The organism is Anabaena sp. UHCC 0451, assembly GCF_034931405.1.
Classification (GTDB): Bacteria; Cyanobacteriota; Cyanobacteriia; order Cyanobacteriales; family Nostocaceae; genus RDYJ01.
Window position 1 is genome coordinate 150189 of record NZ_JAYGHA010000003.1, and the last position, 51412, is coordinate 201600.

Genomic DNA, 51412 nt, shown 5'->3' on the forward strand with positions numbered 1-51412 from the left:
AATCCAAAAAATCAGTCTTAGTCCAGATTGCAATTAATACACAATTAATTTATCAATATTTGTTAAGTCATAAAAACAACCATTTTTATCAGTATTTACCTGGAATTAGCTATTCTATCTGAAATCATTTATGATATATTCTGACGTGGATTACTATTATACATATATTTGCCTGAAAAATGAGATTTTATGCCCCATGTATCTATGATCAAAAAGTTAAAAATATAATTTAGTTGAATTTAGAAAATATTGTCAGTACATTTTTGGCAAATTACAAGATAATGCTGGTATTCTAATTTTAAGTTGTCAATTCACAATTGATTATAACCATGATGATACAATGGATTATACCCCTTATATTTATTCTAGTTGGGTTTTTGGCTGGGATAATTGGCGAAAAAGTTATTTTTAAGAGAATTAAAAACTTTGTTATTAATAAACAAATTCCTGGGGCTGAAATTATTTTTCAATCACTGCACAGAATGACCTTTATTTGGTTCGTTCTGACAGGTTTTTTCTGGGCTATTCTTAGTTCTCCCCTTAAACCAGGTATTGCTAATGTTCTGCAAAAAATTATTACCATAATTTTACTCTATTCAGTGACGTTAGTTTTAGCTAGACTAACATCTGGGTTTGTAAATTTATTTGTCCAGCGCACAGAGGGAGTTTCGACATCACTACTTTCTAATTTAGCGAAAACGGCAGTTTTGCTTTTAGGAACATTAATCCTCTTGCAAACTGTGGGTATTGAAATTACTCCCATAGTGACGACGTTGGGAATTGGAGGTTTAGCTGTAGGTTTAGCTCTCCAAGATACTTTAGCTAATTTATTTTCTGGGTTTTATTTGGTTATTTCCAAGCAGGTGCGAACTGGAGATTATGTCAAATTAGATGATGGTAATCAGGGTTATGTTACAGATATTAATTGGCGAAATACAACGATTAAGGAAATTTCTAATAATGTGATTATTGTTCCTAATTCTAAGTTAGCTTCGGCAATTTTTACTAATTATCATCTACCTGCTAAGGAAATTACTTTAACTATAAATGTGGGTGTTAGTTATGATAGCGATTTGGATTTAGTGGAAAGGGTAACTGTAGAAGTTGCTAAAGAAGTTATGCAGGAAATTGCCCCGGAATTAGTTGATAATGAACCATATATGAGATTTCATACTTTCAATGATTTTAGTATTGATTTTACTCTTTATATGCGTGTCAGTGAATTTTTTGACCAGCGTATTGGTAAACATTTGTTTGTAAAGAAGTTACACAGACGCTACCAAAAAGAGGGTATTCAAATTCCTTTTCCGATTCGAGATATTTATATGCACGGAAGTTAAATTAATTTACTAAGCGACTAGAAGTCGCGGCTACACAGACAAAACCCACCTTCGTGGGTTTCAAACATCCTCTAATGCAGTACACACCAATTTATTCCCTGTTCCCTGCTGCAACTTTTGGCTTGATAGTGTATTTTGAAGCAAAATCTGCTACTTCTCCAGCACTAACCATAGCTCTGTATAATAAAGCGCAAATTTCTGCTCTGGTGGCTAATTTTTGGGTATTCAGCAATTTTATGTTCGGATAGTTGACAATTACACCATTTTGTGTTAAGGCAGCAATGAAATCTCGGTGTTCGCTTCTAATACTAGAGGCATCGCTATATATGGATAAGATATCTTTTGTTGAACCTGTAAATTTATAATTCAATCCTTTTGCTAAAGTTATCAAAATATCTAGGCGGTTAAGCTTTTGTGTGGGGTTAAAGTTTTTACTACCAAGGGTTGTGAAAAAGCCCATTTCGTAAGTTTCACGAATAGCATCATAAGCCCAATAATCTTTAGGCACATCTTGAAATGTTACCGCATTTCGCACTTTACTTTTAATAAAAGTTTTTTGTAATAGGGCAGCTAGTTGGGCGCGAGTCACTGGGGCATTGGGACGAAATGTACCATTGGGATAACCATCAATTATTTCCATAGCGGCTAATTCAGCGATATAATCTTTAGCCCAATAGTCTTTGGAAATATCAGAAAATGTGACTTGGATATTTTTAGCTACACCGACTGGACGATATTTACTCAACAACTGATTAAGTTGATATGTGGAGTTGTTACTGAGTTGAGTTAACTGTACCAAACTGCCAGGAATAGATGTTAAGGCTGGTGCTAAGTTAGAATTATACGGACTAATGGATTTACCAGCTAAAGCGAAATCCCCTTCAATAAAGGAGATAGGATAAACGGCAGTTGTGGCAACATTGGCAAATCCTGCGGCTTGATATTGAGTAATATTGATATTTTCGGAACTTGTCAGGAAGGTAACTTTTTGATTGCTTAGTTCTGTGAAGTAGTCATAATTGCTGTTACTATCTCTGTCAACAATGCCATCTGCATTGTTATCAATTCCATAAAAAACTCGTACTACTTGAGCTTCGGTGGGGTTAGCAGATAAAATTAGGTTTACGGCTGTATGATCAGGTAAACAAGCAAATTCTGTATAGCCAATAAAACGGTTTTTATTATCATACAATCGGACAACGATGCGATCGCCCAATTTAAACCCGTTCACAAATTTGGCTTTCTGCTTAATTTTATATTTGTAATCACCGATAAATCTTTCTTTGTGATATTTCTTGCCATATTTTCCCTTGATAGAAATACGGGCAATTACTTCGGAAATTGTACCGCCTGGTTGCCAAATATACAAACTAAAACCTGATTTTTCCCGCTTAACAGAAGTAGTAGGAGTTACATTTTCTCCTTCCGTAGATGTATCTACCTCTGCACGAGAATTTGTTTGTGCTAAAAGCTGCTGATGATGATTAGGTTTTGATGCAACTGTAGCAGATACAGCAGATAAATCTGATGCTGCTAAAGTAGAATGTGTTGATGACAATGCTATGAGAGAAACTGAAGCAATAAAGACTTTCTGAAACTGGATTAATCTACTTAAGGTCATAGTATTTTATTTGACAATATAACAAGTTATCTAGGATGTTCAATGGCTGACAAAGTTCCTTAACCGATGAGTTTTTTGATGCAAGGTGAAACTTACAAATGATAGTGTACGTCACATAAGATGTTTTTTATCATGTTTTATTTAAAATGCCAGGAGGATTACCATAAGGAAATAATACTTTAGGAATCTTAAACTAATGACGATAACAACCGAAAACTTACAAACACTGGAAAAACAGGTTTGGTCTTGGCAAGATTACAAAATTCAATATACTGTGATGGGTACAGGTCAGCCGTTGGTACTCATTCATGGCTTTGGTGCTTCCATAGGCCACTGGCGCAAAAATATCCCTGTTTTAGCTAATGCTGGTTATCGGGTGTTTGCTTTGGATCTTTTGGGTTTTGGTGGTTCTGATAAAGCAGCCATAGATTATAGCATGGAAGTGTGGGTAGAATTATTAAAAGATTTTTATCATGCACATATCCAAACGCCAGCTATATTTATTGGCAATTCTATTGGCGCACTTTTGAGTTTAATTATTCTCGCAGAACATCCTGAAATGGCGGTTGGAGGTGTGTTGATTAATTCTGCGGGTGGTTTGAGTCACCGTCCCCATGAATTGAACCCGGTGCTACGAGTTGTGATGACGACTTTTAATAAATTGGTAGCTAACCCTATAACGGGTAAATTCGTTTTTAACCGCATTCGTCAAAAATCGCAAATTCGCCGCACCTTATATCAAGTTTATAGCGATCGCAATGCTGTCACTGATGAACTGGTAGATTTGCTTTATATACCATCTTGTGATCCAGGAGCGCAACAAGTTTTCGCTTCCATCCTCACCGCACCTCCAGGACCTAGTCCCGATGAACTATTGCTGAGGGTAAAATGGCCTTTATTAGTAATTTGGGGTGCTAACGATCCTTGGACACCAATTACTGGGGCTAAAATTTATGAAGAAGCGCGTAAAAATGGCCAAGATATTAAAATTGTGCCTATTCGTGATGCTGGTCATTGTCCCCATGACGAAGTTCCAGTTGTTGTCAACACTGAAATTATTGATTGGTTGACACAGAAATTCTTGAAGTCGGTAGGTTAACACACAAAAACAATCTGGAATTGGTAATTGGTAATTGGTAATTGGTAATTGGTAATTAATGATTTTTCCTATTACCTAATTATCAATTTGATAATACTGGGACAATATTCTTGGCAATTCTTATCTGAACAAACTCTATTTTGTGTATATTCTATGATAGAGATTGATGCAAATTATGGAAATGAGAGAAGTAATTCTTATAATCATTATCCAGATTTTTCCGCAGTGGGCTATCAAGTAATTCAAGAGTTAGGACGCAACACAGAAGAAGGACGTATTACTTACTTAGCTAATTACATCAACTCTCAGCAAAAAGTAGTAATTAAAGAGTTTTGTTTTGCAAGTACAACCGCTGACTGGTATGGCGTAAAAGCTTATGAGCGAGAAATTGAACTTTTACAAAGATTAGCTCATCCTCGCATTCCTTGTTATCTAGATTCTTTTGAAAAACCAGGTTTTTTCTATTTAGTACAAGAATATAAAAAAGCACCATCTCTGGGTTTTAGACGCTGTTTTCATCCTGAAGAAATTAAAGAAATTGCTTTGTCAATTCTAGAGATTCTGGTTTATCTACAACAACAAGTTTCTCCTATCATTCATCGAGATATCAAACCAGAAAATATTTTATTAGACCAGCACCTAAATGCTTATTTAGTTGATTTTGGTTTAGCAAAAATACAGAATGAAAAAGAAGATTTGAGTACATTAGTTGCAGGTACTCCTGGCTTTATTCCCCCCGAAGAACAATTTGGTCATGCGTTAACAGAAGCTTCAGATTTATATAGTTTAGGTGCAACATTAATTTGCTTACTCACTAATACCCCTGCTGGGGATATTGGTAAATTAATTAATGATAACTATCGTTTGAATTTTCAGAAATTACTTCCTCATATAAGTCCAAGTTTTCGAGCATGGTTAAAAAAAATGGTAGCATCTAACCGCAAACAACGCTATGCTAATGCGGAGGAAGCTTTACAAGCACTAAAAATAATTAAAGTCATGGGTTCTGGTACAATAATAGATAATTTCTCGACAGTAATAAACCAGAAAATAAACGTAACTATATTGGGGTTGAGTATCATAGGAATATTATTGGTTTTGGGAACAAATTTGATTGTTTCTAAACCAGGTGATGCTGTTAATTCCAATGTTAAACTACACCCAAATATCGGCGATAATATTCCTAAATTAAATTTAAAATAATACCCAAATACCCAGAAAATGTATTTTTCTATAAACTAACAGATGAAAACTTACTGATTTAGTAAATCACTATAAATTCCTGGTTGCAATCGTAATTCTTCATGATTTCCTCGTTGTAATACCTTACCATTCTCTAAAACAATAATTTCATCGCAATCGCGAATAGTGCTAAGACGATGGGCAATAATAATACAAGATACACCACGACGACGAAGATGACGATCAATCATTAATTCCGTTTCCGCATCCAAAGAACTTGTTGCTTCATCAAGCACTAAAATTGCTGGATTTCTCACTAAAGCCCTAGCGATTTCTAAACGTTGGCGTTGTCCACCACTAATATTTAAACCACCCTCGCTTAATTGAGCATCATACCCCCCAGGTAAAGACATAATCAAACTATGAATTTCTGCATCCTGACAGGCTTTTATAATATCACAATCTGATATAGTTTCATCCCAAAGGGTCAAATTATCCCTAACTGTTCCCGCAAACAAAAATATATCTTGTTCTACCATTGCCAAGGAATTTGCTAATACCAAACGGGGAATTTGTTGCCGGGGAATACCATCAAATAAAATTTCTCCCTGCCAAGGATTATAAAGTCCGGTAATTAGTTTACTAATCGTAGATTTACCAGAACCACTTCCCCCCACTAATGCCACTCTTTGTCCCGGTTTGACAATCAAGTTTAAATTTTCAATTAAGGGTGCTTCTAAATGATTATAGCCAAAGGTAAGATTCAATAACTCTACCTGTCCCTGTAAAAATAAAGGACTAGTATCATCATTTTTAATTACGAATTCCCTGGTCAATTCTGGATCAATCGCATTATTAAAAATATCATCCAGGCGTTCTAAATCAGCTTCTAAAAGCTGCAAATTAGCACCAAAATTGACTAAGCTATTGATTGGTTGCAGAAAACTAATTACCAAACTTTGATAAGCAATTAACATTCCTATGCTCATACTACCTGCCATCACCCTTAACCCTCCCACTACTAAAATAGTAGTATTTGCAAGATAGTTGAAAATATTGGGTAAAAGTTGTAAATATAAACTCTGTAAATCTAGGTTTTGTTGTGCATTATGAAATTTAGTATAATATCCAGCAAACTTAGCAAACAAACTAGATTCTAAACCAGATGCTTTCATCATTTCTATATTTTGAATACCGCTAGTTGCAAACCCATAAAGCTGATCTCGTTCTTGACTTACTTTTAAATTTGCATCAACACGAAATCTTTGTATAACCTGTAAACTAACAAGATTAATTCCAGCAAAGCTGATAGTCATTATTGTTAACCTGCGGTCATAAGCAAACATCATGGCTGCATAAAAAACTAGCATTAGTGTATCAATAATTGTAATGCTAAGTCTATTTAAGATATTGACAACATTTTTATTTAAATTGACGCGATTACTAATATCACCAGCGAAACGTTGAGCATAGAAATTAATAGGTAAACGCAGAATATGCCAGATAAAATCACCCGTCATAACTATTAACAATTTAATCGTTAATCGCCGCAAATATAACAAACGTAACCGTCCTATTAACATTTGCAGTATAGTAGTAGTGACCATTGCCAATAATAAAGGACTTAGCCACTCTTTTTGCCCTTGAATAAGAATTTCGTCTGTGAAAAATTGGGCAAAGGCTGGTAATGCTAAACGAGGTAAAGTGAGAATAATTCCTGCAAAAATGGATAATAAAAGAGCAGCATAGGAATTTTTTAAGCGGGAATGTAAAGCCAAGAAAGTATTGCGTTTTTCTCCAGATTTTTTAAAATTTGTTCCTGGCTCTATTACTAGTACAATGCCTGTATAAGCTTCATTAAATTCTTGCTTAGATACCTTACGTCTACCAATGGCGGGATCATTAAGATAAACCCAGTTTTCACTAAATCCTTCTACTACTAAAAAATGATTAAAATTCCAAAATACAATATAAGGAACTGGGACTTTTTCTAAAGATTCTAGACCTTTTTTATAGCCTTTTGCTTCCATTCCATAACGTCGAGCAGCTTTGACTATATTTGCAGCTTTACTACCATCTCTAGATATCCCACATTCTTGACGTAGTTCTGCCAGAGGTACAATATACTGATAATAAGCAAGAATAATACCCAGTGCAGCTGCACCACATTCAGTCGCTTCCATTTGCAACACTGTGGGAGTTTTTACCCTGTTTCTCGTAGGTTTAATGAGTTGCCAAAAATTCTGTAAATTATTAATTAATACCACTCCACTCCCTCAAAAATGGTAAAATATATGTGATAGGTTTTCTTTGTGCTAAAGTAATTTTTACTGTAGTAGTAGTTCCCGCAGATAGGGTTAAATCTGTTGGTCCATTAGAAGCAGACCATTCATAACCACTAAAATTATGAGAGTTTGGTTTTAGTTCAGCCCACACTTCTATTTGTGGTTCTCCCGCTTTGGTAATTATATTTTCTACCAATTCAGAATTACCAATAACATTTGCAGCACCTTGTTTAGTAACTGGAAAAGGTGAAACCGAGATAACTTTACCAACAATACCCCCAAATTGTTCTGGTTTTACAGTAGTGGGAGTAATTCTAATTTCCATTCCTGGTTTGATTTTTTTACCATCTTCTACAGCAAAATATGTAACTCCTAGTAATTTTTCAGAAGTTGCTGCTTTTATTTCCATAGAACCAATAGTAGTACCAGGATTCACCACTTGTCCGTTATTGATAGTAAGTTCAAGGATACATCCGGTATGAGGACTTTTAATAATGCTGTTGCTTTTGATTTTTTGTTCTAAAGTATCAATTTGTTGTTTAACTTGGAGAATTTGATTTTTTCTTTTAGTTATTTCATGGATATTTTCTTGTTTGAGCGTTTTTTCTTTGTTATTAATTTCTTGTAAATCAGCTTGGATTTCCAATAGACTATTAAGATTATCAATATATTGTTTTTCAGTTGCAGTTGTCTCTACATCTAACTGCTTTAATTGCGCTTTAATATCAGATATATTTTGAAGATTGCGTCGATATTCTTGATCAGATTCTAAGACTACATCTTTAGAAATCGCCCCTTTCTTAAATAGTTCCTGTCTTGTTTCTAATTTCTTCTGAAATACTGTAATTAAAGATTCTGCATCTTTTAAACTTTGCTGTAAACTGATTTTACGTTTTTGAATAGCAGTATTAGTTTTATTTTTAATCAGAGGACTTAATACTTGAGTATCTCGCAACCGTTGTTGTAAAATTTCCCGCTGTTGTTGTAATGCTAATTTTTTTAATTGATGTTTTTGTAGTTCCAAATTAGTAATTTCAATATCTTGTTGCTGCAATACAGCTAGTTTAAATTTTTCTTGTTGTAGTTGTTGTTTGATATCAATTGGATCAATTAAGGCTATGATTTCCTCCGGTTCATCAATTGCATTGCCATTATTTTTTTGCAGACAATCCCCAACTTTGACATTGATCTGTTTTAATTGTCCCGCAATAGGAGATTGTATTTTTACTACACGATGAGGACGAATTAATACTCCTTTACCCCTAATATAAATAGGAATTCTGCCGAAAAAGCTCCACATAATAATTAGTAAAAATAAACCTCCTAATACAGATAAATGTAGCCAATCTTGAGGTTGAACAATATGAAGTAGTTGATCTAATTGTTCAGGGGAAGATAAACGATCTAGGGCTTGTTTTCGGAATAAATTTTTATATTTATCATTAGTCATTTTTCTAGATATACAGGAGGGAATAGAGTTAAAACTTTTTTGATATATGTAAGTATTCAGCTATAGCAATCGTTCATACCCAGATCCCCGACTTCTTTTGTTGATTGTGTCCATAAATAATAAATTGATCTCAGAAGTCGGGGATCTTATCTCCTCACCTGAATTCTTACTGATATATAGCTTTCTTCTAAAATTTTATACCTCATTTATCTGTAATCTGCTGTAAAATCGCTATTTAGCTTGCTTTAATAGCCAATTAAATCTGGTTGCAGCTAATGCTGTATTTTCCAAAGTATCTAAATTCAATTCATCTTCATCTTCTATCGCTTCCGAGACAGATTGAGTTTGAAAATATGCTACCTTACGATAACCTCTGCTAATCATTCTTTCTCGTAATCTATCTGTAATTACTACCGTAATTGCCCGGTAAAAACGGGATGCAAATCCCATATCTTGTTCTAGTTTGGTTTTTAATTTATGATGAGGAATTACCAATACAACTGATCTTTCAGATGCTTTGACTGTAGCAGAAGCTGTTCCTGTTTCGACAAAAGACATTTCTCCGACGATTTCCCCTTGTGGTAATTGAGCTATTTCTTGAGTAACTTTCAGATCATTTTCCATAATTTCCAGAGAAACAGCTAATCTACCTTTAAAAAGTATATAAAGAGATTCTACTTTTTCTCCTTGTTGAATTAATATTTGATCTGGTGAGAATAGCAACAAATTTCCTGCACTAATCATCCAATCAATATCAATATCATCTAATACTCCAAATATAAATAAAGCCTTTCTTAACGGAGGATTAAATACAACTTTTTTGTTAACTAAAAGTGATGTAATTTCTCTCATTCTTGCAGCCAGCAAGATGCAAAGACTTTGATAAAAACGAGCCGCAAATGCTAAATCATGGTTGAGTTTAGATGATAACTTTTGCCAAGATAGAGATAAAATCACTGAATTTTTAGATGCCTTAACCGTTGCTGATGTTGGTAATTTGTCTAAAAAAGAAATTTCTCCAACTATTTCTACTGGTGTCATCCTGGCAATTTCCTGATCTGAGTTTGTTTGGCCTGTTTCAATTTCTTGGGAAACAAAGACTGATAAAGCTCCTTCTAAGATCAGAAACAGATTATTGATATAACTTCCTTCGTTAATCAATACATCACCAGCAGCTAGTTCCTGTTTGATACCTTGTTCTAAAATCCATTGCATATCCTGCTCTTGCAAAACACCAAAATGAAAAGAATGTGGTTCCATAGGTTGAAATTATGTTGTTCAAAAAAATGAATGAATATGAGCCAGAATAATTGCATTTATAAATTAGATTCTCGGCAAAATGTCAACTAATTATTTAGCAGAATAAGTATAACAATGAGGAGGATTTAAACTTGAATTTTGCAGTGTAAGTTTTGGAGTTTCGGCGGTTAAAATTATCTTACCATCATTAGTAATTACCCATCCTTGTGCTTCCTGAATAACCGCATTGTTGTTTGCTTGCTGATTATTTATTTTTGTTTGTTGTCTTGTAATTGTGGGTATTATTTCCTGTTTTTTTGGACGATGTAACCATTCTACTATACCTGGTGAATTACTAATTAATTCCTCAGCTTCAGATGGTAAACCTCCTTTACCAGTAATGGTGAAAGAACTGCCCATAGCAAGTTGCTCACTAGAACAAATATCTTTACCTATTAATGATTCCACATCAACTAAATTACCAGATAATTCTATTAATCCAGAGGTGGGATCTACATCAGGTGTATTGATTTGCACATCTCCAGCTAAACCGAATTGAGAAGATGCTGTAATATCACTTTTTGGGGTTAATTCAGAACGAACTTCTAGCCCAAATATGGCATTAGTTGTAATGTTAATTTGACCACCATTTCCCTGAAAAGCATTAGCAGTAATATCACTATTTTCATTGGCAAATGCAATAGTAAAAGGTGAATTAATATTGATATTTCCTCCATCTCCACCTGCACCATCTGTCCCAGCAGTTGTGGTAATTTGGCTGTTATTTCGCAATAATAATAAATCTTGAATATTGAGATTTATATTGCCTACGTTGTTACTGATAGTTTTAGCAGTGATAAAGGCTTGATCACTTAAACTCAGAGTATCGGCTTGCAGTAAAATATCTCCACCTTTACCATTTCCTTGGCTATCAACTTCTATACTCGCACCGTTTTTGATAATTAAGGTTTTAGCGTCAATATCAATGCTTCCACTATTTCCAGTTGAATCTAATTGTGTGTTAGCAAATAATCTGGTGTTTGTACCATTTAAAGTCAGGGAATTGGTAGAAATTTTTATATCTCCTGCGTTTCCTATTGCTCCTTGTCTGACTCGACTAGCAGCAGCAGAATTTTCACCAGCAAATGTAACTGCATCAGTGGCATTAATAGTTACGCTTCCAGCATTCCCATTTCCAAAGGTGCTAGTAGAGAGAAAAGAGCCATTGAGGACATCGAGAGATTTGGCGGTAATAGAAACACCCCCTGCATTTCCTATTGCTCCTGAGCGCACTTGACTAGCAGCAGAAGTTCTATTTGTACTATCTGAACTATCAAATTTAACTGCACCAGTAGCCTGAATATTCACACTTCCAGCATTCCCATTTCCCAAGGTACTTGCATCTAGAAAAGAACCATTGAAGAGTTCGAGAGAGTTAGTAGTAATAGAAACACCTCCTGCATTTCCTGTTGCTCCTAATCCTACTTGACTAGCAGCAGAACTTTTATTATCAAATGTAATGGCATTGGTGGCATTAATATTCACACTTCCAGCATTCCCATTACCGAAGGTACTAGCAGAAAGAAAAGAACCATTGAGGACATCAAAAGAGTTGCTAATAATAGAAACATCCGCTGCATTTCCTGTTGCTCCTGCTTGTACTCGACTAGTAGTAAAACTCTGACCATCAAATGTAATTGCGTCAGTAGCATTAATAGTTACGCTGCCAGCATTTCCTTTACCAAAAGTATTCGCAGACAGAGAAGAAGCATTAAGAAGTGCGAAAGATTGACTAGTAATAGAAATGCTTCCTGCATTTCCTTTTCCTTCTGCTCCCAATAGACTGGTAGCAGAACTATTATTATCAAATATAACTGCACCAGTAGTCTTAATAATTATGTTTCCTCCATCTCCATTCCCCAAGGTACTGGCATCTAGAAAAGATTTATTGAGAACATTAAGAAGGTTGCTTTTAATAGAAATACTGCCAGCGTTTCTATTTCCCGAAATTACTGTAGATAACACACTATTATTAATGGATATTAAATCATGAGCTTGCAGCGTTAAATCATCTCCTGCTTGTACTAAACTATTATTCAAGTGAATATTTTTTGTTGCTGATAGATTAATTTTACCACCAGTACCTGTTAAACTTGTAGTATTAAGATTACCAGTATTAATATTTCCATTCGTCGCATTCAGAGTAATTGCACCGCTATCGCTATCACCAATGGATATAATTGGTGGCTCGATTGGCTCTGGGTTTAGGATATCTTCTGGCGAATGTGAATCTTGGATATCTAAAGTCACATTAGGAGTAGTAATATCTGTAGGATCTACATCAACTACAGGAATATCAATAATATGCACAAATGAAGTATCAATATTTCCTAATGTCAAATTTGCTCCAGAAATGCTAATATTTCTGCCATTTGTTTTAATATTATTGTTAGTAGACATCTGAAAATTACCGCTGCCATTACCATCATTATCGGCGGTAAATGTGATTTTGCCACTACCATGAGCCAGGCTTAAAGTATTATTACTTAAAGGATGAATAGTAATATCATTGTTGGCCTCTAGGATAATATTTGTGTTTCCTGATAGCTCTTCTAATTTTGTTTTATGAATTGTGACATTAGTATTTTCTGGTCTATCTTCGGCAATGGTGAGATTTTCAGTATTTAATAATAGTTGAGATGCTTCTATATTTCCTCTAACGATGAGATTTTTTGCACCTGTTAATTGCACATTTCCTGCTGGTGCTGTTAAAGTGCCTGTGTTGGTGACATTCGCACTAAATAAATTGATATTTTTACTATGATCAACTGTTAAATTACCGCGATTGTGAATTGCTGCTTGCTGATTTTTCCAAGCATTAGCAAATAAGGCACTTGGTTGAACTGTCAGCAAATTACTGTTTGCTGGTTCTATGGCGCTAAATAAACCTTCTGCTCCTAATTTTATACTATCCGCAGTTGTGGCAGTAAATGAACCACGAATATCTAAACTGGCATTGTTGCCAAAAAATATGCCATTGGGATTGATTAAAAATAAATTGGCGATTCCTTCTACTCCTAATGTCCCTAAAATATGTGAAGGATTACTACCAGTAACGCGAGTTAATATATTTTCAACACCTATAGGATTAGCAAAATAAATGCTTCTATCTGTATCAATATTAAATTCTTGAAAACTATGAAATAAATTTACTCCTCTAATTGCACCGCCTTCTATTCTATCTTTTACGGCATCAATGGGTTTAACAACTGAGTTTTCTTGACCCAATGTATGCTCTGGTTTGAGTTGGGCTAAGATGCTCTGATTTGTAGAAATTAATATTCCTAATGTTACTGTTAGTGATAATTTATAAAAACCTGGTTTTGTTTGATGTTTCATTGTATCAATTCCTTTGCAACTGATCACAAACTGGTTTTTAGATTGACATCATTGATCATCCATTTAAACCACAATAAATTAAAGGAGATAGCACCCAGAAAATCAGAACAATTTGCTGGATGCTAATGGAGGGTTTTTAAAATCCTACTATCTTAATTTTTATGGTTCTGGTGGTGGCGAATCTTGTTTTTCACCAGAAGCACCAGTAACATTTTCTAACTGCTCATCGCTCAGTTCTAAGTCTTCCTGCTCTTGATTTACTTGGGTTACTTCGGTTATTTCAGATATCTTTAAATCGGATTTAGGGTCAATTGCATCAGACATGATTATTTGCTCTCCCAATTAATTTTCTTTATTTATCTCTGCCAACACGAGGTTGATATTTTGCCAAATATCTCCCTGTCATTAAACAAAGTATTTTTGCGATTAAGCAAAAATTTCTCTATATCTGTCTATACCTACACAATATACTATGGATAAATCGGAATTTTTACTGATAAATATAAATTTTTATAATTTTCATAATTTACCTCAAGCAGACTACAGCAGCAGCCGTAAAACCTGCTTGATACTAAATGTTTGTTAATGTAATTGTCGAGCAACAAGTTTGGCAAATAGTCCTGGTTGCTGCATCAGTTCTGTAAATGAACCAACCTGTATAATTTTACCGGATTCCATCACGTAGATTCGGTCTGCATAACGAATGGTACTAAGACGATGGGCGATAACTATTCTGGTAACATTTAGTCGGGCTAAACTTTCAGTAACGATCGCCTGGGTATGGTTATCTAAAAAACTGGTAGCTTCATCCATGAGGATAATTTTTGGCTTAAATACGAGCGATCGCGCAATCAGTAATCGCTGCAATTGTCCGCCAGAAATGTTACCACCACCTTCACTAACTAATGTATGTATTCCCATCGGCATAGCTTCGATATCTGCGGCTAAACCTGCCATTCTCAGTGCAGACCAAGCTTGCTCCATAGTTACAAATGCACCAGTGGTAATGTTGTCAAATATTGAACCTGGCATGATTTTACTATTTTGCAGCACTACCCCCAGTTGTCTGCGGACTGCGGAGAGGTTTAATGTGGCTAAATTTTGATCATCATAGGATATAGTTCCATTTAAGGGAGTTTCAAATCCTAAAAGTAGGCGCAACAAGGTTGATTTACCACTACCAGAAGGACCGACAATAGCAATAAATTCTCCTGGTTGAGCATGAATATTGACATCATTTAATATTAATTGTCCATCTTGAAAGTAGCGGAAACTTACATTTTTTAATGTTATACGTCCCTGGAAAAGTGCTGGTTGATTTTTATTGGTATCACATTCTAATTCCCCTTGTAAAATTGATGCTGTTCGTTGCCACAAAGGCAAAATTTTCACTATATTCACTAAGGTATTACTCAGGGAAGTTACCCCTGCTAAAAATGTCCCAAATGCAGCATTAAAAGCTAAAAATGTTCCCAGGCTCAAATTCCCTTGACCTACTAAACTGCTTTGAATAGCTGTTAATCCTAACCAATATAGTAATAGGTAACTCACTGGAAATATTAACTCATTAAATAAAGAAACAATATCATTGAGATAGATAATTATATTATCCAAATGTATCTGCTGATTATAAATTTTTGCCCAAGTGGTAAATGCTCTTGTTTCGGCGGCTGCTACTCTTAGTTTAGCAACTCCGTTGAGCATTTGTACAACTAGACTATGAAGGCGAGAAATCAATTCTTGTTGTTGACGTTCCTGTGCTAATAAAATCTTACTCAATATGATTGTAAAACCGATAACGACTAGGGTAATACTCACTCCTACTAATGCTAGATGGGAACTATAAATAAACATTAATCCTAGATTGAGGAGGGCAAATAATCCATTTAAAAAAGTGCGCTGAATTGCACCACTAATTATGCTATAGATTTGACTGATGGACATAATCCTCAGCAGCATATCACCACTACTAAACTGACGAATAAAGGCAGGTTTTAATTTCAGAAATTTATCCCAAACTGCTATTTGTATTTGACTAGTAGTACCTGCTGCTATTCTTTGAGAAATCAAACTTTGGGATAAATTTAAAATAGTTCTACCAAAGCTAACAGCTAATAATCCTAAAGTTAGTTGAATTAAAAGGAACTGATCGCTGTTGGGAATGGCAGTATCAATTAAAATTGCTGTCGCTTGGGGTGTAAAGATGCTCAATAATGTCCCCATCATTCCCACGGCTAGAATTACAAAAATGTCTTTTACAAATCCTTGAATACCAAACAGAAGTACATCTGATTTTTTCTTAATTACCGATGGCAAAGATCGGTAAAACATATAAGATTCTGGTGCTAAAGTAGTGGCTATATGTTCAGAAATTAAGGTGCGACTTTGTAATTCTGGATCAAATAAGAAATAGCGATCGCCTTGACTTTTATCAATTAACAAAGCCACTGGAAGATTTTCCGCTTGAGTAAAAGCTAATAATGGTCCATTATCTTGTCGCCACCAATATCCTGTTAGTGTAACTTGACGGGTACGAATTTGGGAAGCTTGGGCGATCGCCTCAATCATATCTTTGTTTTGAAGTTGTTCTTTTCCTAATAATTTTGGCGGGATAATCTTTATCCCCATCGCTCTACCAACCGCACCAACTGCCATTAATAATGATGTCTCTTCTTCAATAAATGTCTGTTTTTGTTGTGTCAAATTAGCGGCTAAACTTACAAGTGTCTTCTGAAGAACATCACGATTTAGTTGTTGATTTTTTTGCATTTTTAATTCTATTTCTTTCAAGGAAATCTGATAAATATAACAGTATAAATAACTATAAAAAATATTGAAGCCATTCAAGAATTGCTCATAATTTAAACCAGTAGTAATGTTGATTTTTACCTCAATTTCTGCACTAGCTTGTAACCAAGTTTTGTCAGTAACTGGAAACCATTGTTTTTCATCTAAACTAAAATCTTCTCTACCCATCCACAAAGCTTTACCCTGACAAACTTGTACCCAAATTACTGATTGATAAGCAGCTTGTAATGCTTCTCCTGGTAATAAATAAACTTGCTCTAACTCCTTTTTAACCACAACCTTAATATCTGGTTTTACTTCTTCTAAAAGTAATTGATTTAAATTACTGAGCCAGGTTTCTATTAACCTAATATTTTCCTCTGTCGCTGCAATTATATTGCTAAATTCTACTAACTCAAGTTCTGCTTTTTCCAAAGTTAACGCCATCATACAAAGTTGGATATTAGTTTCCGAGTCACTCCATAGTCTAGATCCAAAAATAACTTCTCCTGCGCTAACATCAAACAAATAGCGGCGATTTCCTATAGGTTCTCCCGCTTCAACTTTAGTGCTAAAAATTGCCAAAGATCCTGATTTTACAAACCATACTTTTTCCAAAGAATCCAATAAAATTATTTTATTTCCTGGAAAATTATATTTTTTAATCATCATTATTTAACCACAATTCATAATTAATTATCTCATGCTACAATATTTTGGATAGAAACATCTAACTTTGTATTCTTCCTTTGCGACTCTGCGCGAAATAAAAACTATGACATCATCAACACCAGAAACCTTATCTAAATTCGTCCAATTTTGCCAGCAACATATTACCGGACAAGAACGCAAAGAAGCACAAACTTTTCTCGACCGATTTTTTCGAGCTTTTGGACATGAAGGTGCATTAGAAGCGGGTGCGACTTACGAAGAAGCAATTAAGAAAAGTAGTAAAACCGGAAAAACAGGCTTTGCTGATTTAGTTTGGAAACCCCGCGTTTTAATAGAAATGAAAAAGCGCGGAGAAGACTTAAATAAACATTATTCCCAAGCCTTTGATTATTGGACTAGGTTAGTACCCAATCGTCCTAAATATGTGATTTTATGTAATTTTGATGAATTTTGGATCTTTGATTTTGATATTCAATTAGATACACCTGTAGATAAAATTACTCTTGAACAACTGCCAGAACGGTCAGGAGCTTTGGCATTTATGGAGTTAGGGCAAAAAACTCCTGTATTCCAAAACAACCAGGTAGAAGTTACTGTTAAAGCTGCCCGTCGCATGGGTGAATTATTATTAGAGTTGGAAAATAGGGGAATTGAAAAGTTAACAGCACAGCGGTTTATTTTACAATGTGTGTTAGCGATGTTTGCAGAAGATAGACAACTTTTACCCCGTGATATGTTTATTTCTTGCGTTCAAGATTGTATGAAAGGTGCAAGTTCTTATGATGTTTTGGGTGGTTTATTTCGGGAAATGAATCAACCAGGAAAAACCCCAGCGGGACGTTATCAAGGAGTAGATTATTTTAACGGAGGTTTATTTTCCCGAATTGATGCAATTGAATTAACCAGGGAAGAATTAAATTTTTTAGATGTGTCTGCGCGAGAGAATTGGAGTAAAGTCCGTCCGGCTATTTTTGGGAATTTATTTGAAGGAAGTATATATAAAGAAGAACGTCACGCGAGAGGAATTCATTATACTTCTGAAGTGGATATTATGAAAATTGTCCGTCCCACAATTAGCCGTTATTGGGAAGAGAGAATCGAGGAAGCAAACACAGTTAAAGAACTGGGAAAATTGCAACTAGAATTACAAAGTTATCGAGTTTTAGATCCTGCTTGTGGTTCTGGTAATTTTCTTTATATTGCATATCAGGAATTAAAAAAAGTTGAAAAAACACTATTAGAGAAAATGCAATCTTTGAGTAAATCTCCAGATAAACAAATGCAAATGGGTTTGGTGACACCTTTGCAATTTTATGGAATGGACACAAATCCGTTTGCTGTGGAATTAGCGCGGGTGACATTGATGATTGCGCGGAAGATTGCAATTGATAATTTACAGTTAACTGAACCTGCTTTACCTTTGGATACTTTAGATAATAATATTGTTTGTCAAGATGCTTTGTTTAGTGAATGGGTAAAAGCTGATGCTATTATTGGAAATCCGCCGTTCTTGGGTGGTAAAAAACTCCGAATAGAATTAGGAGATGAATATTCAGAGAAGATATATCAAGCTTTTCCAGATGTCAAAGGACAACCAGATTTTTGTGTATTTTGGTTTAGGAAAGCGGCTGATTTATTAGATAATAAAGGTAGAGCAGGATTAGTTGGTACAAATTCTATTGCTCAAGTTTCAGGGAGAAAAGCCAGTTTAGATTATATTGTTAGTAATGGGGGAATTATTCATGATGCAATTTCCACTCAAGTGTGGTCAGGAGATGCTGCGGTTCATGTTAGTATTGTTAATTGGACAAAGGAAAAACAAAGACAAAACTTTTTGGATAATGTTGAAGTTCCATTTATTTCTTCATCTCTAAAAACCGAAATATCTGTTACCTCTGCAAAAACTTTGGTAGTAAATAAAGGATTTTCATTTGAAGGATGTAAATTAATAGGAAAAGGATTTATTATATCAGAAACAGAAGCAAAGGAATGGATTGCTGCAAATTTCAATAATCAGAAAGTTCTAAAACCAATGATTGACGGAAGAGGTTTAATAAATTCATTTGAAAAACTAGATTGGGTAATTGATTTTGCTAATATGTCAATTGAAGAAGCTTGTGAGTATAAAGAGCCATTTAATAGAGTTAGAGAGAATGTTAAACCTGAGAGAGAAAAGAATAAAAATAAAAAAACTCGTGAAAACTGGTGGTTATTTGAAAGATATAGACCAGCTATGAGAAAGGCTTTAGAAAGTTTGAGTTTTTATTTTGCTTTACCAAAAATTGCTAAATGGGTAATTTTTACACCTGTTGATATTTCTATTTTACCCTGTGAAGCTAATATGGTAATTGCTTCAGATGATTTTTATATTTTAGGTATTCTCACATCTAATGTACATCAAATTTGGGTAAAAGCGCAAAGTTCAACTTTAAAAGGTGACACTCGCTATACTAATACAACCTGTTTTGAAACTTTCCCATTTCCGCAAACAGCAGATATAAAAATAGTCCAACAAATTCGCACCAAAGCCGAAGAACTACATCAATATCGGACTCAACAAATGGAAATAAAACAATGGGGAATCACCACATTATATAATAAATTCTTCAACGAACCCAGCAGCCAACTTTATAAACTGCATCAACAATTAGATAAACTGGTAATGACAGCTTATAACTTTCAACCCAATGATGATATTTTAGAAAAACTCCTCATATTGAATTTAGAACTAGCCGAAAAAGAAAAACAGGGAATTAAAATTATTGGACCTTGTTCACCAACTTAAATAACAAGATACCCGACAGTTGAAATACTCTCTGGGCGATTATAAATCGCGGCTACACAGACAAAACCCACCTATTCCTTCGGAACGCTCCGCGAACGTGGGTTCAGAAGCCTTGATTTTTCATTAGTCCACGTATCCCTTACGGGACCGAAGGAATAGGTGGACTTCGCTTGTGTAGTAGCGAATTATATTCGCTGCAAATAATCGAGACAATTTTAATTTACAAGTTTCCAAGAATGAATAGGGAGGAAATAGAAGCCATGTTTGGATTAAGTGAGTTAAAACAAACACGAGTTTATCAAGAAGCTGTACAAGAAGGAAGAGAAGAAGGAAGAGAAGAAGGAGAACACAAAGCTAAATTAGAAACAGTTCCCAGATTGTTAGCATTAGGTTTAACTACAGAACAAATCGCACAAGTTGTAAATTTAAGTTTGGAGGAAGTCGTACAGATTTTACAAAAACTGCGTCAGACACAACAAAAAAGTCAAGAATAACCAATAAATAAATTAAATAAGATTCCCGATTCCTCAAAGAAGTCGGGAATCTGATAATAAAACTCAAGCTACAATTGCATTCAGTCTCTTGACTTTTTCAACCTATGCTACCAGTCATCTATTCTGACGAATTTTTAGATCACAAAACTGGGCGTTATCATCCAGAAAAACCAGAACGTTTAACTGCGATTGTCAAAGCTTTAAAAAATGCTCACTTTGCTGAAAAAATCAACTGGTTACCTCCCACACCAGTCAAATCTGAGTTAATGTCTTGGATAGAAACCGCCCATACTCCCACATATATTAAAAAACTTAAAGATATTGCTGCTAGTGGTGGCGGTTATTTGGATGGAGATACCCCAGTTTCCCCCCGTAGTTATGATGTAGCGTTGTTAGCAGTAAGTGCTTGGTTAGATGGGATAAATGAGATTTTAACTAGGGAAAATCCCGCTTTTGTATTAGCGCGTCCACCCGGACATCATGCTGAAAGTAATACAGGCATGGGGTTTTGCTTATTTTCTAATGCGGCAATAGCAGCTTTATATGCTTTAAAACAACCGGGAATAAACCGCGTTGCTATCTTAGACTGGGATGTTCATCACGGTAATGGTACTCAAGCGATAGTGGAGACTCACCCGCAAATTGCATATTGTTCTTTACATCAGTACCCCGCTTATCCTGGTACTGGGAAAACTTCCGAAAAAGGTTTGCATAATAATGTTTTAAATTTACCCTTACCTCCTGGTAGTGATATCAGTGAATATCAACCGCTGTGGGAACAAAAAATAATCCCTTTCTTAACCAACTTTCAGCCAGATTTACTGATTGTTAGTGCTGGTTATGATGCTTTAGCAGATGATCCTTTAGCAAGTGTAAATTTACAACCTGAAGATTTTGGTTTATTCACTCAATATTGTTTAGGTATAACTCGGAAAATTTTATTTGGTTTAGAAGGTGGCTATGATTTAGCAACATTATCAAAATCAGTAGTTGCTACTATTGAAGCTTGTTTAGTTTAGTGCTGTTTTGAAAGTATAGTAATCTGATTATTTACGGATTCTATACTCAACTATATTTAAGACTTTGCTACTCAAATTAGTATGTTTATATTTCCCAAATATTTGCCCTCCTAGCTTTTCTGCAATCCTTCTGCTGGCTATATTTTCCTGATCTACAGGATATCTGAGATACTCATAATCTAAGTTAGCATTAGCCCATTCTTTCAGAGATTTAATTGTTTCTGTCCCATAGCCTTGACCAAAGGCTGATTTTTTTAACCAAATTCCAGTTTGGGGATATTTACTATTAATTTTATATATGCCACTACAGCCTAAAAATTCTTGAGAATCTTTTTTAAGAATTACAAATATTAAATTTTCTCCTCTTTGCATTTCTAGTAAAGATTGATTGATAAAAAATTCAGTATCTCCAATTTCTCTAGGTGGAGCAGCATATAAATAAGTTGTAATTTCCAGGGTGAATTCTTGAAAAAGGTCTTGTTTATATTTGAGTGATATCGGCTCTAATAGTAGGCGATTGGTGAATATTGCTAATTGTAAATATTCCATAATCATTCTGAACTAACCAGTAATATAAAGTACATTTAATTAACAGTATTTGTGGTCAGCACAACAGACGTTATTTTTACTTATAGTATTTTTCTGTATTGTCTCTCACTAAATCTAGGTTAAATTCATCAAATCTTTAGGGAGAAAAGTTTGTCATGGGGTTTTGAAAGAGCTAAAGTTTTGTTAAGATACTATTGCTAGGAATTAATCAACGAAATTGACCTCATCAGGGTGTTGAAAAACAAATAGCACTAGTAGCCTCTAAAAGTTCAGAAGGTGAACCAATGACTACCTACATTTTTTTTGACCAAGCCATCCGTATGTTGACCAATGCCTATTTGATTTCAGCAATCCTCTTAATTGCAGCTTCTAGTATCGGTTTAGCCGTGATTGAAACAATTGAAAAAACAGGAGAACACTAAATTTACCCTCCTGGTGTGTAGTTCGGAAACCACAATATCTATCTAATAGGCTTGTTCGTCTGGTATCAGAGGGACAGCAATCGCTTCAAGTCTCACAGCGTTGCAGGTTTACCTGGAATTGGTGAAAGTTTTCAGTCTCGCAGGTAACTGTACCGCTACTGGGGCGCAAATAACCAATTAAAAATCAAGCAAGATGGCAAGATTTTTTGTAACAGTACAAAAGTACGATCTGAGGAGTTTATATTTTTGATGAAGAATACCGTTGTTTCTTTTATGTAATTTCTCAGTTGAAGAATTTTTATATAAAGTTTTGTAAATATATAGATTTGTAACAGAATCAAGAAGAATCTGATTCTCGACTTTTCAGAGAAATCGGGGATTTGCTTTATTTATGTCCTTAAGGATTGTAGGATTTGGTAATTAACTTTTATTGATGATCACTATGCCTGTTTCGGCCACTTTATCCCAATTGGTTGAAGTTCTGTCAGCCTGTCCAGTGAATTTACCTGCATCTGTCTTAACCCAAGTAAGCAATGGTATCCAAACAGACACTAGGCTTTTACAGCCAGGTGAGGTATTTTTGGCTTTGCGTGGTGAAAAATTTGATGGACACGAGTTTGTAGCGATGGCGATCGCCAAAGGAGCGATCGCGGCCATTGTGGATTATACTTACAATAATCCTGAGTTTCCTGTATTACAAGTTTCCAATACCTTGAAAGCATATCAGCAAATTGCTAGATGGTGGCGGGATTCCTTTGCGATTCCAGTCATTGGAGTAACAGGTTCAGTAGGTAAAACCACAACAAAAGAACTCATCACCGCAGTTTTAGCAACTAAAGGACAAGTTCACAAAACATACAGTAATTTTAATAATGAAATCGGTGTCCCCAAAACTCTGTTAGAAATGGGTGCAGAAGATGATTTTGCTGTCATAGAAATGGCGATGCGAGGGAGGGGACAAATTGCGGAACTTACGCACATCGCTAGACCGACCATCGGTGTAATCACTAATGTTGGCACGGCACATATTGAGTTACTTGGTTCAGAACAAGCTATAGCTGAGGCGAAATGTGAGTTATTAGCAGAAATGCCTCGTGATAGTGTAGCAATTCTCAATTATGATAGTCCTCTATTAATGACAACAGCGGTGAAATTTTGGCAGGGAAAAGTGATTAGTTATGGCTTTTCTGGTGGCGATATTCAAGGGAAATTAATTGATAATGAAGTTGTGGAAGTGGCGGGAATGCGTTTACATTTACCGTTACCTGGTCGTCACAATGCCAGTAATTTTTTAGCAGCTTTAGCAGTAGCGAAAGTATTAGAAATTGATTGGAAAAACCTGCAAGCTGGGGTGGTTGTGAATATGCCTGGTGGGCGATCGCAACGGTTTACTTTACCTAATGATATTCTAATTTTAGATGAAACTTATAATGCTGCCCCAGAAGCAATGTTAGCAGCTTTACAGTTATTAGCGGATACTCCAGGACAGCGAAAAATTGCTATTTTGGGGGCAATGAAGGAATTAGGAAACAGATCCGCACAACTGCATCAACAGGTTGGGGAAATGGTACAAAAATTGAATTTAGATGGTTTATTGGTGTTAGTAGATAGCCAAGATGCGGAAATTATCGCTAACAGTGCTAAAGGTATTCCTTGCGAATGTTTTTCTACTCATGTCGATTTAGTAGCCAGATTAAAAACTTATGTACAGAATGGCGATCGCTTATTATTTAAAGCTGCCCATTCTGTAGGATTGGATCGAGTTGTTAATCAGTTTAGGGGCGAAATTCAACAACACTAAACTGTATTGTGGTAAGAATTCAGGTCAGGCGATCATATCCTCAATTTCTTTTATTTATTGTGTCCATAAATAATAAATTGATCTGGTGAAGTCGGGGATCTGGGTATGAACGATTGCTATATCTGAATTCTGCTGTACTTCCCTCCCTCCGTCATCTTTTATTCTTCGACTCGATACCCTAATTCTGCTAATCTCACTCGTGATTGTCGCCATTTTGGTTGCACTTTCACAAATAATTCTAGATAAACTTTACCAGCAATTAGTTTTTGAATTTGTTCACGAGCCTCACTACCAATTGCTTTCAGCATTGTCCCACCTTTACCAATTAAAATTCCTTTTTGGGAATCTCTCTCGATGTTAATAGTTGCGAGTACACGGGTAATACTGGGGGTTTCTTCAACTAAATCAATGGCGATCGCTACTGAATGAGGTACTTCTTCACGAGTTAATAATAAAATTTGTTCCCGAATTAATTCCCCCATAATAAACCGTTCTGGTTGGTCTGTCACTAAATCTGGAGGATAGTAAAACGGACCTGTTTCTAAATGTCCAATTAATAATTCTTGCAGTTCTATTAAACCGTCACCAGTCTGGGCAGAAAATTTCACAGTTTGCCATTGATGCTCATTCGCTAACTGAATGTAACTATCATCTATTTTCTGAGAATCTGACGGTTGTTCGTCAATTTTATTAATGCCCAAAATTACTGGTGTTTGACTACGGCTGAGTAGCTCAATAATAAAGCGATCGCCACCACCACAAGCCACTGTTCCATCAACTACAAAAAGTACCACATCTACCGAATCAATCGCAATTCTGGCATTTTTTACCAACACTTCCCCCAATTGATGATGAGGTTTATGAATTCCTGGTGTATCTACAAAAATTAACTGCGCTTTTTCTGTAGTTAAAATTCCCCGCAAGCGATTTCTTGTAGTTTGAGCTATCGGTGATGTGATCGCAATTTTTTGCCCTACTAATTGATTCATTAAAGTAGATTTACCGACATTGGGACGGCCAATAATGCCGATAAAACCAGATTTAAATTCAGGAGGAGCTTGGGGAATTGTTGCTTCTTCTGAAAACGAGAAGCTATAATTATCACTACTACTCACCTTTGACTCCACCTTCATATTTTACAGTTAGGATAAATTGGTTTTTTCTCAAATCAAAAATAGACATAAAATCACTCTGCTATGTGCGAGTATGTCTTTATTTTCAGTTTAATCTATTACTGAATCTATTTTCATCTCAATTTCAAAACTATTAGGACTTATACCAATTCTGTATAAAGATGCGCCAAATTTAGAAAGGAACAAACCACAGAGGCACAGAGAACACAGAGGAGGAAAATACAAGTTTACAAAATTCGGCGCAGCCTCACAAAGAAATGGTATTACGTAAGTGTCACATTCAATATCTATTGTAGGGTGTGTCAGACTCGATAAATCCTACAAATAAATAGATTTTTAACATCTGACGCACCCTAAGCAAAGGTTTATGTTCCTGCTAAGTTTCGCAATTTTGCATCTAAGTGAGTCCGGTCTGCTAACGTTTGCAACATTGGTCCATGTTCAGTAAATTCAACAATACTTACAGAACCAACTGGACATCCCCAACGATAACGAAAGCGTCCGACATCAATTCCTAGCAAACTACAGAGAATAATTCTGATCGTTGCTTTATGGGTAACAACTAAAACATTGCCGCTACTATAAAGATGCTTAATTTCTTCAATTACTCGCATAGCACGAGAAGCAATTGTGATGGCTAATTCTCCCCCATTAGGCGCATACCAAGCCGGATCAGCTGACCAGCGCAGATAATCATCATGATATTCACGACTGATCACTTCCGGGGTTTTTCCTTCCCATTGTCCATAGTTAATTTCCCTTAAACCATCGCGCAATTCTGGTTGCATTTCTATCATCGTACACAATGGTTTTGCTGTCTCCATAGTTCGACGCATGGGACTAGAAAAAATTGCCCTCCAAGGGGTAGAACTATACGCAGTAGCAAAAGCCTTGGCCATTTCTACGCCTTCAGAGGTCAATTCTGAGTCTATTGCCCCGCAAAAGGCATGATTTCGACTGCATTCTGTTTCTCCATGACGGAGTAGGTAAAGGGTTAGGCTCATAAAAATGTTCGATATATGGGAAACTCAGTCAAATTTTGGCTAATCTATGTTTTACCAACTCTACCGCTAACTGTATAGCGGCTTTCATACTCGTGGCATCAGCAATACCCTTTCCTGCAATATCAAACGCGGTTCCATGATCCGGTGAAGTCCGTACAAATGGTAAACCAATAGTAGTATTTACAGCCCGGTCAAAGGCCATCAATTTCACTGGAATTAAGCCTTGGTCATGATAAAGCGCCAGGTAAGCATCAGCGGGATTTTTGATGTCAGAATTACCATACCAAGCTTGACCAGGTTTCACCCACATTGTATCTGGTGGTATGGGTCCTTCTAGCTGTAAATGGGGGCGTTTTTGGCATTCTGCTTCTAACCAGGGAATTAACCAGTCTATTTCTTCTCTTCCTAATTGTCCCATTTCCCCACTGTGGGGATTTAAACCTGCGATCGCAATTCTCCCATTTTCGATCCCAAAATCTCTCTGTAAACACTCTTCTAATAAATCCAGTTTCTTTGTTAATAATTGCGGTGTTAAGGTTTGAGATACTTGACATAAAGGTATATGTGTGGTAGCAAGTAAAGCCCGGAGAGTCCAACCAGTGAAGGGCGATCGCGCTACAAATAACATTCCAAATCTATCAACACCAGCCTTCTCGGCTAATAGTTCCGTTTGTCCTGGATAATCATATCCTGCTGCTTTCCAAGCTGATTTGGCAATTGGACCGGTGACAATCCCATCAAAATCACCAGCTAAAGTCTGCGCTATCGCGTATTCCATATAAGCAAAACTCGCTGTACCACTCACCGCATTCCCCACTCCGGTCACAATTTCACCTGAGTTTGCTATATCAATCACAGTCAACTCATCTGGATTTGCCAAAGCAGTCAAATCATCAGTATTTTTAATAAGATTTTTATACTGTTCAATTAGTAAATTCCGATTACCTACTAAAACAAAATTACAGTTTTTGCTAACGTCAGCATCTGCCAAAGCCTTTAAAATTACCTCTATTCCAATTCCAGCCGGATCTCCTAGTGTTAGTGCTAAACGAGGAAGCTGATTTATTTGATACATGAAATTCATACCTCAATTATTCTTAATTTTGCCTGTTAAGTAACCTACTCGGAAATAGATCCCCGACTTCTTCAAAGATTTGGGGATCTGGATATTGCTTCTGTACACCCCAGTATCTTGGGACTAATCCACGATGGATTACCTGCTAAAGTGGTTTAGAATTATTCATAAAGGTCTAATCCTCAAGCCAGTTGAAGACCTAGTTTACCTGAGTTACCAGACTAGCAAAAATGAGATTTGAGCGATCAAGTTAAGTAAAGCAGTCTCATAAACCGGAAAAATCAACAAACCATTCACTTGACAAAGGAGAATCACAGCAAATGGGCGGCGAAATCTTAAATGCAGCTATGTTATCTTTCGGCTTAATCTTTGTAGGTTGGGCTTTGGGCGCATTATTGCTAAAAATTCAAGGCGCAGAAGAATAAGCAGGGTAGATGGGGTGATGGGGTGATGGGGTGATGGGGAGAAAATTCTTTACCTGTTCCCTATTCCCTGTTCCCTGTTCCCTCTCTTCTGAAAAAAATGTAAAGTTTTATTTCTATAACTAATTCTGTTAAGATTTTTATCATAAAACATTAAAATTTATAAAGACCCTCATGACATTATTAATCGTCGGTGCCACTGGCACCTTAGGAAGACAAGTGGCTCGTCGTGCTATCGATGAGGGGTATAAAGTACGCTGTTTGGTTCGGAGTCCTAAAAAAGCTGCATTTCTCAAAGAATGGGGTGCAGAACTGGTGAGAGGTGACTTGTGTTATCCCCAAACCCTAGAAGCAGCCTTAGCAGGTGTAACTCAAGTGATAGATGCTTCCACCTCTCGCGCTACAGATTCATTAACTATTAAACAGGTAGATTGGGATGGTAAGGTAGCGTTAATTCAAGCCGCAAAAGCTGCTGGTGTAGAGCGGTTTATTTTCTTTTCCATTCTCGATGCTGACAAATACCCCAAAGTACCGCTGATGGAAATTAAGCGGTGTACAGAATTATTTTTAGCTGAATCTGGTTTAAATTATACCATTTTACGTTTAGCTGGTTTTATGCAAGGCTTAATTGGTCAATATGGCATACCCATTTTAGAAAATCAGCCAGTGTGGGTAACGGGTGCTTCTTCCCCAGTGGCTTATATGGATACTCAGGATACTGCTAAATTTGCCATTCGCGCTTTGAGTGTACCAGAAACCGAAAAACAAACTTTCCCCGTTGTTGGTACTCGTGCTTGGAGTGCAGAGGAAATAATTAATATTTGTGAACGCTTATCTGGGAAAGATGCCAGAGTAACGCGGATGCCAATTGGCTTACTACGTGGTGTCCAAGGTGTGCTGCGGTTCTTCCAGTGGGGATATAACATTGCTGACAGACTAGCCTTTACAGAAGTCTTAGCTAGTGGCAGACCTTTAAATGCCCCAATGGACGAAGTATACACCGTTTTTGGTTTAGATAAACAACAAACAGCTACCGTAGAGACCTACTTGCAAGAGTATTTCAGCCGGATTATGAAAAAGCTGAAAGAGTTAGACTACGAGAAAAATAAAACTAAAAAACAGAAGAATAAAAAAACACCTTTTAAACAGTCTTCAAAAGCTAATAGTCAATAAAATCTTCGACAGGTGATTACATTAGCCCAAAATATGTAACCATTACTAAAGATCAAGCATCGCCTAAACTTGGATATTTGAATGTGCCGAAAGCAGGCATTATCTACAACGACGTTAAACCGATAGCGGTTCGAGTCGCTATTGAACTTAAAGACCAGCTAACCGCTGCTGGTTGGGATGTGTATGTGACAGCCAGTATCGGTGGTATCTTGGGCTACTCTAATCCAGATAGTCCTGTATGCCACACCCCAATAGAAGCTCTCACACCGCCTGGTTTTGACTCAGATATGGCGTTTGCAGTGGTATTAGGGGGAGACGGAACTGTTTTAGCCGCTTCCCGTCAAGTTGCCCCCTGTGGCATACCATTGTTAACTGTGAATACTGGTCACATGGGATTTTTGACAGAAGCCTACCTGAACCAACTACCCCAAGCCATAGAACAGGTAATGGCAGGCCAGTATGAAATTGAAGAACGAGTTATGCTCACCGTCAAAGTGCTACGGGGAGACATGGTACAGTGGGAAGCCTTATGTTTAAATGAAATGGTGTTACATCGAGAACCATTGACCTCGATGTGCCATTTTGAAATTGCAATTGGTCATCATGCAGCAGTGGATATTGCCGCCGATGGTGTAATTGTTTCTACACCAACGGGTTCAACTGCTTATTCATTAAGCGCCGGTGGACCAGTTATTACTCCTGGTGTACCTGTGTTGCAGCTAGTACCAATCTGTCCCCATTCGCTCGCTTCGAGGGCTTTGGTGTTTCCCGATCATGAACCAGTTAATATCTATCCAGTTAATATTCCCCGGTTGGTGATGGTAGTAGATGGAAATGGTGGGTGTTATGTATTGCCAGAAGATCGAGTATATTTAGAGCGATCGCCATACAAGGCTCGCTTTATTCGGTTACAATCACCAGAGTTTTTCCGCGTTTTACGGGAAAAATTAGGTTGGGGTTTACCACATATCGCTAAACCCAATTCTGTAGAATTACCGTAATTGCCAGTAGTCAGTGGTTAATGGTCATTAAAACTGGTTTTCTTCCAGAATTGGTAGTTAGGCAATTGTATTGGAAATCAGTCATGAAAATTGCATCTTGGGAAGGTCGATATTATAGACCAAAACGTGCTAAAACATCCTTGGTACTAATTTGCAACTAGTAGTATTCCTGGAGATTTTCCCAACAATGTAATAGGTAATAACTGATGGAACATAGTTTTTTCCCCTTACCAATTACCAATTACCAATTACCAATTACCAATTAATATGATACTTGCTCACAGTGCCTGTGTTCTGGTGATTGAACCCGATGATAGTGTAGCTAATCAACTAGCTTTTGATTTACAAGAAGCTGGCTATGATGCGTTTGTGGCGCATGATGCGGCCAGTGGCTTGCAACAATGCCGTGAACTCCAACCTGCTTTAATTGTTGTAGACCGGATGCTGACTGGAGAATCAGGACTATCTTTGTGCAGAAATCTCCGCATCATCGGTCATCATTCCCCTGTATTAATTTTAATGGCAAGGGATACAGTTGATGATCGTGTAGCTTGTCTTGAAGCAGGTGCTGATGATTATATTCTTAAACCTTATCGTGCAGAAGATTTTTTGAAGCTGATTCGTCTATACCTCAAACCTGATGTTGATACTAACGAACAGTTACGCTTTGGGGATTTGATCCTAGATATTGCTATTCGTCGCGTTATCTACAATAGTAGAGCTATCGACTTGACTATGAAGGAATTTGAACTATTAAAGTTTTTTATGGAACATCCTCGTGAGGTATTAACCCGTGAACAAATTTTAGAAAATGTCTGGGGTTATGACTTTATGGGTGAGTCAAATGTGATTGAAGTATATATTCGCTATTTGCGGTTAAAAATTGAAGAGGAAGGGCAAAAACGCCTAATTCAAACGGTGCGCGGTGTAGGATATGTATTAAGAGAATCCTGAGATGCTCCCCTAGCAATAATTCCCAGGACGGATCTAAAAGTTTAAGCTCAGATATGCAGTTGTAAAATTAGCAACTTAAACTCAATCGCATTGAAGTTAAGTATACTTTACCTGGAAAGTCTCTACATCCTTTCCGGGAGATATCTATTACATTAATTTCAGTTGATCTTAAACTCAATAACTTTTTCCCAAAGCAATTGACAACTTCCCGGCTCAAAACCTAGTGTAGTATTGCGTGCTGTGTTAAAAAGAATCAATAGTTATTAGGGATCTAGGATGAATAAATTAACTTTTTATGTCGTTTTGTTACACGGTTTGTTTTTAGGTATGGGAACTGCTGGCGGCCAGTCATTAGAGACAAAAGCCAGGGAAAATCTAGTAACTTCACCTCAAATAACGTTACCATCATCGCAACTATGGGTAATTAATCAGAATCAACAGGTAGAAAAACAAGATTTTGTGTGGGTTGTACCAGATCCAAAAAAAGCCAGACATCAACCTTTGTTACAAATTGCTCAAACTACTAATAAACTCCCAAAAAAACCAGGTTCTAGCACTAAACCACCTAAAGCTGATGATTTAGAACCATTTGATGATGTTGTCAAAGATAGCCAGAAACTAGAGGGTCTATTTACTCTTTATCGCCAAAAAGAAACTAATAAAATTTATTTAGAAATTCAGCCAGAACAGCTACAAAAAAACTTTTTAGCTACAGCCACCTTAGAATCTGGTATTGGTGAAAAAGGAATTTATAGTGGTCTACCGTTGCAAGACTTTCTATTTTATTTCCAACGCATAGATAATAAAATGCAGTTCGTTATTCGCAATGTTAATTTTAGAACTCGTGAAGGAGATCCCCAGGCACGCTCGTTAAAGCGGTCTTTTAGTGATTCTGTTCTTTACAATCTTGATATTAAAAGTATTCATCCACAACGGAAAACAATCCTCATTGATTTAGGTGATTTACTACTGGCAGATTTAGCTGGTTTATCTGCCAGTTTAGAATTAGCAGCAAGTCCAGAACAAGCCTATTTTGGAAATGCAAAGGTTTTTCCACATAATCTAGAAGTGCAATCAATTCTCAATTTTACTAATAGTGCAAGCACCCCAAATCAAGGTTTGAGTGTGCTGGCTGATAGTCGTGGCTTTACTCTCAAGCTTCATTACAGTATTTCTCAACTACCTAATAATAATTATCAACCGCGCTTGGCAGATGATCGAGTAGGATATTTTATTACTGCACATCAAAATTTATCCATAAATGATCGCAATGATGCTTTTGTTCGTTATATTAATCGCTGGAATTTGGAAAAACAAGATCCTACCGCTGCCATTTCTCCACCGAAAAAGCCGATAGTTTTCTGGATTGATAATGCCGTACCTTTTGAATATCGTAGTGCAATTAAAGAAGGGGTATTAATGTGGAATCAAGCTTTTTTGAAAGCGGGATTTAAGGATGCAATTGAAGTCCAACAGATGCCAGATAATGCTACATGGGATGCGGCAGATATTCGTTACAATACAATTCGCTGGATTAATACTGTTGATGGTTATTTTGCTCTTGGTCCATCCCGCGTTAATCCGTTGACTGGAGAAATTTTAGATGCAGATATTCTGGTGGATGCTAGTTTTGTCAGAGCATTAAAAAATGAGTATCGGCAACTTATTCAACCCAACCAATCACAAACTCCAATTTCCCTATCAGCATTGATGCAAAATCGCCCACTTTGTAATAAAGGTGATAAAAATACTAAAGGTTTAATTGGTAATTTATCTAAATTAGCAGGAGAGTATGATTTATGCTATGGCATAGAATCTGCTAATCAATTTGCTTTTGGTGCATTGGCAATGTCACTATTAGCAAATACTACTCCAAATCAAGAGCAAATTAAAGATTATACTCATCAATATTTACGTTTAATTATTGCTCATGAAGTTGGTCATACTTTAGGTTTGCGGCATAATTTTCGCGGTAGTAATCTCTTACAACCAGAGGAGATGAATAATCTAGAAATCACTCGGACTAAAGGTTTGACTGCTTCGGTGATGGATTATGTTCCTCCTAATATAGCCCCTCGTGGTACAGTCCAGGGCGATTATTTTCCTAGTCAGGTGGGAAGTTATGATCAATGGGCAATTCAATATGGTTATACTTCTTTTGGGGCAAAAAGTGCGATCGCCGAAAAACCTTTTTTAGCAGAAATAGCTAAACAATCAGAAAACCCAGAGTTGAGTTATTCTCCTGATGAAGATACGTCGGAAATTGATCCCACATCTGCACCTTGGGATAATAGCGGTAATGTGCTAGTTTATTCTCGCTGGCAGTTGGATAATTCCCAGTTGATGTGGGAACGTTTAAATCAGGGTTATTCCAATTCTGGTGACAGTTATAGTGATTTAACTGAACAATTTAGCACCATATTTGGTAATTATTTACAGCAGTTAAGTTATACTATTAAATACGTTGGCGGGCAGTCTTTTTACAGAGTCAATCCTAGTGAAAACAAAGGAAGATTACCATTTGTAGCAGTTCCTGTAGAACAACAAAGACAGGCATTAGCAACATTACAGGAGTATGTTTTTGCTGAGGATGCGCTGAATTTTTCACCGGAATTACTGAATAAATTAGCACCTTCTCGTTGGCGACATTGGGGTAGTACACCGAGAATGGGACGTTTAGATTACCCGATTCATGATTTAGTTTTGTTTGTGCAGAGTATTGTATTGAGTGATTTACTTTCTAGCGATCGCCTTTCGCGGATGAAGGATATTGAACTGAAAAGCAAACCTGGAAAAGCATTGACTATACCAGAGTTATTTACTACTTTACAAACGGGAATTTGGACAGAAGTTTTACAACCAAAAGGTAAATTAAAAATCTCTAGTTTGCGTCGGGGTTTACAACGGCAATATGTCAATTTTTTAACAGCGATGGTATTGCGAAAAGCAGATGTACCTGAAGATGCTCGCACTTTAGCTTGGTATAAACTTAAACAATTAGACCAGCAACTCAAACGGGTGAAGTCAGATGATGAATATACCAAAGCCCATTTATTAGAAACCCGCGATCGCATTGAAAAAGCTTTAAATGCTCCTTTGCAGGGAAATTAATGAACCGGGAACTGTGTAAGCGATGAAATCACCCATTAACTTATTTGAATATGAGCAGTTAGCAAAAGCCCATCTACCAAAAATGGCTTTTGATTATTACAGTAGTGGTGCGTGGGATGAAATCACCTTACAGGATAATCGGGCTGCTTTTACACGGGTGAAACTGCGTCCTAAAATGCTAGTTGATGTCAGTGAAATCAACTTGACAACCAAAGTTTTAGGTGCATCGTTGCAGTTACCTCTGCTCATTGCACCAATGGCTTTTCAGTGTCTTGCCCATCCAGAGGGAGAAATTGCTACAGCAAAAGCCGCAGTTTCCGCAGGTGTAGGCATGGTGTTGAGTACCCTGGCTACCAAGAGTTTAGAAGAAGTAGCAACGGTTTCCGATGGTTTGCAATGGTTTCAGCTTTACATTCACAAAGATCGGGGTTTAACTCGTGCTTTGGTAGAAAGAGCATACACCGCAGGTTACAAAGCATTATGTTTAACTGTAGATGCGCCAGTGTTGGGAAAACGAGAGCGAGATCAACGCAATGAATTTACCTTACCCCCTGGTTTGCATCCTGCTAATTTAACCAAGATATCAGGGTTAGATATTCCCCAGGGACAGGGAGAGTCTGGTTTATTAACCTATTTTTCCCAACAGATTAATCCTGCACTGACTTGGAAAGATTTAGAATGGTTACAATCTCTGAGTCCCTTACCGTTGGTTTTGAAAGGGATTTTGCGGGGTGATGATGCGCTGCGGGCTGTAGAATCTGGCGCTCAAGGGATTGTGGTTTCTAATCATGGTGGTAGACAATTAGATGGGGCGATCGCATCCATAGATGCTTTACCGGAAATAGTAGCAGCAGTAGACGGTAGAGCAGAAGTTTTGTTAGATGGTGGTATCCGTCGAGGTACAGATATCCTCAAAGCTTTAGCATTAGGCGCAAAAGCTGTTCTTATCGGTCGTCCTGTCCTATGGGGTTTAGCGGTATCTGGACAAGCTGGAGTAGCTGACATTATTTCCCTTCTCAAAGAGGAATTAACTACAGCAATGGCTCTGGGCGGCTGTGCTAGTTTACAAGATATTGATTCTAGCTTGGTTAGACAGACTTGAAAAAAATTTGTAAATAAATCAATAATCCTAGTTGCAAAATCAAAAACATAGGTTATACTAATAAAGTGCCATCCACAAGGGCGGGTGGCGGAATTGGTAGACGCACCGCACTCAAAATGCGGCACCGAAAGGTATAGGAGTTCGATTCTCCTCCCGCCCACTTTCAAAAAATCTTCTCAGGAAATCAGCTTTTAAGCATCATATCCTTGAGGTTAGACGCTTCAATAATTTCTGTAACCTTAATTTTGCTATTACATATATAGATTTTAGGAGAATCTAACTCCTATCTTTCAACCCTCGCTCGTCTTGCTTGCAGAAGCAGTAGAGCAAAGTATCTTATCGTGTTTATTTCACCAACACCCACAGTTTTTTCTATTCACACTGTACCATGAGGGAGCAGATAACAGCTAGTGCTGGAGATTGATTTTGTTTAATTGCGCTTAATCATAATATTCAGAATTAAAATTAATATTTTTTAAATGTTTGTTTAAAAAAATCTTGTTTTAGGATATCCTTGAAACAAGTGTTTAAAAGCTAAACTAAAATTTAAACAAAACAGTGCTTTATTTAGATGGAGTACAAAACCTTTTATGGCTAGTGGATTTACTAGACAAGAAACCATTGCTTTGACTGGTATAAGCTCTGGCAGACTAAGTTACTTAGACAGAACTGAGTTAGTAGTACCAGAGAAGTTTGGTAATCCTCAGCACCCTAAAGTCGTTTATAAGTGGCAGCAAATTCTAGAAATTAAAACTATTGAAAGATTGAGAGAGAAACTTTCATTACAGGAAATTAGAAAAGTTTTAGATTTTTTAAAGTTAAGAAATCATGAATATTCATTTTTTCAGCATCGCCTAGTTTTTGTTAATTCCCAACTTTATTTAATTGAAAATATGCAAGATTTTGGTTTAATGGTATTAGAAACATCTGGAAAAAATCAGGGACAAGTCGTAATTAACGAAATTGGAGAAATTGGAGATGTAATTACAGAATTAGCGAGAGAAGCTGAAAAACATCATGTTTTAGATTTTGATAAACGTACAGGAATAGTTTTAAAGAGGTAATAAAAACACATACTAAGGATGGTAAGGAGAAACCAGTCATGAGTTCTAATATAGCTGCAAATAAAATATATCAGCGAGTAATGGAGCATACTGGCTTCTATCGTGATGGTGTACCAACTACAGGAGTTACAGAAGCGGAAGAGATTCGCAAGAATTTAGAAAAGCGTATTAAATACAGTGCGGTAATTAATCCTGAGCAAATTAACGCTACAGCAATATATGAATTATCTGGTTCACCTTGTATTTATTTTACTCAATTAAATGAACCTAATTATAGAGAGTTAGCTAAACTACATAAATTATGTTGGAATCATGGTTTAGCCCCAATGTTGTGGGTAATTACTCCTGATGAAGTTTTGCTTTATAACTCTTATTCTCAACCAAGGGAAGATGATGAAAGTCATCCAAATCGCAATTTAATTGAGAGGTTTGAAACAACAAAAAGCGACTTAGAACGTATGAATAAATACGCTAGTCGGTTGCAAATTGAATCTGGTGAATTTTGGCAGTGGGAAAAAGCCAAGCAAATTGATCGTCAACAAAGAGTAGATTCAGTTCTTGTAAAAGATTTGAATGACGCTGAGAAAGAATTGACCGAAAATCAAAAATTAGATCGTCAATTTGCTCATGCGTTGTTAATACGGTCTGTTTTTGTTGCTTATTTGCAAGATAGGGATATTTTAAATCAAGACTTTTTTATCAATCGCTTTGGAGTAGAATCGTTTAACACATTACTAAATAATAAATTAGCAACTTATAATTTGTTTGAGTGGTTGCAAACAATTTTTAATGGAGATTTATTTCCTGTTTCTTCACAAGAAAGAAATGCTGTAAACAACAAACATCTCAAAATTGCACAAGATTTAATAAGTGGTAAAGTAGATCCAAAAACAGGACAACTACGTTTATGGCGGTATTATGATTTTAAGGTAATCCCCATAGAATTGATTAGTTCAATTTATGAAAGTTTTATTTATGCTACAAATGCTAAATCAGCAAAAGAGAATAGTACACATTATACACCTGTCAATTTAGTTGATTTGGTGCTGTCTGAAGTATTTAAAGAACTAGATGGTAATGCCAAGGTTCTCGATTTAGCTTGTGGTTCAGGTGTATTTTTAGTTGAATCTTTGCGAAGATTAGTTATTAAACGCTGCGGTAATGGAGAAATACCAACTCGTCATCTAATTCGTGAAACACTATATAATCAAATCTTTGGCGTAGATATTAACCCAAAAGCGGTTCAAATTGCTGCTTTCAGTCTTTATCTGACTGCTTTAGAATTAGATTATGAATTAGAGCAAAATCGTCAATTAACACATGATTTAAAATTTGAAAAGCTGATTGGTAAAAATCTATTTACTAGCGACATATTTAATGAAGAAGCAGAATTTAACAAAATAGAAGTATTTGCACAAAAACAATTTCATGCAATTGTTGGTAATCCACCTTGGACAAAATCTAAATCAAATAAATCAGCCGAAGAATATTGTAAGCGTAAACGTCCTGATTCTGGTTATCCAGATGGATATCCTACAGCTTATGGTACACCTCCAGATCAAGCATTTTTATGGCGTATTGGCGACTTTACCAATGATAAAACTTGTATTGGTTTAATTTTGCATGGTAAACCATTTTTTAGTAATGATTCAGCAGGTAAAAAATCAAAACAATATTTGCTAATGAGATATAAGTCAAAAGTTATCATCAATTTGTCTAAATTGCGTCTAGATAAATTATTTCCAAAGTCTAAAGCTCCAGCAATGATCTTAATAGCCGAAGGTAAACGTTCAGAACAGAGAGATAATTTTTATTTTGTATGTCCAGAACGCTCTATAGATTTCAGCCGACATGGTATTGTAGAAATTGGAGCAGAACATATTAAAAAGCTGCCAGTTTTTAGCACAGCATTAGATTCAGATATGCTGAAAATTGCTACTTGGGGTAGTCCTAGAGATATGTACTTAATTCAAAAATTAAAATCACTTCCTAAAATTACAGAAGTAGCTGGAAATTCACCTCAAAATGGATTTAAGAGTGGTAATGATCAAGAAGTTCCAGAAGAATGGATAAATAAAAAATGTCTTGAGTCCGGCAAAATGCCTAGATATCAAATAGATAAAAATGATGAACTTGATATATTACCTTCACGAATGGAATCACCAAGAAATTTTCAAATTTATGAAAGTCCATTGGTTATAATCTCACAAAGTTTTGATAGAAATGAGGTATTTTCTGCCTTTAGTCAAGAAGATATTGTTTACACACAAAGATATTCAGGTATTTCTTTTGCACATAGACCATTTTGGCTAGTATGTTTTTTGAAATTAGCTGTAACTTCAAAATCTTACAATTCAATGAAATATGTTTGTGCCAAATTGATACGCTCCCTTTACATCCAACAAGATAAGGTCAATTTAGCTCATTACTTAAATGGTGTTATCAACTCATCATTAATAAGTTACTTTTTATTTCTCACAGCTTCATCATGGGGTATTGAGCGTCATGAAATAAAAACACAGGATTTAGTACAACTTCCTGTTCCTAAACCTAATGAATATAACGAAAAATTGATTTCTCAAATTATTAAAATAGAAGGTAAATTGCGTCACTCTCCTAGTAAATCTGTTGAAAAAGATTTGAAGAAACAACTTGATAAAACTGTATTTGATCTCTATGGTTTAAATGATGATGAACGTATTTTAGTTGAAGATACTACCCAAATCACGATTGATTTATATATGAATCGTGAAAAATCAGCAGCATTAAAAAAACCTAAAGCTAGTGATTTAGAAGCATACACTTTGAGTTTTATGAGTGTGATTGAACCATTTTTTGATACGCTCAAAGAAAGAAGTATAGCTGCTGATATATTTGATATTGCTAATACACCATTACAGGTGGTTAAATTTAGTATAGTACGGTATCCAGGTCGTGAACAAATTGTACAAACTATTCAGGCTGAGGATTTAATAACTGTGCTGAGAAGCATTGCGGAACAACTACCACCAAAATTTGGTGATCGTGTTTTTACACGACGCAATTTAAAAGTCTATGTAGGTGAAAATATATATATTATTAAACCTTGTCAACTTCGTTACTGGAGTCGTTCTGCTGGCTTGAATGATGCTAATGATATTATTTCTGAACAATTTAAAACACAACCTAATTAAATCTGATGACTATAGAATTTGATGACAATGATATTATTCTATATTCTGCTGTATATCTACCAAAAGATATCATGTCCGCAGTTTTTGATATTACTATCATTGCTTGGTCAAAAGTGATAGTCAATAGGGAAATAAATATTAATAGTGATGAACCTATAATTGCTGGATGTCTTGGTCGAGCAATGACAAAAGAAAAAAATAGTCGTCCAAAATTAAAAGAGAGAATCAGAATTGAGGAAGAAGTAGGTACTCGTTCATGTACTAATTCACCTAAACCGAAAGGACGTATTGATATAAAAATTATTTATAGTTATAACGAAAATGAATACTTTGGAATGGAATGTAAGCGAGTTAGTAGCACGAATCCAGATAGAGATTTGGGAACGAAGTATGTTTTAGAAGGTGTCAAAAGATTTGTTGAAGGTACATACAGCTTAGGTCATGACTATGCAGCAATGCTAGGTTTTGTGATTGATGGTAAAGTTAATGAGTGTATTAATTTAATTTGCGATCGCCTGAATAAATATAAAAATGATATATGCTTAAAAGAAGATTGGGTTGATGAGCAAAGTTTTGGAACAACACAAAATATATATCGCACTCGTCACCTGCAAAATGGACAAAATATAATGTCTCTCCTTCATTTATTTCTTATAGTTAGTTAATTCTGATACTTCCAGCGTGATAGTTGCAGATCGTTGATAGAGTTATCAAGTTATAGGATGATCGCTCTCAATATTTTGAGTAGACTTTATCCACTGACAAACTGCTTTCCCATAACAAACCCCAGATAACCGGATGCTTTTGTCCTGTAACACCAACAGATGCTAAAATCTGGGCTGACCTCTCCACATCCGCGTTAACTTCCTTGTCAGTTCCGCAAATTCCAGTTATCCTGTGCAAACACTCCTCCTTTACCATCCAGAAAAAACTCCTCAACTCCAAACCAACAAAAAAGTTCTAGACTGATAAAGACAAAACCATTGATGGGAGTGTCAACTGCTCAATTAGGACTCAAGAATCCCTATGTTAACAGGTACAATTTTGCAGAGTGGAAAATATACCATTATCCAAGAAATAGGGAGAGGTGGATTCGGTATTACCTTCAAAGCTACGCATCATTACTTAAGTCAAGAAGTAGTGATGAAAACTATTAATGAAAGACTCAGACAACATTCTGATTTTCCTAAATTTGAGCGTCAATTTCAAGATGAAGCCAGAAGATTAGCCACTTGCATCCATCCCAACATTGTCCGAGTTAGTGACTTTTTTGTAGAAGATGGACTACCTTACATGGTGATGGAATATATTCCAGGGGAAACTTTAGGTCAAGCCTTTGTGTTACCAGGAATACCTTTATCAGAAGAGATAGCAATTCATTATATCCGCCAAATTGGGGCAGCTTTGCAAGTAGTACATAACAACGGTTTGCTGCACCGAGATATTAAACCTGATAATATTATTCTCCGCCAAGGAACTCAGGAAGTAGTGCTGATTGATTTTGGCATAGCCAGAGAATTTAACAGCGGTGTTAGACAAACTCACACAGGCTTAGTGAGTGAAGGTTATGCACCTATAGAACAGTATTTAACCCAAGCACCGCGCACCTCAGCTACCGATGTTTATGGTTTAGCAGCAACTTTGTATGCACTGTTAACAGGACAAGTTCCCATACCTGCGTTGTTGCGCGATAGAGAACCAATGCCTTCTCCCCGTGAATTGCAACCCCATCTGAGTGCATCTATTAATCAAGCTATTATGCGTGGTATGGCGGTTGAATCTCGGTTTCGTCCCGCTACAGTAGCAGAATGGCTGCAATTATTACCCGGAAGCGGCTTTGAGATAACACCGCAACTACCTACGCAACCAGCACCAACCATAGATTTATCAGCCTTAGAGTCAGAAAATCGGCAAAAACAACCTGCAACTATTTCTGCTCCCTCACCATCACCAGTAGAAAAAGTTACAGCAATATCAAAAAAAATCGGCTCGTCTAAGGTATTTATTGGCGTTGGTGTAACTTTGGTTGCTGTAACAGCAGGGTTTAGCGTTACAAAAATGTTAACGAAATCTCAGCCACTTTTTGAACAACACACTCAAGAATCTACTACATCACAACCAGTAGTTGAAACTACAGCATCACCTCAAAATCAAGATAATTCAACCTACTCTTCCCCTGAATCTGCATCATTTTCTACTTCAGAACGACGTAAGCGCAAACGTCGTTTTTCCCCAGAACCAAATCCTAATGGTGATAGCATTTCTGAACAAACTTCACCTCAAGATAATTTTTCAGAAACCCCACGACGCAAAAATCAACAAACCACATCTACACCCGTGGTTACTCCCACACCATCATTAGTTGAGAAGCTACAGGAAGCTAAATCATCTCCTCAACCTACCCCATCCCCAGAAAATATCTCACCCCCTGCTGTTGAGAATAACGACTCATCCCAACCTGTAACACCAGCACAACCTAAAAATTCTGTAGTTATACCAGAAGAATCACCCCAACCAAAAAATTCCGTAGTTATACCCCCAACACCACCAAAGGAATCTCAGAGTTCAGATTCTTCTGCTGTGGTTGTTCCCACACAAGAAACAAAATCAAATTCTGCTGGTGAAAATTCATCTTCCAAAGAGGAGAAGTCTTTGGAAAAATCAGAAAGTGAAAGCAATTAGTTTAATTTGGTTTTTTATTCAATACTACAATTTCTCCCTTCTCATTAATTACTAGGTCACTATCAGGAAAATCATGTCTATTTAAATAACGTAGTAGTCCCACAGTGCGAAAATATTGATCAATTTGTGGGATACCTTGGCGATTTAAATGCACGGGAATAATTTTACTAGAGACTAAGTTTCCCTTGGCGTTGAGTTTTACTTCTAAAATCATTGAGTAACCTGTTTGGGCATTTGTAGCTAAAGTTCTGTATCCTAAAAAGTTGCCTAAAGAATAAGCAATGATTTTTCCTTGATAAAATTCCATCGCTCTCGGAACATGAGGACCATGTCCTAATACTAAATCTGCCCCTGTATCAATCATGGTTCGGGCAAATTTTAAGGAGTTACCCCGATTTTCACCATAGAAAAATTCTGTTTTATCTTTGACGTGTAAAGCACCTGTTCCTTCTGCTCCTACTTGCATGGAAATAATGACAATTTTGGCGTTGTTTTTGGCTTCTTTTACCAATGCTTTAGCAGCTTCTAAGTTATGAACAGAATTATATAAGTTGTAGGTTGTAAAGCCAATCATAGCAATAGGAATTTGATTAGCTTCTAAATAGAGAATTTGATTTTTATGACCTAATGTTTTAATACCCGCAGCTTCTAAATTTTTGATTGTATCTTTAAATCCAACTATGCCAAAATCCATTGTGTGATTGTTGGCTATGTTCAAGACATCAAAGCCAGCTTCGGCAAATAATTGGGCATAAGAGGGAGGGGAACGAAAAGCAAAAGTTTGTCCACGACGGATATCTTTAGCACTGTAGGGATGGTTTGTTAAGCTGCTTTCAAAATTACCAAATAAAATATCTGCTCCTTGTAAGTAGTTTCTCACTGACTGTGGTAATAGTTCATTACCATTACGTGGCAATCTATAATTAGGAAAATTCGTACCAGGAATAATATCCCCAACAGCTTTAATAGTAATTATTTGCTCCTCATCATCTAAGCTGGGGATAGAATCGGGAGAAAATTCGGGAATCTCTGTTGCAATAGCATTTGATTCCTGAATTTTACCAAATCTGATTGTCACTCCTAAGCTAATACCCAGACAAAAGCAAACACTCAAAAAACTCAGTGCAAATAGTTCCACCTGGTTGCGATTTGCCATATTTTACTCCTCACGCACTCCCATTAGTCTAACCTAAAATACATCGGTAGTGCTGATATTGTTTCACTTTAATGATGATATAAATACTTAGGATTTAGCAATCCTAAACCCTTAAGAGAAATTTATATGTATCAGGATTTTCATAAATTGGTATAAGTAGTATCCTAAAGTTAACGCTAGGTTGGTCTTGATTTGGATAATATTTTTTAATCTCTTACTATTTTAATCTCCTACTAGATAGAGGAGTTAATACAAAATTATGCTCCATTAGCTAGAAGTTAGGAAACATTCTGCTTTTTATAATTTGAATTGATTCAGTAACTTAACTGATAACATCCGCAACTTCTCAAAAATTTTGGGAATCTATCTCTTCTTCCTCACATAAATTCTTAACCAGGAGAAATCACAGGAGAAATAATTATGACAATGACAGGATTAGATACCTTTGATGCTACTATACAGAAGACAATTCCTTGGATTAATGACTTAGCAAAAGAATTAGGTTGGGAAAATAAACACCAAGTTTTTCAAGGTTTGCGAGCTACATTACACGCATTGCGCGACCGCTTAACTGTAGAAGAAGCGGCTCATTTAGGAGCGCAATTACCCATTCTTTTAGGTGGATTTTACTACGAAAATTGGCGACCTGGTGCAAAAGCAACTAAAGATAGAACAAAGGCCGAATTTTTACAGCATATCGACCATTATTTTCGCAATGTTAATGCGGAAATTGATGCTGAATCCTTGGTGCGTGCTGTCTTTAAAATTATGGCTCAACGGGTTTCCCAAGGAGAAATTGAAGATGTTGTTCACATGATGCCACCAGCATTGCGAGAACTTTGGCCAGAAACAGTAAGAACTTAAATCATTAAACACAAAAGGGGGGGATTTTAACCCCCAATAAAATTAAAAATAAGCAATAATTTTTAAGCAATAATTTTGCTGAATTGAGTAGATATAGTAGATATAATTATATTTAGTTAAACTGATTTTTTGTGTTAGTTGATGTTCATACTATAACAAGCACATTTTATCATTATATCCCCTCCTTCACTCAGAAATAGGGGATGTTGTTGTTAAAAAATAGTTGTTGCTATATAATATTTTAGCACCGCCACTATTAACACAGATGACACAGGGGAAAATATTACTTGAATCAGGAACATTATGGACAAAAGTCAAACAAACAACTGCACACGCTTTAGAATGTGGTGCGTTAAAATCTATTCCGACAGACTTTGAATTTGTCGAACAAGATAGAGTCAAATTTTTGGTGCGAATATTATCTAACTTAAACCGTAAAAAGGCAGCTAAACAAAAACAAGAACAACAAACTGCTGCCACTGGTAAAGAATTGAATCCTTTTTTACCTTACGAAAAAGATTTATTTGTTGCGGATATTTCCGATACTCATCTGTGCATTTTAAATAAATTCAATGTTGTAGATTATCATTTACTGATTATTACTCGCATTTTTGAAGAACAAGAAAGCTTACTTACCTTTGAAGATTTGGCTGCAATGTGGGCTTGTTTAACTGATTTTGATGGTTTAGTATTTTACAATAGTGGTAAACTTGCTGGTGCGAGTCAGCGACATAAACATTTACAAATTGTCCCTCTTTCTGGGGAATATATTCCCATTACACCATTATTAAAAGCAGTCAAATTTTCAGACTCGATTACAACTATACCAGGACTGTCTTTTTTACACGCTTTCACAACATTTGCACCTGAAGAAAGCGCCGCAGTCACTTTAGAAAAATATTATGCTTTACTAGAAGCAGTTGGTATTAAAGAAGTTGATAATCATAAACAATCAGCTGCATATAATCTTCTGGCTACACGAGAATGGATGTTAGTTGTACCACGTTCTCATGAAGAATTTGAGTCAATTTCTATCAATTCTTTGGGGTTTGCTGGTGCTTTGCTGGTGCGGAATGCCGAACAATTGCAGCTGGTTAAAAATATTGGTCCAATGAATATTTTGAAGAATGTCGCTTTCCCGAATATTAAACCCCCTACTAAAATTTAGTAGAGGGAATAATAAAAGTTGTAAAAATAAACCCTGGCTATTAGAAATAGCAGCTATACAAACCAAGTCAGTCTACGCGGATTAATAACCCACGGAGGTAGGTTTTGTCTGTGTAGCTGTGACTTCCAGAAGCTTTGATTTTGGTTAAATTTGCACTTTCGGTTTAAAAGTTGAAGCCACATGAAGTTCTTTCAACTGTTTTGTATCCACATTTGAAGGTGCATCTGTTAACAAACAACGGGCTTGTTGTGTCTTGGGAAAAGCAATGACATCACGAATTGATTCTTCTCCAGCTAACAACATTACTAAACGGTCTACACCGTAAGCAATACCACCATGAGGAGGTGTACCATATTCAAAAGCTTCTAACAAAAAGCCAAATTTATTTTGTGCTTCTTCTGGTGATAAACCAATCGCTTCAAACACCTGTGATTGAATTTCTCGTTTATAAATTCGCAGACTTCCACCACCAACTTCAAACCCATTTAACACCAAATCATAAGCTTGAGAGCGGGCGGTTTTCAAATCATTGATATCATCAGGATGGGGTGCTGTAAATGGATGATGTAATGCTTCTAATCTTTTCTCATCAGCATTCCATTCAAACATCGGAAATTCTGTAATCCAGAGTAAGTTAATTTTATCTGCTGGAATTAAATTAAATTCCCTAGCCACAAATTGGCGAATTCGGTCTAAAGTTTTATTCACAGTCCCAGTATCAGCGGCTGCAAATAATAATAAATGGCCTGGTTTTGCACCTGTGCGGGTTAAGATTTCCTGCTTTTGTTCTGGTGTCAAATTATCTTTAATTGCGCCGATGGTGTCAATTTCTCCATTTTCCCGCACGCGAATATAAGCTAAACCCTTCGCACCAGCTTCTGCTGCTTCTCTGAAAATGTCACCATTTGGTTTAATGCGAACATTAGAAATTGCATCATTACCGTTAGGAATGGGGAGAATTTTAACGATTCCACCGTTAGAAATTGCATCTTTAAAAACTTTAAAACCAGAATCTTTTAAAACATCGGAAACATCAACTAATTCTAAACCGTAGCGGGTATCTGGCTTATCACTTCCATATTTATTCATCGCATCCGCGTAGGTGAGACGAGGAAAAGGACGAGGTAAATCAATTCCTTTAACGGTTTTGAAAATGTGACAAACTAACTTTTCATTGAGTTCAAGAATCTCATTTTCCGACATGAAACTCATTTCCATGTCTAATTGTGTAAACTCTGGTTGTCTGTCTGCGCGTAAGTCTTCATCCCTAAAACATCGCGCCAGTTGATAGTATCTATCCATGCCTGATACCATCAATATCTGCTTAAATAGTTGGGGTGACTGCGGTAAAGCAAACCATTCACCTTCATTAACGCGACTGGGAATAATATAATCCCTCGCACCTTCAGGAGTAGAACGGGTGAGGATGGGGGTTTCAATTTCGATAAAACCTTCGTTATCTTCCAAATAGCGCCGCACAGCTTTAATAACTTGGTGACGCAGTTGCATATTTTGCGCCATCCGTTCCCGTCGTAAGTCTAAATAACGATATTTTAACCGCAAGTCTTCCCGCACGTTTTCCGTGTCTGCGGTGGAAACTTGAAAAGGTAACTGTTTGCGGACAGCGTTGAGGAGTTCAATTTGATCCGCGTATATTTCGACTTCACCAGTAGGGATACGAGAATTCAAGGATTCTGGGGGACGTTGTGTAACTCTACCTGTGATTTTAACAACGTATTCATTGCGGATGGCGTTAGCCTGTTCATAAGAGTCTGGGGTACGTTGCGGATCGCTAACGATTTGCACAATACCAGAGCGATCGCGCAAATCTAAGAATATCACACCCCCGTGATCGCGGCGACGGTCTACCCATCCGTAAAAGGTAACAGTTTCTCCAATATGCTCTTTTCGGAGTTCGCCGCAATAGTGAGTTCGCATAATGATTAGTTTTTTTGTTTCGGGCTAGATTGGATAAATGTCAAAGCTTTCCCATTATCTAGCATCAATAGTCATTGTAGTAGTTTTTGTTCTGGGAAAATCAGTTATTTTCGCCTTGGCGGTTAGAAACCGCAGCTACACAGGCAAAACCAACCTTCATGGGTTTCAACCTTCTTGGTGTTCAGATCGTGTTCAGAAATTACCTCTTAAAAACTGACGACACCACCGTAATTATCGTGGCACTGGCAATCAAACCGAAAGCCAAATTAACCAGTGACTGCGTAGCTTGTCTGTATACCTCAAATTTCTCATTTGATTTTGCCACATCAGTTTTTAATTCTTCGAGTGAATTTAAGATTTTTTGTTGAAACTCCTCTTGTGACATTTTATTTATCTCCTTCTTAGTGAGGTACAAAGTTTTTAGGTTTTAGGGAACAGGGAACAGGGAACAGGGAACAGGGAACAGGGAACAGAAGGCAAAAGGCAAAAGGCAAAAGTTAATATTCTCCCCATCTCCCCATCTCCCCATCTCCCTACACCCCAACTGCTTCCCGCACTTCCACAGGTTCACCAGTTAAGCTAAAAGCGCGAACTTCGGTAATTTTCACCTTGACTATTTTTCCCTTGAGTTCGTTGATATCTCCTGTAAAGAAAGTGAGCCGGTTTCCTCCAGTTCTTCCCATCACCTGAGTTTTATCCTTGGTGTTTTGCTCTTCAACTAGGACTTCTTCGATTCTGCCAAAGTAACGCTGCGATCGCTCGGCTGCTTTAACATTAACTAAAAGGTTTAATCTTTGCAAGCGATCGCTCTTTACCTCTTCACTTAATTGATTATCCCACAAGGCCGCAGGTGTACCCGGACGTGGTGAATAAGCAGCAGTATTCAATAAATCAAAACCAATATCATCTACCAATTGCATCGTATTTTCAAACTGTTCCTCTGTCTCCCCTGGAAAACCCACAATCGCATCTGCACTAATGGAAGCATCCGGCATATAACAGCGAATTGTATCAATAATTCGGCGATATTTCTCATGGGTATAACCCCGTGACATTGCCTTTAAAAGCTCATTATCCCCAGACTGAAAGGGAATATGGAAATGTTCGCACACCTTTGGTAATTCCGCACAAGCTTTAATTAATCGTTCTGTAAAATAACGGGGATGACTCGTAGCAAATCTGATCCTTTCAATTCCTGGCACATCATGAACATAATAAAGTAAATCTGTCAAGGTGTGCAAGTGACGACCTTCGCTAGTTGAACCTGGTAAATCTCTACCATAAGCATCAATATTTTGACCCAGCAGAGTCACTTCTTTATAACCTTTTCTGCCTAATTCTTCCATTTCGGCGCGAATAGCAGCAGGTGTGCGAGATTGTTCAACACCACGCACATTAGGAACTACACAATAAGTACAACGTTCATTACAGCCATAAATTACATTTACCCAAGCTGTAACTTTACTATCTCGGCGTGGTTGGGTAATATCTTCTAAAATATGCACCTCTTCCGTAGCCACCACCTGATTACCATCAAAAACCGATTCCAGCAAGTCTTTGAGGCGGTTAGCGTGTTGGGGACCCATCACCAAATCTAATTCTGGTACACGACGCAACAGTGCTTCACCTTCTTGTTGAGCGACGCAACCAGCAACCACTAAAGTTAAATCAGCTTGTCCATGCTTGCGTTTTGCCTGTCTACCTAAATAAGAATAGACTTTCTGTTCCGCATTATCCCGAATTGTACAAGTATTATAAAGAATCAAATTCGCATCATTAGGATCTTCTGACCATTCAAAGCCCATATCTTCTAGTATGCCAGCCATGCGCTCTGAATCGGCTTTATTCATTTGGCAACCGAAGGTAGTAATGTGGTAGCGGCGGGATGAAGTGGTCATAGGAAATTACGCTTAATTAGTATCATGTATTTTAAGTCTATTTACCATTTTATCGAAATTCACTGATGGAACAAAGGCAACAGCTAAAATATTAAACAAGTTCTATATGGAAAAGATATTGGAATATCAAACAGACTGTCATTTGCATTTGAGTAGCAGTGTAATTATTCCCAGCTTTCAAAGGCCTGATAAATTGACTCGTTGTTTACAAAGTCTAGCGCATCAGACAGTATTACCGAATGAGGTAATTGTTGTGTGGCAAGCTGAGGACATGATAACACGAGACGCTGTTGCACAACTACAGTCCACTCTGCCCTATGCTCTCAAACTTTTACATTGTCCAGAAGCTGGAGTTGTCACCGCTGAAAATACTGCTTTAGCAGCAGCTACAGGGGAAATCATCTTGCTTTGTGATGATGATGTCGTCACACCGACAGGTTGGGTTGCTAGACATCTTTCATTTTACGCAGATCCAAGCATCGGTGCTGTAGGTGGTTCAGCGAATAATCATCATCTTGATGGTACTGTCTTTCTCAAACGTAACATTCAACCAATAGGTCAACTAACTTGGTATGGAAAAACCTATGGTAATATGTACGATCAAACAGAAGAATGGATTGACCTTTCTCCCATAAAGGTTGATCATCTTGTTGGTTATAATTTAAGTATTAGACGTGCTGCATTTAACTGTTTTGAAAGTAGCTTTAAGCCTTACTGGCAAATGTTTGAGCTTGATGTTTGTTTACAAGTGAAGCAACGTGGATATCAAATATTATTTGACTTTCAAAATGTTGTAGATCATTATCCCACCAATACAGCTTATGTTGGTGGAAGAGATGGTGATTTAGAAATCAAGATTTTCAATGCTGGCTATAATCATGCTTTAGTGCTGGCTAAACATAGTCCTATATCTCTATACATCCCCCGACTCATATATTTGTTGTTGGTTGGTTCTCTGGGTTCTCCTGGATTCTTAGCGAGTTTATTGGCAATAAAGCGTTATGGTAATTTACAAAGAGAATTACAAATTTTAGTTAAATCATTACGATACAAAATTGCAGGTTGGCAAAAAGGATTAGAACTAAAAAATTAGCAAAATGTTGGTTATTTTTATTATTTTTAGATTAAAAAATCTCTCTCTATAGTTAGATGAAATTGGCATTTTTCAAAATTTTTGCAGTATTTCAACACAAAAATATGACTTCAGCTAGAGGCTAATTTCATATTAAAACACCTAAACTTGTTCAAAGTTGTTCCTATTAATAGCTCAAACCATTGCCAAAAATATGGTAATTGCGGTATGGCTCAATAATTTGGCAATGAATTTAATTTAATTATGATCCTGGATCAGGAGGAATAGGTGAAAAATTTGATTAATTTCTTAAAGAACCGGCAAATCCGCCAGATTGTAACTATCTTTTTAGCTGGAATATTGTTGATTGTTAGTACGGCTTGTAGTGGAGTAAATCTTTTAAAAGACAAAGCAGATGAAGCAAGTGCTAGACCTGAATTACAAAAAAAATCCAGCATTAGGTAGATAAATTAGATTTTTTATTCAGTCAAAAAACTAGAAGGAGAAAAATATGAAAAAGTTAACTACTTTGTTACAAAATTTGCGCCCAGTGAAAATATTAAGTGTATTATTGGCAGCCACTTTCCTATTTTTAATCCAAGCTTGTAATCGTCCCACTATAGCTGGACAACCACCACAACCTGCGGGACAACCACCGAATGTGAAAAGATATGATCCGACAAAAGATTATCCTATTTCTCCTTATAAAGGGGGGATGAATAATTTTAGTGATGTTGATCCCAGAGCCAAAGCGGCGGAAAAATCAGCCAGATATAAAGCCGATGAGCTAATAGAAAATGCTCAGAGAAATATTGAACGCAAGGGAATTGATAGTAACGAGCAATATATCCGTAATTATCGGCAAGGAACACCTTTTGGTGAACGGGTAAAAAACTTAGGTGAAGACGTAGGCAGTTCATCTGAAGAATTGCGAGAAGGAGTAACGAAAGGAACTCAAAGAGGAGTTGAAAATCTGCAAGAAAATGTTGAAAATGCGGCTAAAGATTTAAGTAAAAATTTACAGCGTGGAACTGAAGATATTGGTAAAAATATTCAACGCCGCGCCGAAGATACAGGAGAAGCAGTAAATAGAACTTTCAGAGAAGCTGATTGAAATTAAGAAGAATGCAGGAGTAGGGGCATTCGCGAAGCATTCGGGCGATAAATTATCGGTTTTTTCCCATGTAGGGGCGAAGCATTCGGGCGATAAATTATCGGTTTTCTCCCAAGTTTATTTTCCGAATGCTTCGCCCTTACGTCGAATGCTTCGCCCTTACG

General features: G+C 36.6%; 36 protein-coding genes, 1 tRNA gene and 1 pseudogene. 24 read left to right on the forward strand and 14 right to left on the reverse strand.

From position 1 onward, the window contains the following. Window positions 1-332: 332 nt before the first annotated feature. Window positions 333-1340 (forward strand): mechanosensitive ion channel family protein, encoded by a 1008-nt coding sequence (locus VB694_RS03585; protein WP_323359003.1) that lies wholly within the window; start codon window positions 333-335, stop codon window positions 1338-1340. Between the two features lie 91 nt (window positions 1341-1431). On the opposite strand, the gene VB694_RS03590 is transcribed toward VB694_RS03585, so the two are convergent. Then, entirely contained in the window at window positions 1432-2961 is a 1530-nt protein-coding gene (locus tag VB694_RS03590) for an S-layer homology domain-containing protein (RefSeq protein WP_323358943.1), read from the reverse strand. A gap of 196 nt (window positions 2962-3157) precedes the next feature. Between VB694_RS03590 and VB694_RS03595 the strand changes: the two genes are divergently transcribed. Together VB694_RS03595 and VB694_RS03600 are read left to right on the forward strand one after the other, a co-directional pair. After that, a complete protein-coding gene (locus VB694_RS03595; protein WP_323358944.1) occupies window positions 3158-4060 on the forward strand; it encodes an alpha/beta fold hydrolase in 903 nt (300 codons plus the stop codon). Window positions 4061-4213: 153 nt separating this feature from the next. Next, a complete protein-coding gene (locus VB694_RS03600) occupies window positions 4214-5263 on the forward strand; it encodes a serine/threonine-protein kinase (RefSeq protein ID WP_323358945.1) in 1050 nt (349 codons plus the stop codon). Between the two features lie 50 nt (window positions 5264-5313). Here VB694_RS03600 and VB694_RS03605 read toward each other — a convergent pair whose 3' ends face one another. The 6 genes from VB694_RS03605 to VB694_RS03630 all read right to left on the reverse strand — a co-directional run bounded on the left by VB694_RS03605 (window position 5314) and on the right by VB694_RS03630 (window position 17074). Then, entirely contained in the window at window positions 5314-7509 is a 2196-nt protein-coding gene (locus VB694_RS03605; protein WP_323358946.1) for an NHLP family bacteriocin export ABC transporter peptidase/permease/ATPase subunit, read from the reverse strand. Further along, window positions 7496-8977: an NHLP bacteriocin system secretion protein gene (locus VB694_RS03610; protein WP_323358947.1), complete on the reverse strand. Its 1482-nt coding sequence runs from the start codon at window positions 8975-8977 to the stop codon at window positions 7496-7498. Before VB694_RS03610 ends, VB694_RS03605 begins: the two co-directional genes overlap by 14 nt. 231 nt (window positions 8978-9208) lie before the next feature. Further along, a complete protein-coding gene (locus tag VB694_RS03615; protein ID WP_323358948.1) occupies window positions 9209-10237 on the reverse strand; it encodes a cyclic nucleotide-binding domain-containing protein in 1029 nt (342 codons plus the stop codon). Between the two features lie 90 nt (window positions 10238-10327). Then, window positions 10328-13615 (reverse strand): filamentous hemagglutinin N-terminal domain-containing protein, encoded by a 3288-nt coding sequence (locus VB694_RS03620; RefSeq protein WP_323358949.1) that lies wholly within the window; start codon window positions 13613-13615, stop codon window positions 10328-10330. 159 nt (window positions 13616-13774) lie between these two features. Then, entirely contained in the window at window positions 13775-13939 is a 165-nt protein-coding gene (locus VB694_RS03625; RefSeq protein ID WP_323358950.1) for a hypothetical protein, read from the reverse strand. Window positions 13940-14197: 258 nt separating this feature from the next. Then, window positions 14198-17074: an NHLP bacteriocin export ABC transporter permease/ATPase subunit gene (locus VB694_RS03630; protein WP_323358951.1), complete on the reverse strand. Its 2877-nt coding sequence runs from the start codon at window positions 17072-17074 to the stop codon at window positions 14198-14200. Between the two features lie 103 nt (window positions 17075-17177). On the opposite strand from VB694_RS03630, the gene VB694_RS03635 reads away from it, so the two are divergent. From VB694_RS03635 to VB694_RS03645, 3 genes and pseudogenes are all read left to right on the forward strand, one after another. After that, window positions 17178-19859: a DNA methyltransferase gene (locus VB694_RS03635; protein WP_323358952.1), complete on the forward strand. Its 2682-nt coding sequence runs from the start codon at window positions 17178-17180 to the stop codon at window positions 19857-19859. Between the two features lie 194 nt (window positions 19860-20053). Then, window positions 20054-20353, forward strand: a pseudogene (locus tag VB694_RS03640) (Rpn family recombination-promoting nuclease/putative transposase); the annotation flags it as partial. Between the two features lie 104 nt (window positions 20354-20457). Further along, window positions 20458-21372, forward strand: a complete 915-nt coding sequence (locus VB694_RS03645) for a histone deacetylase (RefSeq protein WP_323358953.1) — start codon at window positions 20458-20460, stop codon at window positions 21370-21372. Window positions 21373-21399: 27 nt separating this feature from the next. On the opposite strand, the gene VB694_RS03650 is transcribed toward VB694_RS03645, so the two are convergent. Then, entirely contained in the window at window positions 21400-21921 is a 522-nt protein-coding gene (locus tag VB694_RS03650) for a GNAT family N-acetyltransferase (RefSeq protein ID WP_323358954.1), read from the reverse strand. 284 nt (window positions 21922-22205) lie between these two features. Between VB694_RS03650 and VB694_RS03655 the strand changes: the two genes are divergently transcribed. Continuing rightward, window positions 22206-22343: a hypothetical protein gene (locus tag VB694_RS03655; protein ID WP_323358955.1), complete on the forward strand. Its 138-nt coding sequence runs from the start codon at window positions 22206-22208 to the stop codon at window positions 22341-22343. 442 nt (window positions 22344-22785) lie between these two features. Next, the gene (locus tag VB694_RS03660; RefSeq protein WP_323358956.1) at window positions 22786-24144 is read left to right on the forward strand and encodes a UDP-N-acetylmuramoyl-tripeptide--D-alanyl-D-alanine ligase; all 1359 of its coding nucleotides are present in this window, start codon (window positions 22786-22788) and stop codon (window positions 24142-24144) included. Between the two features lie 158 nt (window positions 24145-24302). Here the strand turns inward: VB694_RS03660 and era are convergent, their stop codons facing one another. The 3 genes from era to pdxA form a co-directional block, all read right to left on the reverse strand. Further along, complete coding sequence (era, locus tag VB694_RS03665; RefSeq protein ID WP_323358957.1) at window positions 24303-25277, reverse strand: GTPase Era; 975 nt, start codon at window positions 25275-25277, stop codon at window positions 24303-24305. Between the two features lie 365 nt (window positions 25278-25642). Further along, window positions 25643-26281, reverse strand: a complete 639-nt coding sequence (locus VB694_RS03670) for a histidine phosphatase family protein (RefSeq protein WP_323358958.1) — start codon at window positions 26279-26281, stop codon at window positions 25643-25645. A 28-nt stretch (window positions 26282-26309) separates the two neighbouring features. Next, the gene (gene pdxA / locus VB694_RS03675) at window positions 26310-27356 is read right to left on the reverse strand and encodes a 4-hydroxythreonine-4-phosphate dehydrogenase PdxA (protein ID WP_323358959.1); all 1047 of its coding nucleotides are present in this window, start codon (window positions 27354-27356) and stop codon (window positions 26310-26312) included. Window positions 27357-27676: 320 nt separating this feature from the next. On the opposite strand from pdxA, the gene VB694_RS03680 reads away from it, so the two are divergent. The 11 genes from VB694_RS03680 (at window position 27677) to VB694_RS03730 (ending at window position 42038) form a co-directional block, all read left to right on the forward strand. After that, window positions 27677-27781: a PetM family cytochrome b6-f complex subunit 7 gene (locus tag VB694_RS03680; protein WP_104387810.1), complete on the forward strand. Its 105-nt coding sequence runs from the start codon at window positions 27677-27679 to the stop codon at window positions 27779-27781. A gap of 171 nt (window positions 27782-27952) precedes the next feature. Then, window positions 27953-28951, forward strand: a complete 999-nt coding sequence (locus VB694_RS03685; RefSeq protein ID WP_323358960.1) for an SDR family oxidoreductase — start codon at window positions 27953-27955, stop codon at window positions 28949-28951. A gap of 83 nt (window positions 28952-29034) precedes the next feature. Next, window positions 29035-29952 (forward strand): NAD(+) kinase, encoded by a 918-nt coding sequence (locus VB694_RS03690; protein WP_323358961.1) that lies wholly within the window; start codon window positions 29035-29037, stop codon window positions 29950-29952. Between the two features lie 267 nt (window positions 29953-30219). Further along, complete coding sequence (gene nblR / locus VB694_RS03695; RefSeq protein WP_323358962.1) at window positions 30220-30906, forward strand: response regulator transcription factor NblR; 687 nt, start codon at window positions 30220-30222, stop codon at window positions 30904-30906. A 276-nt stretch (window positions 30907-31182) separates the two neighbouring features. Continuing rightward, entirely contained in the window at window positions 31183-34017 is a 2835-nt protein-coding gene (locus VB694_RS03700; protein ID WP_323358963.1) for a zinc-dependent metalloprotease, read from the forward strand. 22 nt (window positions 34018-34039) lie between these two features. Next, window positions 34040-35119, forward strand: coding sequence for an alpha-hydroxy acid oxidase (locus VB694_RS03705; RefSeq protein WP_323358964.1), 1080 nt, complete (start codon window positions 34040-34042; stop codon window positions 35117-35119). Between the two features lie 78 nt (window positions 35120-35197). Next, a tRNA-Leu gene (locus VB694_RS03710) sits at window positions 35198-35279 on the forward strand. A gap of 430 nt (window positions 35280-35709) precedes the next feature. Continuing rightward, window positions 35710-36183, forward strand: a complete 474-nt coding sequence (locus VB694_RS03715; RefSeq protein WP_323358965.1) for a MerR family transcriptional regulator — start codon at window positions 35710-35712, stop codon at window positions 36181-36183. 38 nt (window positions 36184-36221) lie between these two features. Further along, on the forward strand, window positions 36222-39356 hold the full coding sequence (locus tag VB694_RS03720) for an HsdM family class I SAM-dependent methyltransferase (protein ID WP_323358966.1): 3135 nt from the start codon (window positions 36222-36224) through the stop codon (window positions 39354-39356). A 5-nt stretch (window positions 39357-39361) separates the two neighbouring features. Further along, the gene (locus VB694_RS03725) at window positions 39362-40021 is read left to right on the forward strand and encodes a hypothetical protein (RefSeq protein ID WP_323358967.1); all 660 of its coding nucleotides are present in this window, start codon (window positions 39362-39364) and stop codon (window positions 40019-40021) included. A 361-nt stretch (window positions 40022-40382) separates the two neighbouring features. Next, window positions 40383-42038, forward strand: a complete 1656-nt coding sequence (locus VB694_RS03730) for a serine/threonine protein kinase (protein ID WP_323358968.1) — start codon at window positions 40383-40385, stop codon at window positions 42036-42038. Window position 42039: 1 nt separating this feature from the next. Here the strand turns inward: VB694_RS03730 and VB694_RS03735 are convergent, their stop codons facing one another. After that, window positions 42040-43194 carry a CapA family protein gene (locus tag VB694_RS03735; protein WP_323358969.1) on the reverse strand — a complete coding sequence of 385 codons (1155 nt, stop codon included), beginning with the start codon at window positions 43192-43194 and terminating at the stop codon, window positions 42040-42042. 420 nt (window positions 43195-43614) lie between these two features. Here VB694_RS03735 and VB694_RS03740 point away from each other — a divergent pair, with 420 nt between their 5' ends. Both VB694_RS03740 and VB694_RS03745 read left to right on the forward strand, forming a co-directional pair. Then, a complete protein-coding gene (locus VB694_RS03740; RefSeq protein ID WP_323358970.1) occupies window positions 43615-44058 on the forward strand; it encodes a DUF2267 domain-containing protein in 444 nt (147 codons plus the stop codon). 265 nt (window positions 44059-44323) lie between these two features. Then, window positions 44324-45226, forward strand: a complete 903-nt coding sequence (locus VB694_RS03745; protein ID WP_323359004.1) for a phosphorylase — start codon at window positions 44324-44326, stop codon at window positions 45224-45226. Window positions 45227-45370: 144 nt separating this feature from the next. Here the strand turns inward: VB694_RS03745 and aspS are convergent, their stop codons facing one another. Together aspS and miaB are read right to left on the reverse strand one after the other, a co-directional pair. Continuing rightward, entirely contained in the window at window positions 45371-47164 is a 1794-nt protein-coding gene (aspS, locus tag VB694_RS03750) for an aspartate--tRNA ligase (protein WP_323358971.1), read from the reverse strand. 533 nt (window positions 47165-47697) lie between these two features. Continuing rightward, the gene (gene miaB, locus VB694_RS03755) at window positions 47698-49062 is read right to left on the reverse strand and encodes a tRNA (N6-isopentenyl adenosine(37)-C2)-methylthiotransferase MiaB (RefSeq protein WP_323358972.1); all 1365 of its coding nucleotides are present in this window, start codon (window positions 49060-49062) and stop codon (window positions 47698-47700) included. A gap of 106 nt (window positions 49063-49168) precedes the next feature. On the opposite strand from miaB, the gene VB694_RS03760 reads away from it, so the two are divergent. The 3 genes from VB694_RS03760 to VB694_RS03770 all read left to right on the forward strand — a co-directional run bounded on the left by VB694_RS03760 (window position 49169) and on the right by VB694_RS03770 (window position 51248). Continuing rightward, the gene (locus VB694_RS03760; protein ID WP_323358973.1) at window positions 49169-50155 is read left to right on the forward strand and encodes a glycosyltransferase family 2 protein; all 987 of its coding nucleotides are present in this window, start codon (window positions 49169-49171) and stop codon (window positions 50153-50155) included. A 267-nt stretch (window positions 50156-50422) separates the two neighbouring features. Next, window positions 50423-50599, forward strand: coding sequence for a DUF6658 family protein (locus VB694_RS03765; protein ID WP_323358974.1), 177 nt, complete (start codon window positions 50423-50425; stop codon window positions 50597-50599). Between the two features lie 46 nt (window positions 50600-50645). Further along, entirely contained in the window at window positions 50646-51248 is a 603-nt protein-coding gene (locus tag VB694_RS03770; RefSeq protein ID WP_323358975.1) for a hypothetical protein, read from the forward strand. The last annotated feature ends 164 nt before the right edge of the window (window positions 51249-51412 follow it).

Bases quoted from the DNA above. Each gene is read 5' to 3' on its own strand.
- VB694_RS03680 (WP_104387810.1), top strand. From the start codon at position 27,677: ATGGGCGGCGAAATCTTAAATGCAGCTATGTTATCTTTCGGCTTAATC.
- VB694_RS03770 (WP_323358975.1), top strand. From the start codon at position 50,646: ATGAAAAAGTTAACTACTTTGTTACAAAATTTGCGCCCAGTGAAAATA.
- nblR (WP_323358962.1), top strand. From the start codon at position 30,220: ATGATACTTGCTCACAGTGCCTGTGTTCTGGTGATTGAACCCGATGAT.
- pdxA (WP_323358959.1), bottom strand. From the start codon at position 27,356: ATGTATCAAATAAATCAGCTTCCTCGTTTAGCACTAACACTAGGAGAT.
- miaB (WP_323358972.1), bottom strand. From the start codon at position 49,062: ATGACCACTTCATCCCGCCGCTACCACATTACTACCTTCGGTTGCCAA.
- VB694_RS03610 (WP_323358947.1), bottom strand. From the start codon at position 8,977: ATGACTAATGATAAATATAAAAATTTATTCCGAAAACAAGCCCTAGAT.
- VB694_RS03625 (WP_323358950.1), bottom strand. From the start codon at position 13,939: ATGTCTGATGCAATTGACCCTAAATCCGATTTAAAGATATCTGAAATA.
- VB694_RS03635 (WP_323358952.1), top strand. From the start codon at position 17,178: ATGACATCATCAACACCAGAAACCTTATCTAAATTCGTCCAATTTTGC.
- VB694_RS03620 (WP_323358949.1), bottom strand. From the start codon at position 13,615: ATGAAACATCAAACAAAACCAGGTTTTTATAAATTATCACTAACAGTA.
- VB694_RS03705 (WP_323358964.1), top strand. From the start codon at position 34,040: ATGAAATCACCCATTAACTTATTTGAATATGAGCAGTTAGCAAAAGCC.
- VB694_RS03760 (WP_323358973.1), top strand. From the start codon at position 49,169: ATGGAAAAGATATTGGAATATCAAACAGACTGTCATTTGCATTTGAGT.
- VB694_RS03630 (WP_323358951.1), bottom strand. From the start codon at position 17,074: ATGATGATTAAAAAATATAATTTTCCAGGAAATAAAATAATTTTATTG.
- VB694_RS03745 (WP_323359004.1), top strand. From the start codon at position 44,324: ATGACACAGGGGAAAATATTACTTGAATCAGGAACATTATGGACAAAA.
- VB694_RS03650 (WP_323358954.1), bottom strand. From the start codon at position 21,921: ATGGAATATTTACAATTAGCAATATTCACCAATCGCCTACTATTAGAG.
- VB694_RS03660 (WP_323358956.1), top strand. From the start codon at position 22,786: ATGCCTGTTTCGGCCACTTTATCCCAATTGGTTGAAGTTCTGTCAGCC.
- VB694_RS03600 (WP_323358945.1), top strand. From the start codon at position 4,214: ATGATAGAGATTGATGCAAATTATGGAAATGAGAGAAGTAATTCTTAT.
- VB694_RS03655 (WP_323358955.1), top strand. From the start codon at position 22,206: ATGACTACCTACATTTTTTTTGACCAAGCCATCCGTATGTTGACCAAT.
- VB694_RS03670 (WP_323358958.1), bottom strand. From the start codon at position 26,281: ATGAGCCTAACCCTTTACCTACTCCGTCATGGAGAAACAGAATGCAGT.
- VB694_RS03740 (WP_323358970.1), top strand. From the start codon at position 43,615: ATGACAATGACAGGATTAGATACCTTTGATGCTACTATACAGAAGACA.
- VB694_RS03685 (WP_323358960.1), top strand. From the start codon at position 27,953: ATGACATTATTAATCGTCGGTGCCACTGGCACCTTAGGAAGACAAGTG.
- VB694_RS03735 (WP_323358969.1), bottom strand. From the start codon at position 43,194: ATGGCAAATCGCAACCAGGTGGAACTATTTGCACTGAGTTTTTTGAGT.
- aspS (WP_323358971.1), bottom strand. From the start codon at position 47,164: ATGCGAACTCACTATTGCGGCGAACTCCGAAAAGAGCATATTGGAGAA.
- VB694_RS03590 (WP_323358943.1), bottom strand. From the start codon at position 2,961: ATGACCTTAAGTAGATTAATCCAGTTTCAGAAAGTCTTTATTGCTTCA.
- VB694_RS03720 (WP_323358966.1), top strand. From the start codon at position 36,222: ATGAGTTCTAATATAGCTGCAAATAAAATATATCAGCGAGTAATGGAG.
- VB694_RS03725 (WP_323358967.1), top strand. From the start codon at position 39,362: ATGACTATAGAATTTGATGACAATGATATTATTCTATATTCTGCTGTA.
- VB694_RS03730 (WP_323358968.1), top strand. From the start codon at position 40,383: ATGTTAACAGGTACAATTTTGCAGAGTGGAAAATATACCATTATCCAA.
- VB694_RS03700 (WP_323358963.1), top strand. From the start codon at position 31,183: ATGAATAAATTAACTTTTTATGTCGTTTTGTTACACGGTTTGTTTTTA.
- VB694_RS03595 (WP_323358944.1), top strand. From the start codon at position 3,158: ATGACGATAACAACCGAAAACTTACAAACACTGGAAAAACAGGTTTGG.
- VB694_RS03615 (WP_323358948.1), bottom strand. From the start codon at position 10,237: ATGGAACCACATTCTTTTCATTTTGGTGTTTTGCAAGAGCAGGATATG.
- VB694_RS03715 (WP_323358965.1), top strand. From the start codon at position 35,710: ATGGCTAGTGGATTTACTAGACAAGAAACCATTGCTTTGACTGGTATA.
- VB694_RS03645 (WP_323358953.1), top strand. From the start codon at position 20,458: ATGCTACCAGTCATCTATTCTGACGAATTTTTAGATCACAAAACTGGG.
- era (WP_323358957.1), bottom strand. From the start codon at position 25,277: ATGAAGGTGGAGTCAAAGGTGAGTAGTAGTGATAATTATAGCTTCTCG.
- VB694_RS03585 (WP_323359003.1), top strand. From the start codon at position 333: ATGATACAATGGATTATACCCCTTATATTTATTCTAGTTGGGTTTTTG.